Source organism: Roseburia sp. 1XD42-69, assembly GCF_003612565.1.
Taxonomy (GTDB): Bacteria; Bacillota; Clostridia; order Lachnospirales; family Lachnospiraceae; genus Roseburia_B.
Map to the genome: position 1 here is coordinate 1 of NZ_RAZG01000002.1, position 57,671 is coordinate 57,671.

General features: G+C 45.6%; 52 protein-coding genes, 1 tRNA gene and 2 pseudogenes. 47 read left to right on the top strand and 8 right to left on the bottom strand.

What is annotated here, in order from left to right; genetic code table 11:
* The 4 genes from D7Y06_RS01360 to D7Y06_RS25795 all read left to right on the top strand — a co-directional run.
* On the top strand, positions 1-305 hold a 305-nt coding region (locus tag D7Y06_RS01360; RefSeq protein ID WP_147415561.1), incomplete at its 5' end, for an RNA polymerase sigma factor.
* Between the two features lie 587 nt (positions 306-892).
* Entirely contained in the window at positions 893-1,342 is a 450-nt protein-coding gene (locus D7Y06_RS01370; RefSeq protein ID WP_120406048.1) for a type II toxin-antitoxin system PemK/MazF family toxin, read from the top strand.
* Between the two features lie 61 nt (positions 1,343-1,403).
* A complete protein-coding gene (locus tag D7Y06_RS01375) occupies positions 1,404-1,589 on the top strand; it encodes a hypothetical protein (protein ID WP_022741251.1) in 186 nt (61 codons plus the stop codon).
* A gap of 141 nt (positions 1,590-1,730) precedes the next feature.
* Complete coding sequence (locus D7Y06_RS25795) at positions 1,731-3,410, top strand: recombinase family protein (RefSeq protein ID WP_158591187.1); 1,680 nt, start codon at positions 1,731-1,733, stop codon at positions 3,408-3,410.
* Here the strand turns inward: D7Y06_RS25795 and D7Y06_RS28160 are convergent.
* Together D7Y06_RS28160 and D7Y06_RS01390 are read right to left on the bottom strand one after the other, a co-directional pair.
* Positions 3,378-3,509, bottom strand: a pseudogene (locus D7Y06_RS28160) (manganese catalase family protein); the annotation flags it as partial. The gene D7Y06_RS25795 and the pseudogene D7Y06_RS28160 sit on opposite strands and share 33 nt — an antisense overlap.
* A 30-nt stretch (positions 3,510-3,539) precedes the next feature.
* Positions 3,540-4,997, bottom strand: a complete 1,458-nt coding sequence (locus tag D7Y06_RS01390) for a recombinase family protein (RefSeq protein WP_120406050.1) — start codon at positions 4,995-4,997, stop codon at positions 3,540-3,542.
* A gap of 59 nt (positions 4,998-5,056) precedes the next feature.
* Between D7Y06_RS01390 and D7Y06_RS25800 the strand changes: the two genes are divergently transcribed.
* Positions 5,057-5,227, top strand: a complete 171-nt coding sequence (locus tag D7Y06_RS25800; protein WP_158591188.1) for a hypothetical protein — start codon at positions 5,057-5,059, stop codon at positions 5,225-5,227.
* A 245-nt stretch (positions 5,228-5,472) separates the two neighbouring features.
* Positions 5,473-8,025: a hybrid sensor histidine kinase/response regulator gene (locus tag D7Y06_RS01395; protein ID WP_120406051.1), complete on the top strand. Its 2,553-nt coding sequence runs from the start codon at positions 5,473-5,475 to the stop codon at positions 8,023-8,025.
* A gap of 60 nt (positions 8,026-8,085) precedes the next feature.
* Here the strand turns inward: D7Y06_RS01395 and D7Y06_RS28165 are convergent.
* The 3 genes and pseudogenes from D7Y06_RS28165 to D7Y06_RS01410 form a co-directional block, all read right to left on the bottom strand.
* Positions 8,086-8,181, bottom strand: a pseudogene (locus D7Y06_RS28165) (manganese catalase family protein); the annotation flags it as partial.
* Positions 8,181-8,447, bottom strand: coding sequence for a spore coat protein CotJB (locus D7Y06_RS01405; RefSeq protein WP_199714597.1), 267 nt, complete (start codon positions 8,445-8,447; stop codon positions 8,181-8,183). The pseudogene D7Y06_RS28165 and the gene D7Y06_RS01405, both read right to left, overlap by 1 nt.
* Positions 8,441-8,662, bottom strand: a complete 222-nt coding sequence (locus D7Y06_RS01410; protein ID WP_120406053.1) for a spore coat associated protein CotJA — start codon at positions 8,660-8,662, stop codon at positions 8,441-8,443. Before D7Y06_RS01410 ends, D7Y06_RS01405 begins: the two co-directional genes overlap by 7 nt.
* A gap of 186 nt (positions 8,663-8,848) precedes the next feature.
* Here D7Y06_RS01410 and tig point away from each other — a divergent pair, with 186 nt between their 5' ends.
* The 11 genes from tig to D7Y06_RS01465 all read left to right on the top strand — a co-directional run bounded on the left by tig (position 8,849) and on the right by D7Y06_RS01465 (position 22,657).
* Entirely contained in the window at positions 8,849-10,006 is a 1,158-nt protein-coding gene (gene tig / locus D7Y06_RS01415) for a trigger factor (protein ID WP_120406054.1), read from the top strand.
* An 86-nt stretch (positions 10,007-10,092) separates the two neighbouring features.
* Complete coding sequence (locus D7Y06_RS01420) at positions 10,093-11,082, top strand: polysaccharide deacetylase family protein (RefSeq protein ID WP_120406055.1); 990 nt, start codon at positions 10,093-10,095, stop codon at positions 11,080-11,082.
* A gap of 25 nt (positions 11,083-11,107) precedes the next feature.
* Positions 11,108-12,043 (top strand): polymer-forming cytoskeletal protein, encoded by a 936-nt coding sequence (locus tag D7Y06_RS01425; RefSeq protein WP_120406056.1) that lies wholly within the window; start codon positions 11,108-11,110, stop codon positions 12,041-12,043.
* Positions 12,044-12,046: 3 nt separating this feature from the next.
* On the top strand, positions 12,047-12,742 hold the full coding sequence (gene pyrH, locus D7Y06_RS01430) for a UMP kinase (RefSeq protein ID WP_120406057.1): 696 nt from the start codon (positions 12,047-12,049) through the stop codon (positions 12,740-12,742).
* Positions 12,743-12,771: 29 nt separating this feature from the next.
* Complete coding sequence (gene frr, locus D7Y06_RS01435) at positions 12,772-13,323, top strand: ribosome recycling factor (protein ID WP_120406058.1); 552 nt, start codon at positions 12,772-12,774, stop codon at positions 13,321-13,323.
* A 68-nt stretch (positions 13,324-13,391) separates the two neighbouring features.
* Positions 13,392-14,114 (top strand): isoprenyl transferase, encoded by a 723-nt coding sequence (locus tag D7Y06_RS01440; RefSeq protein WP_199714599.1) that lies wholly within the window; start codon positions 13,392-13,394, stop codon positions 14,112-14,114.
* Entirely contained in the window at positions 14,107-14,907 is an 801-nt protein-coding gene (locus D7Y06_RS01445) for a phosphatidate cytidylyltransferase (protein WP_120406060.1), read from the top strand. The genes D7Y06_RS01440 and D7Y06_RS01445 overlap by 8 nt, the downstream gene beginning before the upstream one ends.
* A 43-nt stretch (positions 14,908-14,950) precedes the next feature.
* Positions 14,951-16,093: a 1-deoxy-D-xylulose-5-phosphate reductoisomerase gene (locus tag D7Y06_RS01450; RefSeq protein ID WP_120406061.1), complete on the top strand. Its 1,143-nt coding sequence runs from the start codon at positions 14,951-14,953 to the stop codon at positions 16,091-16,093.
* Between the two features lies 1 nt (position 16,094).
* A complete protein-coding gene (rseP, locus tag D7Y06_RS01455; RefSeq protein ID WP_120406062.1) occupies positions 16,095-17,129 on the top strand; it encodes an RIP metalloprotease RseP in 1,035 nt (344 codons plus the stop codon).
* A 12-nt stretch (positions 17,130-17,141) separates the two neighbouring features.
* Entirely contained in the window at positions 17,142-18,197 is a 1,056-nt protein-coding gene (ispG, locus tag D7Y06_RS01460) for a flavodoxin-dependent (E)-4-hydroxy-3-methylbut-2-enyl-diphosphate synthase (protein WP_120406063.1), read from the top strand.
* A 2-nt stretch (positions 18,198-18,199) separates the two neighbouring features.
* Positions 18,200-22,657: a PolC-type DNA polymerase III gene (locus D7Y06_RS01465; RefSeq protein WP_120406064.1), complete on the top strand. Its 4,458-nt coding sequence runs from the start codon at positions 18,200-18,202 to the stop codon at positions 22,655-22,657.
* A gap of 80 nt (positions 22,658-22,737) precedes the next feature.
* Here the strand turns inward: D7Y06_RS01465 and D7Y06_RS01470 are convergent, their stop codons facing one another.
* Positions 22,738-23,754, bottom strand: a complete 1,017-nt coding sequence (locus tag D7Y06_RS01470) for a DUF5050 domain-containing protein (protein WP_120406065.1) — start codon at positions 23,752-23,754, stop codon at positions 22,738-22,740.
* A 145-nt stretch (positions 23,755-23,899) separates the two neighbouring features.
* On the opposite strand from D7Y06_RS01470, the gene D7Y06_RS01475 reads away from it, so the two are divergent.
* The 6 genes from D7Y06_RS01475 to D7Y06_RS01500 are packed head-to-tail and all read left to right on the top strand — an operon-like array spanning position 23,900 to position 32,549.
* Positions 23,900-24,862 (top strand): bifunctional chorismate mutase/prephenate dehydratase, encoded by a 963-nt coding sequence (locus D7Y06_RS01475; RefSeq protein ID WP_120406066.1) that lies wholly within the window; start codon positions 23,900-23,902, stop codon positions 24,860-24,862.
* Positions 24,863-24,878: 16 nt separating this feature from the next.
* Positions 24,879-26,174 (top strand): ATP-binding protein, encoded by a 1,296-nt coding sequence (locus D7Y06_RS01480; RefSeq protein ID WP_120406191.1) that lies wholly within the window; start codon positions 24,879-24,881, stop codon positions 26,172-26,174.
* Positions 26,096-27,724 (top strand): Ppx/GppA phosphatase family protein, encoded by a 1,629-nt coding sequence (locus tag D7Y06_RS01485; protein ID WP_243119033.1) that lies wholly within the window; start codon positions 26,096-26,098, stop codon positions 27,722-27,724. Before D7Y06_RS01480 ends, D7Y06_RS01485 begins: the two co-directional genes overlap by 79 nt.
* An 11-nt stretch (positions 27,725-27,735) precedes the next feature.
* Positions 27,736-29,880, top strand: coding sequence for an RNA degradosome polyphosphate kinase (locus tag D7Y06_RS01490; RefSeq protein WP_120406068.1), 2,145 nt, complete (start codon positions 27,736-27,738; stop codon positions 29,878-29,880).
* Between the two features lie 24 nt (positions 29,881-29,904).
* Positions 29,905-30,750, top strand: a complete 846-nt coding sequence (locus D7Y06_RS01495; protein WP_120406069.1) for a Cof-type HAD-IIB family hydrolase — start codon at positions 29,905-29,907, stop codon at positions 30,748-30,750.
* 29 nt (positions 30,751-30,779) lie between these two features.
* A complete protein-coding gene (locus tag D7Y06_RS01500) occupies positions 30,780-32,549 on the top strand; it encodes a C-GCAxxG-C-C family (seleno)protein (protein WP_120406070.1) in 1,770 nt (589 codons plus the stop codon).
* Between the two features lie 71 nt (positions 32,550-32,620).
* On the opposite strand, the gene D7Y06_RS01505 is transcribed toward D7Y06_RS01500, so the two are convergent.
* The gene (locus tag D7Y06_RS01505; protein ID WP_120406071.1) at positions 32,621-33,484 is read right to left on the bottom strand and encodes a PHP domain-containing protein; all 864 of its coding nucleotides are present in this window, start codon (positions 33,482-33,484) and stop codon (positions 32,621-32,623) included.
* Between the two features lie 354 nt (positions 33,485-33,838).
* Between D7Y06_RS01505 and infC the strand changes: the two genes are divergently transcribed.
* The 5 genes from infC to D7Y06_RS01530 all read left to right on the top strand — a co-directional run bounded on the left by infC (position 33,839) and on the right by D7Y06_RS01530 (position 38,100).
* On the top strand, positions 33,839-34,333 hold the full coding sequence (gene infC / locus D7Y06_RS01510) for a translation initiation factor IF-3 (protein WP_120406072.1): 495 nt from the start codon (positions 33,839-33,841) through the stop codon (positions 34,331-34,333).
* Between the two features lie 24 nt (positions 34,334-34,357).
* Positions 34,358-34,555, top strand: coding sequence for a 50S ribosomal protein L35 (rpmI, locus tag D7Y06_RS01515; protein WP_120406073.1), 198 nt, complete (start codon positions 34,358-34,360; stop codon positions 34,553-34,555).
* Between the two features lie 36 nt (positions 34,556-34,591).
* Positions 34,592-34,948: a 50S ribosomal protein L20 gene (gene rplT, locus D7Y06_RS01520; RefSeq protein WP_120406074.1), complete on the top strand. Its 357-nt coding sequence runs from the start codon at positions 34,592-34,594 to the stop codon at positions 34,946-34,948.
* 72 nt (positions 34,949-35,020) lie between these two features.
* Complete coding sequence (locus D7Y06_RS01525) at positions 35,021-36,709, top strand: methyl-accepting chemotaxis protein (RefSeq protein WP_120406075.1); 1,689 nt, start codon at positions 35,021-35,023, stop codon at positions 36,707-36,709.
* A 32-nt stretch (positions 36,710-36,741) separates the two neighbouring features.
* Positions 36,742-38,100: an MATE family efflux transporter gene (locus tag D7Y06_RS01530; protein WP_120406076.1), complete on the top strand. Its 1,359-nt coding sequence runs from the start codon at positions 36,742-36,744 to the stop codon at positions 38,098-38,100.
* Here D7Y06_RS01530 and D7Y06_RS01535 read toward each other — a convergent pair.
* Positions 38,039-38,938, bottom strand: a complete 900-nt coding sequence (locus D7Y06_RS01535) for an AraC family transcriptional regulator (protein ID WP_120406077.1) — start codon at positions 38,936-38,938, stop codon at positions 38,039-38,041. The two genes, D7Y06_RS01530 and D7Y06_RS01535, sit on opposite strands and share 62 nt — an antisense overlap.
* Positions 38,939-39,149: 211 nt before the next feature.
* On the opposite strand from D7Y06_RS01535, the gene galE reads away from it, so the two are divergent.
* The 19 genes from galE to D7Y06_RS01630 all read left to right on the top strand — a co-directional run bounded on the left by galE (position 39,150) and on the right by D7Y06_RS01630 (position 57,624).
* A complete protein-coding gene (gene galE, locus D7Y06_RS01540) occupies positions 39,150-40,166 on the top strand; it encodes a UDP-glucose 4-epimerase GalE (protein ID WP_120406078.1) in 1,017 nt (338 codons plus the stop codon).
* A gap of 167 nt (positions 40,167-40,333) precedes the next feature.
* Positions 40,334-40,405: transfer RNA gene (locus tag D7Y06_RS01545), tRNA-Glu, on the top strand.
* Between the two features lie 219 nt (positions 40,406-40,624).
* Entirely contained in the window at positions 40,625-41,086 is a 462-nt protein-coding gene (gene rimP / locus D7Y06_RS01550; protein ID WP_243119034.1) for a ribosome maturation factor RimP, read from the top strand.
* 63 nt (positions 41,087-41,149) lie between these two features.
* Positions 41,150-42,448: a transcription termination factor NusA gene (gene nusA, locus D7Y06_RS01555; RefSeq protein ID WP_120406079.1), complete on the top strand. Its 1,299-nt coding sequence runs from the start codon at positions 41,150-41,152 to the stop codon at positions 42,446-42,448.
* Positions 42,438-42,716 carry an RNase P modulator RnpM gene (rnpM, locus tag D7Y06_RS01560; protein WP_120406080.1) on the top strand — a complete coding sequence of 93 codons (279 nt, stop codon included), beginning with the start codon at positions 42,438-42,440 and terminating at the stop codon, positions 42,714-42,716. The genes nusA and rnpM overlap by 11 nt, the downstream gene beginning before the upstream one ends.
* Positions 42,703-43,020 carry a L7Ae/L30e/S12e/Gadd45 family ribosomal protein gene (locus D7Y06_RS01565; protein ID WP_120406193.1) on the top strand — a complete coding sequence of 106 codons (318 nt, stop codon included), beginning with the start codon at positions 42,703-42,705 and terminating at the stop codon, positions 43,018-43,020. The genes rnpM and D7Y06_RS01565 overlap by 14 nt, the downstream gene beginning before the upstream one ends.
* 15 nt (positions 43,021-43,035) lie before the next feature.
* A complete protein-coding gene (locus D7Y06_RS28490) occupies positions 43,036-43,173 on the top strand; it encodes a translation initiation factor IF-2 N-terminal domain-containing protein (protein WP_120406081.1) in 138 nt (45 codons plus the stop codon).
* Complete coding sequence (gene infB / locus D7Y06_RS01575; RefSeq protein WP_442970353.1) at positions 43,161-45,896, top strand: translation initiation factor IF-2; 2,736 nt, start codon at positions 43,161-43,163, stop codon at positions 45,894-45,896. The genes D7Y06_RS28490 and infB overlap by 13 nt, the downstream gene beginning before the upstream one ends.
* Positions 45,897-45,948: 52 nt before the next feature.
* Positions 45,949-46,341: a 30S ribosome-binding factor RbfA gene (gene rbfA, locus D7Y06_RS01580; protein WP_120406082.1), complete on the top strand. Its 393-nt coding sequence runs from the start codon at positions 45,949-45,951 to the stop codon at positions 46,339-46,341.
* Entirely contained in the window at positions 46,338-47,288 is a 951-nt protein-coding gene (locus tag D7Y06_RS01585) for a DHH family phosphoesterase (protein ID WP_120406083.1), read from the top strand. Before rbfA ends, D7Y06_RS01585 begins: the two co-directional genes overlap by 4 nt.
* 11 nt (positions 47,289-47,299) lie before the next feature.
* Positions 47,300-48,214, top strand: coding sequence for a tRNA pseudouridine(55) synthase TruB (truB, locus tag D7Y06_RS01590; protein ID WP_120406084.1), 915 nt, complete (start codon positions 47,300-47,302; stop codon positions 48,212-48,214).
* Positions 48,215-48,255: 41 nt separating this feature from the next.
* On the top strand, positions 48,256-49,188 hold the full coding sequence (locus D7Y06_RS01595; RefSeq protein ID WP_120406195.1) for a bifunctional riboflavin kinase/FAD synthetase: 933 nt from the start codon (positions 48,256-48,258) through the stop codon (positions 49,186-49,188).
* 134 nt (positions 49,189-49,322) lie between these two features.
* Entirely contained in the window at positions 49,323-50,363 is a 1,041-nt protein-coding gene (locus tag D7Y06_RS01600) for a C40 family peptidase (protein WP_243119035.1), read from the top strand.
* A gap of 163 nt (positions 50,364-50,526) precedes the next feature.
* Entirely contained in the window at positions 50,527-50,793 is a 267-nt protein-coding gene (gene rpsO / locus D7Y06_RS01605; protein ID WP_120406086.1) for a 30S ribosomal protein S15, read from the top strand.
* Between the two features lie 211 nt (positions 50,794-51,004).
* Positions 51,005-53,104, top strand: coding sequence for a polyribonucleotide nucleotidyltransferase (locus tag D7Y06_RS01610; protein ID WP_120406087.1), 2,100 nt, complete (start codon positions 51,005-51,007; stop codon positions 53,102-53,104).
* Positions 53,105-53,164: 60 nt separating this feature from the next.
* Positions 53,165-55,411, top strand: a complete 2,247-nt coding sequence (locus D7Y06_RS01615; protein ID WP_147415562.1) for a CotH kinase family protein — start codon at positions 53,165-53,167, stop codon at positions 55,409-55,411.
* Positions 55,408-56,262, top strand: a complete 855-nt coding sequence (locus D7Y06_RS01620; protein WP_158591189.1) for a carbohydrate-binding domain-containing protein — start codon at positions 55,408-55,410, stop codon at positions 56,260-56,262. The genes D7Y06_RS01615 and D7Y06_RS01620 overlap by 4 nt, the downstream gene beginning before the upstream one ends.
* Positions 56,255-56,953, top strand: coding sequence for a polyphosphate polymerase domain-containing protein (locus tag D7Y06_RS01625; RefSeq protein ID WP_120406090.1), 699 nt, complete (start codon positions 56,255-56,257; stop codon positions 56,951-56,953). Before D7Y06_RS01620 ends, D7Y06_RS01625 begins: the two co-directional genes overlap by 8 nt.
* Positions 56,950-57,624 carry a DUF4956 domain-containing protein gene (locus D7Y06_RS01630; RefSeq protein WP_120406091.1) on the top strand — a complete coding sequence of 225 codons (675 nt, stop codon included), beginning with the start codon at positions 56,950-56,952 and terminating at the stop codon, positions 57,622-57,624. The genes D7Y06_RS01625 and D7Y06_RS01630 overlap by 4 nt, the downstream gene beginning before the upstream one ends.
* Positions 57,625-57,671 lie beyond the last annotated feature (47 nt).

Below are 57,671 nucleotides of genomic sequence, written 5' to 3' on the forward strand. Positions count from 1 at the left end.
ACATATCCCATCTGAACAGGGTGAGCAGGCACATTGAACACTCCGAGCTGACCGATGAAACGCTGAATGACCGAGCTTTTTATAAGGCAGAACGGATTGAGGATATTGTTTCGGAGAGTATCGAATATGAGCAGCTACATAGGGCGGTTTCCGAACTTCCCGAAGTACAGCGACGCAGGCTGAAGCTGTACTTTTTCGGGGAGCTGACCTATGAGCAGATTGCGAAGTTGGAGGGCTGCAAATATCAAGCTGTCCAGTGTTCCATAAAAGCGGCATTAAAGGCGATAAAAAAATTTATGAAATAATTGCCTTGTGTTGTGGCAGTTGAGTGAGCAAACAGGTGAAGGGGCTTAAAAGCTCTTTCACCTGTTTTCCTTTATGGCAAAAACGGGACGGCTCTTTGACAACCGAATACCCATTCACCAAATACATTCTCTTTGTGGCTGTAATAAGCATAAGCGTGTGCAGCGGTACGCCATGACCTGCCGAAAAGCAGTGAGCGGATAAATTACCGACTCAAAATATCGGGCAGCTCCCGATTTCGCCAAGACACACAAAGAGGACAATGATACTCCCGTCCAGCCACAGTCCGAGCGGTAACCAGTCCGCCGCAGGCAATGGGGGCGGCTCTGTCAGACCGACAGTTGGGGTGCAATTCCCGTGGCGTCAGTTCGCTGCTGACCGTTTGGTGACTTCCCTTGCGTTATCACGCATCAGCATTTTCGGGGTGTCGGGGACAAATAGAAAATGCTTTCTATCATAAAGCCAGATACAAGGTGGTCAATGGAAACAGAGTTTGTTTTATACTCTCCCGACCTTAAATACTTCCGTGTGTCTGGCTGTTACATAGGCAGGGTTTCCTGCCTAAATACTGATGGAGGTTATAAAGAATATGGAAAGAACAATCAGGCGTGGCGACATCTACTACGCAGAGCTTAATCCCGTTGTCGGTTCGGAGCAGGGCGGCACACGACCCGTACTTATCATTTCCAATAATATGGGCAACAGGCATAGCCCGACGGTCATTATTGCCGCTATCACGGGCAAGGCGCAGACAAAGGCAAAATTGCCGACACATACCGAAGTAAAGGATGTTGAGGGGCTTGACAGGGACTCTATCATCCTGCTTGAACAGATACGGACGATTGATAAGCGACGTTTGCGGGAGTATATGGGAACTCTTGACAAGCGTTTTCTTCCTGCAATGGACAAAGCATTGGCAATCAGTATTGGATTAAACGGATATTCGCATTGCCCGATGAAGCAGGGCAGGCTCTCGGCTTCTTTACCTGCTCATGAATGTTGTCCGCTGCATGATGACAGCGTTCAAAAAAAGGATTAGCTCCCTCGTTATATGGTACAATCATTCGCTCATACATTGAGAATGAGGGAGGTGTTGCCTGTTGGAGCATAGAGAATTTAGGTATGTTGGCGAGCCTGTTCCAGAATTAAATGAGCAGGAACACGCAGCATTTCTTATGAATTTTCAAAGGTCAATCCTTTTATCATTAGAAAAACGGAATCTGTTGACCGCATCACAGCGGGAACGCTGTTTGCTTGAGCTTGAAAAACAATATCGTCTAAATTAGAAAAAAGCAACGTCAGGCATAACCGCTTGACGTTTTTACATAGTCAAGTGTGAGAATTACAAATTTGCACATTCGACATACCATTTTCAATTAACTATACTGAAAATACGGCAAGGGATTGTCGGGAAAGGAGATATTCTTATGTCAATAGATAAATACGAAACCCTAAATCAAGAAAGGAAGATACAGCACACAAAGAGAAAGGTTGCCGCATACTGCCGTGTGTCTACGGACAACGAAGACCAGGCAAATTCATTTGAAAGCCAGCAGCGTTATTTCAGACAATATATAGAACGTAATCCCGATTGGGAGCTTTATGAAGTGTTCGCAGATGAAGGCATCTCTGGTACGAATACAAAAAAACGGAAAGAATTTAACCGCATGATTGCGTGTGCAAAGAACGGTGATTTTGATTTGATTGTAACAAAAGAAATCTCCCGTTTTGCGAGGAATACCCTTGATAGTATATTCTATACCCGTGACCTCAAAAAGCACGGCGTGGGTGTTATCTTTATGAATGATAACATCAACACTTTAGACGGCGATGCCGAGCTTCGCCTTGCCATTATGTCCTCGATTGCACAGGAGGAAAGCCGTAAGACTTCCGAGCGTGTGAAATGGGGGCAGAAACGCCAGATGGAGCAGGGAGTTGTGTTTGGGCGGAGTATGCTTGGCTACGATGTGAAAGATGGCAAAATGTATATTAACGAGGATGGGGCAAAAGTTGTCCGTCTTATCTTCCATAAGTTTGTAAATGAGGGGAAAGGAACTCATGTGATTGCCCGTGAGCTTCGGGAGGAGGGCATTAAGCCCATGCGGGTAAAGGAATGGCAGAATACAGTTATTCTCCGTGTTATCCGCAATGAAAAATACTGCGGTGATTTGGTGCAGAAGAAAACCTATACGCCAGACTTTTTATCCCATGAAAAGAAGTATAACCGAGGGCAAGAGGAATTTGTAATTATCAAAGACCATCATGAGCCGATTATCTCCCGTGAGCTTTTCGATAAGGCAAACCGCATTTTGGATGAAAAGTCGCTTTCACAGGAGGGCAAAGCGAAACACAGCAACCGTTATCCATTTTCTGGGAAAATCAAATGCGGATGCTGCGGTTCAAGTTATGTGGCGAGATATAAAACCCGAAAAAATGGGAGCCGCTATAAGGCGTGGCGGTGTCTTGAAGCTGCAAGACATGGAAGCCCTCATGTGGACAAAGCAGGGAATCAAGTTGGATGCAGTGGACTTAGTATACGCAACGAAGATGCAATCCACATCATGTACCTTGTCACGAGCAGCTTAAAGTATAATAAGGAGAAAATCACTAACAATTTGCTTGCTATTATCAAGTCTATTATCGCAATGGATACCGCAGGTACAGATAGTGAGAAACTAAAATCACAGATAAAAGCCATTGAACAAAAACGCACAAATCTCATTGACCTTTATACATCTGGCGATATTACCAGAGATGAATTTTCAGCAGCAAGGGCAAAATGTGAGAATGAGATTGCTGAACTGCAATCCGTGATAGACAGCATAGACAAACAGAGGGAGATGATTGAAAAACAGCAAGAGCTTGTCGCTGAAATTACAGAAGCGATGAATGAGCTTATAAACGGTGTGGAATATGAAGATGATTTTTACAAAGAAATTTTAGATAAAATGGTTGTGAATGATAAAGACCATATTGACGTGTATTTGAACCTGCTCCCCCTCAAATGGAGCTACACGGTTGCAAAAAGCGTGAACTGTCCGCAGGGTAGACCGCTAAAAAAAGCGCAAGCCCCTGAGATGGAACATTTCAGGGGCTTCTCTACCTAAATCTGTAAGCAGACCTGCAACTTCCCGGTAAGGCATGGAATATCTCTGGGAGAGATAGCGCATGGAGGCAGCGATTTCTCCATCCGGCCCTCCCGATTGCAGAAACGTATTGTATTCCGGTTATTTCTTTTAATCCAGAAAAAAGAAAAAATCCAGGTGCTCCCGTTTTTTGTCATAGACAATCTTTTTCACCACACTGCGGAGAACAGAGCCTTTTTTTTCATAGTCGATATCTGGGCGGGAGAGTAGTTCTGCGGCGGAGTGCAAATTATAAATTTTTTCCAGTTGATAATCACAGGGGTTCTGACAAAAAGTGAGAGTGCGGATGTTTTTTTCCAAAGCTTGTTTTTCCTCTGCTATTCTGGCTTTCTTTTCAGCGTATTCATCTAAAGTGTCAATGCCTTTTTCATAGGCTTTCTGAATCCTCTGTTCTTTTGTGGAAAGTTTCTGATATTGTTGCCGGAGCAGTAAAAGGTCATCCTGTTGAAAATCCAGTCTGGTTTTTGTATCTATTTTGTATTTTAAATCAGGGGAAAATACAGATGCCTTTAAGCCTGCAATTACATTTGATTCTATAATATTTACACTGACAGAATGGGAAATGCTGCACATGGCTTTCCCATATTTCCAGCACTGAAAATATCCCCCCTTTGAATTATATCCCAGAGAGGCGCCGCAGGAAGAGCATTTTAGAATACCAGAGAGCCAGTGCCTGCAGGAAGTGATATCCCTTGGCCCGCCGGGAATATTCTTTTTCTGTAACAGTGACTGGGCTTTTGCCCAGTCCGATTCTGAAATAAGGGGTTTATGTCTTCCCTCTGAGATAATCCATTCTTGGGGATTTTTGCGTTCTCCCCCATGCTTTGTATAATTCCAACGTATTTTTCCGCAGTAGAAAGGGTTTTCCAGAATATATTTTATGGTTCTGGGCTGGAAAGGATTTCCCTTTGCAGTGCAAAGTCCCAGGGCGTTACATTTCCGGGCAATGTCTGTGCAGGTTTTCCCCGATAAATAGTCTCTGTAAATGCATTGGACAACGGCAGCCTGGGCAGGGTTTATCTCCGGGGGGAAACTTCCTGTAAAAGTGTAGCCGTAGGGGGGGACAGACTGGTAGCCGCCCCGCAGGGCTTTTTCCGACATGCCCCGCAGGACTTCCCCGGAGAGGCGGATGGAGTAGTATTCGTCCATCCACTCGATGATTCGCTCAATCAGGGAGCCAAAAGGCCCTTCTATGACAGGTTCCGAGATGCTTACCACTTCCACATGGTCTTTTTGGAGCATGGATTTGTAGACGATGGATTCCTCCTGGTTTCTGGCAAAACGGCTGAATTTCCATACCAGGATAACATCAAAGGGGTGGTCTTTTGATTTTGCCCGGGCGATCATGGTCTGGAAGGCAGGACGTTTTGATACGGACCTGCCGGATATGCCCTTTTCAAAATAGATATTTTCCGGGGGAATCAGAATATGGTTTTTTTCTGCATATTCCAGGATGAGGCGTTTCTGGGCGTCCGGGGAAAGCTCTTCCTGTCTGTCTGTGGATACCCGGATATAGGCGGCGCCGGTTTTTACTGTTTTATTTGTCATGTTATCAACTCCCTGTAATATATATGAAGAGATTGAGGAAAACATACGCGGAGGCCTTTGTGGAGAGGAAGAAGGAAAAAAAAATGACTTTTAGCTATTTTGTGTCTGTGTCCGGCGGGGAGCCAGAAAATATGGAGGGGCAGAAGGATATGGAGAGCCAGGAAATTTGGGGCAGGCTGGGGAGGCAGTTAATAGAAAAAGGAGTGGGGGGAACCATCATAGATTTCTGAAGTTTCGGCAGCGTGTCTTTCCCGTAGCTTTTGACAAAAAAAATATATTTTTTACAAGAATTTCCAAATAAAAGCTATCTTAAATATTGATTTATTTGGAGTTTCATGTATAATTTATAATTATTGGAAATTTCCGTGCACTCTGCACGATACTATACATAAAGGAGATGGCATATGAGAGTTTGCATGTTTAAGCCTGTACATTTGGGGCTGTCAGATTTTACCGGAAAGCGGGGTGAGGGGGAATGAAGAGTAAGATAAACCGTTTTTTAACGGTAAGTCTGATTTTGGTGGTTATTCTCTGTATCTCAATTTTTGCTTTTCTGGCCAATTATATGAATAAGCTTAGTTCCAACACCATAGATGAGGTGGGAAAGACCTATATGGCGGGAATGAACGAGAGAATTGCAAAGCACTTTGAGACAACCATTGACCTGCGCCTTTCCCAGATATCAGCCCTGGAGATGAGTATCCCTTCAGGATATTTGGAGGATGAGGACCTGCGCCAGGATTTGGCATACGGGGCTAAGGTGAGAGACTTTGATTCTCTGGCTTTCTACTTTGATGACGGTACCTTTGATATGATTTACGGGGGGGGAGTGGAACCAATCAATCCCGATACTTTTCTGGATTCCATGAAGAAAGGGGAAAACAGGGTTTCTGTGGGAACGGATGAGAATGGAAACCGGGTGGTGCTTTTGGGAGTGCCGGGGAAGTTTCAATTAGCAGGAGGCAAGCGCTGCATCGCCCTTTTGGCAGAAATTTCCGTAGATTATATTTTGGATACCCTTTCGCTTGACGAGGAGGACAGTTTAATCAGTTCTTTTTTAATCCGCAAGGATGGAAGCTTTGTTATCCGGCAGTTTGATGAGTACCATGACAATTATTTTGAGCAGATGGAGTCTGTTTTTAAAACTGCGGACGGAAAGAATGCCCAGGATTACACGGAAGAATTTAAGAATGCTATTGCAAAACGGGAAAATTATTCTGCGGAATTTGAAGTAAATGGTGAGAGAACCCAGTTGTTTTGCAGCAGCCTTCCAAGATGCGAGTGGTATCTTATCACAGTGATGCCCTATGGAATGTTAAATGAGGCGGTGGACAATTTAAGCCGTCAGTGGAGTTATATGGCACTGGGAAGCTGCGGGATTATCCTGCTGGCCCTCCTGCTTATCTTTTTCCGGTATTTCCAGATGAGTAAGGAACAGATGGAGGCGCTTGAGGAGTCTAAAAGGCTTGCGGAACATGCCAGCAGATCAAAGAGTGAATTCCTTTCCAATATGAGCCATGATATCCGAACGCCTATGAACGCCATTGTGGGTATGACGGCTATCGCCGTTGCAAATATAGACAATCCCCAGCAGGTACATAATTGTCTGAAAAAAATCACGCTGTCCAGCAGACATCTTTTGGGTTTGATTAACGATGTTTTGGATATGTCTAAAATCGAGAGCGGCAAGATGACCCTGAATGTGGAACTGGTATCCCTGCGGGAAGTTATGGACAGTATTGTGAGCATTGTGCAGCCCCAGATAAAGTCAAAAAAACAGCATTTTAACGTGTTTATACATGATATCTCTGCTGAGGACGTCTGCTGTGACGGTGTGCGCTTAAACCAGGTTATTTTAAATTTGATTTCCAATGCGGTGAAATTTACGCCGGAAGAGGGATTTATCCATGTGGCCATGTATGAGGAGCCGTCTCCCAAGGGAAGCGACTATATCCGTATCAATCTCCAGGTTAAGGATAACGGAATCGGCATGTCGGAGGAGTTTCAGGCAGAGATATTTGAATCCTTTACCCGGGAGGACAGGAAACGCGTCCACAAAACAGAGGGGACAGGGCTTGGAATGGCCATTACCAAATATATTGTGGATGCCATGGGCGGCTCCATAGAGGTAAAGAGCAAACAGGGTGAGGGGACCGAATTTAATATTACCCTGGATTTTGAAATAGCAAAAGAAAAGGAAAAGGATATGCTTCTCCCCAACTGCGATATGCTGGTGGTGGATGACAACAGACAGTTATGTGAGAGCGTGATACAGTCCCTGGAGTCCATCGGCATATCTGCGGAGTGGACTATGGACGGGGAAAGCGCAGTGAGAATGGTTCATGAGCGTCATCAAAAAAATGAGGATTACCAGTTTATTCTTTTGGACTGGAAACTTCCGGGAATGGACGGAATCGATACGGCAAAAGAACTCCGCAAGCAGCTGGGGGATAATGTTCCCATTTTGTTGATTTCCGCCTATGACTGGAGTGAAATCGAGCATGATGCCAGAAGTGCAGGAATTACAGGATTTATATCCAAACCGCTGTTTAAGTCAACGCTGTACTACGGGCTGAAACCTTATACAGAACATTTCGAGACGGAGACAGAAGAGGAGGAGGACATCATGAGCCTCCATCTTCAGGGGAAAAAGATTCTGCTGGCGGAGGATAATGAGCTGAACTGGGAAGTTGCCTCTGAGCTTTTGCAGGAGCTGGGACTTGAACTGGAATGGGCGGAAAATGGTAAAATCTGCGTGGATAAGTTTAGAGAATCCCCCTTGGGATTTTATGACGGAATCCTTATGGATATCCGAATGCCAGTGATGAATGGGTATGAGGCTACCACAGAGATTCGTTCCATGGAGCGGGAAGATTCCAATCTCCCCATTATTGCCATGACGGCAGACGCTTTCTCCGAGGATGTGAAGCGCTGTCTGGACTGCGGCATGGATGCCCATGTGGCAAAACCTATCGATGTAAAAGAAATTGCAAGACTTTTAGAAAAACATTTTACAGGCCAGATATAAGGAATAAACCCTGGATTTTTTCCGGGGTTTATTTTTTTCAAAAAATAGGCTGGTGCAATACGGCCCCCCATACTGGCTCATAATAAATTTGGCAATTTTCGGATTTGTCTCTTTTATGTTAATGGGATATTCCAATCTTTTTTCGTAATTCCACATTATTTGCACCCTCCTTCCCAAGGCCATGGGTCAGTAACCCAATTCCAATGGTTACAGGCTTCCGTGTTGCTTAAAACAAGGGGAGTGTACTGGGAGGCATAAAGATTAAGGGCTTTTTCCCGCTCCATATTATAGTGGTTAAAATAATTCATGGCGTCCACATCATCGGGATGGGTATCCAGATAAAGTAAGACATCTGTCACGGCAAAGCTGACTTCGTTAATCCACTGGAGCATCTTTTCCTGGTTCATATTCTGATTTAACATCTGCATCCCCCTTTCCATCCTAAGAAGGGTTTGTTTAACTCGGAAAATATTGTTCCGTTTTTCAAAGCTTCGCAGGGTTCATAGAGCGCCTGGAAACTCTGCATGGGCACATATGCCATTGCCAAAACTTGACCGGGGCAATTCTGCGGCTGCATATACGGCATAGGGCCGGGACATGGCATGGCGCCATTCCTTGGCTGCATACAACGATTCATTTTTCGTCTCCTTTTTTTATTATAGTAATAAAATATGCATATTTTTGTGCAGGGTGACTAATGAAAAATGTAAATAAGCTATTGATTTTCAATTTGCATATGTGTTATTATCCATGGTGGAGTGTTTTTGACAAAATCTGCAATGTGTGAAAAAATGGAAAATAATCAAAAATAGTGAGGAATTATATGAAAAAATGTTATTTAAACCTGGCGGCATTTGTGTGCTGTGCTTCTCTGTTGACAGGCTGCGGAAAAGACAGCAGTGCCACGGAGGAGGCAATAAGCAGTACGGAGGCTGATTTTAGCGAGGCGCTAAATTATGACCCGGCGGACTATGTAAAGCTCGGGGACTATAAGAAGCTTAAGGTACAGTATCCCCTTCCCTATGTCTCCGATGAAGATATGCAGATGTATATTTATGATTTGATGGATGAAGCCACAGAGTACCGTGAAACGGAGGATGCGGCAAAAAGCGGTGACTATGTAAAAATTGATTTTACGGGAACGATAGATGGAAAAGAGTTTGAAGGGGGAAGCGCTTCCGGTTACGAATTTATTCTGGGCCAGGGAGAGTTTTTTGATGATTTTGAAAAAAATGTCATAGGCTTAAAAAAAGGGGAAGACGTATCTTTCCAAATGACCTTTCCGGAGGATTATTTTGATGAACTGAAAGGGAAAACGGCGGATTTTAAAGTTACATTACAATCTGTCAGCCAGGTGATACAGCCGGAGTACACAGATGAATTTGTGGCAAAAAACACGGAGTACAGCAGTATTGAGGAATACGAGGAGGCAATCAGGGAAGAATTGATTGTGGAGGCCCAGCAGGCTTCTGAGGATGAGGCGGGAAGCAGCGCTTTGGCCCAGGCAGTGGAAAATGCAAAGATAGAAGGATATCCCCAGGCGCTTTACGATTATACTTATCAGGATACCAGAGAAATTTGTGAGGGCACCGCCCAGATGTTCGGCCTGGAAATCGATGAAGTGATACAGGATTATTACGGGGCGGAGAACCTGGAGGAGGCAGTTTTAGATGCAGTGAATGAGACCATGGTGATTCAGGCTATTGCGAAAAAGGAAAAACTGGAGATTTCAGAGAAAGATTTTGAAAAGGAGGCTGAAAATCTTAGCGCAGAGTATGGTTATGAAACTTTGGAAGAATTTGAAGAGGATTACAGCAGGACAGAATTAGAGCTGATTTTGGTCAGGGAGAAAGTGTTGGATTTCCTCTATGAATCCTCGGAGTTAGAGGAGGTTTCCCAGGAAGAGTACTATGGAAGCGATGAGTTTTTCATAGAGGGAACGGAAAGCACGGAATGGATTTTGGAAGAAGATGAAGAATAATTCTTTTAAAATTGCAAAAAGTATGCTATAATGGGTTAGCTTAATTTTGCATTAAGCGAGAATCAGTCAGGCCGGGGAGGTCGTTTATGGAAGATAATTCTACAAAGGGGCTGAAGCGAGATCGTAAGAGACGTCAGAGAATCAGCAGGATTAGGAATGGCATAATAGGGATATTTGGTATTTGGCTGGTAGCTTCGGCATATTTGTGCATAACGCTGACACTTCGGGTAAATTCACTGGAGGAAAAATTAGATTATCTTTTAGATAATTTTACCGTCAGCGGGCAGTTAGAGGAGGAGTCCAAGAAAAATCCAAGCAATGTGGATGAGAGCGCTTATTTTGATTTGGAAAACAGTACGGAGAGCCAGATGTGGGAGGAGACCTATGCAATTCCTCCGGCCGTGAATCAGCAGGAAAACCTGGCAAAGGAGGGGGATACCCATAAGGTGTATCTTACTTTTGATGACGGGCCCAGCAGCAACACGGAACAGATTTTGGATATTTTAAAACAGTACAATTTGAAGGCCACATTTTTTGTTATCGGGAAAGAGGATGAAAAGTCAAGGGCTTTATATAAGAGAATTGTGGAGGAAGGGCATACTTTAGGCATGCACTCCTACTCCCATAAATACAGTGTTTTGTATGAGACGGAGGACACTTTTGAGAGTGATTTTTCCCGTATACAGAATTATCTTTTTGAGGTTACGGGACAGGAATGTCTTTTTTACAGATTCCCGGGAGGAAGCAGCAACCATGTGAGCAATACGGAGATGACAAAATTTATCCGTTATTTAAACAGCCAGGGAATTACATATTTTGACTGGAATGTTTCCAGTGGAGATGCTACATCACAGGCTTATACGCCTAAAGAATTGGTTTCTAATGTAATGGATGATGTGGTAAAATATAAAACATCCGTCGTTCTTATGCATGATGCGGAGACAAAGCACACTACCGTAGAAGCACTGGCACCGATGATAGAGTCGCTGCAGGGCATGGGAGCTGAGATTTTACCTATAGATGAGAATACAACTGTTGTCCAGCACATTGCGGCATCCAGTGTGGGAGAGCAGTAAACTATGAAAAAATGGAGGAATGGAAATGGGCTTTTTTAAGGAATTTAAAGATGATTTTTCCCAGGCGGTGAATGAACTGATGCCGGGAGAAGATAATGAGCCAAAAGAAGATGGCCTGGAAGGGGACGATATGGTTGTCAATACTTTAGACGACGAGATGGATACTGAGTCTGAACTTTCCAAATTAAACGGCCTGCTGGAGCACGTGGCGGATAAGCCGGTGTCCCAGGCCGTGGTGAAACAGCAGCAAGTGGCTGAGCTTGAGAAAGAGTTTATGAAAAAAGAAGTAAGCCAGCCGGAACCGGCGCCAAAGGCAGAGCCTGTCCCGGAACCAAAGCCGGAGGTGAAAAAGGCTGTTACTGAGGCACCAAAAGCGGAAGTTAAAGAGGAGAAAATTGTGGAAGAAACCAAAGTAATGGAGGAGAAAAAACCAATGAACGAAGAGACAATGACATTAGCAACTGAGGAACAGCAGGTACCAGGGGTAGACCCCAATGCAATTTCAGATGAAACAACAGTAATTACAGAGGGAACCAATATCAGAGGTGATATCAATGCAAACGGTTCTGTGGACGTAAGAGGAAGAATCGGCGGAAATGTAACATGTAACGGAAAGCTCACCATTACAGGTGTTTTGGAAGGAAACAGCAATTCCTCCGAATTTTTTGCGGATGCGGCAAAAGTGGAAGGTGAAGTAAACAGCACAGGAACTGTAAAAATCGGTATTGGCTCTGTTGTTATCGGAAATATCACGGCGGCTTCCGCAGTGATTGCAGGTGCCATTAAAGGGGATATTGACGTACAGGGACCAGTTGTGGTTGACACTTCTGCAGTTGTTATGGGAAATATTAAATCCCGTTCCGTCCAGATTAACAACGGTGCAGTAATAGAAGGTTTCTGTTCTCAGTGCTATGCAGATATTGATGTGCAGGGGCTTTTTGACGACAAGAAAGGCGCTTAATTTATGAAGAGGGTTTTATTAAAGCTAAGCGGAGAGGCGTTAGCAGGGGAGAAGAAAATGGGGTTCGACGAACCCACTGTGGTTAAGGTTGCAAATCAGGTAAAACAGATTGTGGACCAGGGCGTGCAGGTGGGCATTGTAATCGGCGGAGGCAATTTCTGGAGAGGACGTACCAGTGAGACTATTGACCGCACCAAGGCGGACCAGATTGGAATGCTGGCAACTGTAATGAATAGTATCTATGTGTCTGAAATTTTCCGCTCTGTGGGAATGAAGACACAGATACTGTCGCCTTTTACCTGCGGAACTATGACAAAGCCTTTTTCCAAAGATCGGGCAAATAAGTATTTTCACCACAATATGGTGGTATTCTTTGCCGGAGGAACCGGCCATCCATATTTTTCTACGGATACGGCTGCTGTGCTTCGGGCTGTTGAAATTGAAGCGGACGCCCTTCTTTTGGCAAAAGCCATTGACGGGGTATATGACAGCGACCCCAAGATAAATCCTGCTGCAGTGCGCTATGACAGCTTAACGATTCAGGAAGTGATTGATAAAAAGCTGGCAGTGGTGGATATGACAGCGTCGATTCTTTGCATGGAGAATAAACTGCCCATGTATGTATTTGCGCTGAATGAAGAAAACAGTGTGGTAAAAGCGATTTCCGGTAAATTTAACGGAACCGTGGTTACGGTTTAGGAAGCGCTACATTATTAGGAGGGGAAATTATGGACGCAAGATTAGAGCCATTCGATACGAAAATGCAGAAATCCTTTCGGAATATGGAGGAGGAATTTGCAAGCATCCGTGCAGGGAGGGCAAACCCCCATGTTTTAGACAAGATTAAGGTGGATTATTACGGCACGCCTACGCCGATTCAGTCCGTAGCCAACGTAAATGTGCCGGAACCCAGAATGATACAGATTCAGCCCTGGGAGGCATCTATGGTTAAAGAAATCGAGAGGGCAATCCTCACATCAGACCTGGGCATCAATCCCACCAATGACGGAAAAGTTATCCGCCTTGCATTTCCGGAACTCACAGAGGAGCGAAGGAAGGAACTTGCCAAGGATATCAAGAAAAAGGGTGAGAATGCAAAAGTTGCTATCCGAAATATCCGCCGGGATGCCAATGACTCTTTTAAGAAGCTGGCCAAAGGGGATATTTCCGAGGATGAGATTAAGGAGTTAGAAGAGAAAGCGCAGAAGATGACAGATAAGTATATTGCGCAGGTGGATAAAGCAGTAGAGGCGAAATCAAAAGAAATTCTCACTGTATAAGAATCCGGCTAGAAGGGGTACACTTCATATGTGTGTCCCTTTTTCTGCACAACTAAAGGAGTATGGCAATGTTAAAAATACCAAATCATGTAGCAATTATACTGGACGGCAACGGCCGCTGGGCAAAGAGCAAGGGGATGCCCAGAAATTACGGCCATACCATGGGGGCAAAAAACGTGGAAGGGGTATGCCGGGCAGCTTATGACTTAGGCATCCGCTACCTTACTTTTTACGCCTTTTCCACGGAAAACTGGAGTCGTCCTGACAGTGAGGTGGAAGCCATTATGAACCTTTTGAAATCCTACTTAAATAACTGTCAGAAAATTGCAAAGAAGAACAATATGCGGGTGCGGGTGATTGGGGATTTGTCCCGTTTGGATGAGAAGTTCCGAAACAATATTAAGGCCCTGGAGGAAAATTCCAGGGAATATGACGGTTTATGTCTTACTATTGCCATTAATTATGGGAGCAGGGACGAGATGGTCCGGGGTATGAAAAAGATGACGGAGGATGTCATTGCGGGAAAATTTGGAGTGGAGGATATCAGCGAGGAAAAATTTGCCTCCTATCTGGATACCGCAGACATTCCCGACCCGGATTTGCTTATCCGCACCAGCGGGGAGATGCGGCTGTCAAATTATCTTTTATGGCAGCTTGCTTACAGCGAATTTTATTTTACCGATACGCCCTGGCCAGATTTCCACGAAAAGGAATTAAGGCAGGCTGTGGAGGCATATAGTTCCAGAGACAGGAGATATGGCGGATTGAAAGAAGAGGGAAGCAATGTTTAAGACAAGATTACTAAGCGGAATTGTGTTAATTGCCCTGGCGCTGTTTTTCCTTATTGCAGGAGGAAATTTTTTATGGGCTGTTACAGTGGCGATATCACTGATTGGGCTGTTTGAACTTTACCGGATTTTTCATATGGAAAAAAGTATGGCGGGAGCAGTGGGATATGGAATGGCCCTGGTGTTTTATGGGAATCTTCTGTTTCATTTTTCAGGGGATGCCATGGTTTTTGCTATGGGATTTTTAATTCTTCTCATGTTCTGCTATGTATTTACTTACCCCAAATATAAAACGGAGCAGGTCTTGGCTGTATTTTTCGGCGTATTTTACGTGGCGGTGATGCTTTCCTATGTGTATCAGATTCGTATGCTGGAGCGGGGAGCCTACATTGTATGGCTTGTATTCCTGTGCTCCTGGGGATGTGATACCTGCGCCTACTGTGTGGGAGTACTATTTGGAAAACATAAGATGTCGCCTAAATTAAGCCCCAAAAAGTCTGTGGAGGGAGCTGTTGGAGGAGTCGTTGGAAGCGTTCTTCTGACTTTTCTCTATGTGTGGATTTTCCGCAGTGCCATGGATGTAACTTTAAATGAGGCGGTAATTTTGTCTGCTATTTCCGGTGTGGGAGCTTTGATTTCCATGGTGGGGGATTTGACGGCCTCCGCCATAAAGCGGAATTATGAGATAAAGGATTACGGCAATTTGATTCCGGGGCACGGAGGAATATTAGACCGCTTTGACAGTGTGATATTTACTGCGCCTATCATTTACTATCTGGCAGTTTATTTTGTGTAACCATAATGTTCATTCCGGGCACACCGGTGTAAGAGAGGATAACATGAAGAAAATAGCGATATTAGGCTCCACAGGCTCCATAGGCACCCAGACCTTGGAGATTGTAAGGGAACAGGGGGATATTCAGGTGACGGCCCTTGCGGCAGGGGGGAATATTTCCCTTTTGGAAAAGCAAATCCGGGAATTTCGTCCTGGGCTGGTAAGTGTCTGGGAAGAAAAAAAGGCCAAGGATTTAAGAGAAAATATCAGAGATTTGGATATAAAGGTACTTTGGGGCATGGATGGGCTGATTGCAGTGGCCACAGAGAAAAATGCTGAAATTTTAGTCACTGCCATTGTGGGCATGGTGGGTATAAGGCCCGCCATAGAGGCCATAAAGGCCAAAAAAGCCATCGCCCTGGCAAACAAAGAGACTTTGGTTACGGCGGGACATGTGATTATGCCCCTGGCAAAAGAGTACCGGGTGCCCATACTTCCGGTGGACAGTGAGCACAGCGCTATTTTTCAGTGCCTGCAGGGGCAGAAGGGCAATCCCATTAAAAAAATACTGCTGACGGCTTCCGGCGGCCCCTTCCGGGGAAAAAAGAGAAAAGATTTACAAAACATACAGGTGGAGGATGCCTTAAAGCACCCCAACTGGGAGATGGGGAAAAAGATAACCATCGATTCCTCCACTCTGGTGAATAAGGGCCTTGAGGTGATGGAGGCAAAGTGGCTTTTCGGGGTGGCGCTTGACCAGATACAGGTGGTAGTGCATCCCCAGAGCGTGATTCATTCCGCAGTGGAATATGAGGACGGAAGCGTTATCGCCCAGCTTGGTACAAGGGATATGCGCCTGCCCATCCAGTATGCCCTGTATTATCCCTTAAGGCGGCCCTTAAGCGGGGAAAAATTAGACCTTTTTGCCCTGGGAAGCCTCACCTTTGAGGCGCCGGATATGGAAACTTTCTCCGGCCTGTCCTTAGCTTATGATGCCATGAGGCGGGGAGGCAATATCCCCACGGTGTTTAACGCGGCAAATGAGCGGGCGGTTGCCATGTTTTTGGATCGAAAGATTTCCTATCCTGCCATTACGGAGATTATCGGAGAGTCCATGGAGAGCATTGGGTTTGTGAAAGAGCCAGATGTGGAACAGATTCTTGAGACGGAATCTGCCACGTATGAATTTATAGAGAGCAGGTGGTAATTTGAAATTTGTAATTGCAATTATATTGTTCAGTATTATTATTTTGTTTCATGAGCTGGGACATTTCCTGTTTGCCAAGAGGGCTGGAATCCGTGTCAATGAGTTCTGCCTTGGCATGGGGCCCACGCTGGTGGGAATTACAAAAGGGGAGACGAAATATTCCATCAAACTGCTGCCCTTTGGGGGAGCATGTATGATGGAGGGGGAGGATTCCGACAGCCAGGATGTCAGGTCCTTTGGGGCAAAATCTGTTTGGGCCAGAATCAGCGTGGTTGCGGCAGGGCCTGTGTTCAATTTTATTATGGCCTTTGTGTTTGCAGTGATCTTATTGGCCTTTGCAGGATATGACAGGCCGGAAGTTCTTGATGTGATGGAAGGGTATCCCGCCCAGGAAGCAGGGCTTAAGGCAGGGGATATGATTACAAAAATCAATCACACCTCCATCCATTTTTACCGGGAGGTAAGCATGTACACCATGTTCCATGAGGGGGAAGCGCTGGATGTCACCTATGAGCGGGACGGGGAAAAATTTAAGACGGTGATTACACCTAAATTTGACGAAGAGTCCGGCAGATATTTAATGGGTTTAACCGGGACTTACGCCAGGGAAAAAGGCAGCCTGGGACAGACGGTGCTCCATGGCGTGTACGAAATGAAATACTGGATTTGGACTACCCTGCAAAGCCTTAAAATGTTAGTGACAGGCCAGGTGGGAGTAAACCAGATGTCAGGGCCTGTGGGAATTGTAAAAACCATTGGGGACACCTATGATGAAAGTCTTACGGACGGGTATTTCTATGTCTTTTTAAATATGTTAAACTTTGCCATACTCTTAAGCGCAAACTTAGGGGTGATGAATCTTCTGCCCCTTCCTGCCTTAGACGGCGGACGCCTGGTATTTCTCATCATTGAAGCTGTCCGGGGAAAAAAGGTGGACCCGGAAAAAGAGGGCATGGTTCATTTTGTGGGAATTGTGCTTTTGATGGGCCTGATGGTATTTGTAATGTTTAACGATATCCGAAACCTGATTCGGTAAAAGGGGGAAATTATGGCCAGAGAAGCTACAAAGGAAATAAAAATCGGAAATAAAGTGATTGGCGGGGGAAACCCGGTTTTAATCCAGTCTATGACCAATACGAAAACAGAAGACGTATCTGCCACTGTGGAACAGATTCAAAAACTTGAAGGGGCAGGCTGCGATATTATCCGCTGTGCAGTGCCTGATATGGAGGCGGCGAAGGCTCTTACGGAGATAAAGAAGCACATAAAGATTCCCCTGGTAGCAGATATCCATTTTGATTACCGCCTTGCCATCGCAGCTATGGAGCACGGGGCAGATAAAATCCGCATCAATCCCGGAAATATCGGGGCAAAAGAGCGTCTTTTGGCGGTGGTAAAAGAGGCGAAAGACAGAAATATCCCTATCAGGGTTGGGGTAAACAGCGGCTCATTGGAAAAAGATCTGGTGGAAAAATATCACGGCGTTACCCCGGAAGGCCTGGTGGAGTCCGCCCTTGGCAAAGTGAAAATGATTGAGGATATGGGATATGACAATCTGGTGATAAGCATCAAATCCTCAGATGTGATGATGTGTGTCCGGGCCCATGAAATGATAGCGGAGAAAACCACATATCCCCTCCATGTGGGCATTACGGAGGCGGGCACCATTATCAGCGGAAACATTAAATCCGCTGTGGGCCTTTCCCTTATTTTAAATCAGGGTATCGGGGACACCATCCGGGTATCCCTTACGGGGGATCCCTTGGAAGAAATCAAGTCCGCCAAGCTGATACTGCACACCTTAGGGCTTCGCAAAGGGGGCATAGAAGTAGTATCCTGCCCCACCTGCGGCAGAACGAAAATCAATCTCATTGCACTTGCCAACGCCGTGGAAAATATGGTGGCAGACATTCCCTTAGACCTTAAGGTGGCAGTGATGGGATGTGTGGTAAACGGTCCCGGGGAGGCAAAGGAAGCAGATATCGGCATTGCCGGAGGCATTGGGGAAGGGCTTTTGATAAAACACGGGGAAATTTACAAAAAACTGCCGGAGGAGGAGCTTTTGCCCGCCCTTCGGGAAGAATTACTGCATTGGGGTGAATAGAAATGGCAAAATTCTTTTTTGATGTGTTCCCAACTCTTACTGTAAATGAGGAAATGAAAAATTTACTGTCGGAGATGGAGATTACCAAGGTAAGTGCGAATCCTTCTAAAACATGGATTCGCATTTATCTTTCCGGCCCGCGGCTGATACATAAAAGCAATATTTTTGCACTGGAAAAACAGATAAAGAAACAGTTGTTTCCCAGCCAGCATATGGAAATTAAAATTATAGAAAAATTCCGTCTTTCGGAGCAGTACACCGCCAGAAAGCTTATGGATATTTATAAGGGAAGCATAGAGGAAGAGATAAAGGAGTACAGCCTTCTGCTTTACAATGTGTATCACAGCGCAAAGTCCGAATTTCCGGAGGAAAACCGCATGGAGCTTACCCTGGAGGACACCATTATCGCCAGGGAGAAATCTGAGGAACTGATACGGATTCTGGAAAAAATTGTGTGCGAGCGCTGCGGCCTGGATTTTAAAATCGACTTGGATTTTGCTGAGGCGAAAAAGAGCAATCGTATCAAAAATGCGGATTTTGTGATTCACCAGGAAGTGAAACATGTTTTGGAGCGGGCCATGGAACACAAAAAGGCCCAGGACTTAGCCGGGGAAGAGCCGAAAGATTTGGGAGAGAATCAAAAAAAGGCCCCAAGAGAAAAACAGCCGGAAAACCAAAAGGATTCAGGGAAGAGTTTCGGGAAGAAAGAGTTTAAGGGAAAGGGTCATTCTTACCAGATGAAAAAATCGGATAACCCGGACGTGGTTTACGGCAGGGATTTTGAGGATGAGGTCATCCCCATTGAAAATATTATGGGGGAGATGGGGGAGGTAACTATCCGGGGCCAGGTGATTGAGCTGGATAAGAGGGAGATACGGAATGATAAAACCATTGTGATTCTCTCCGTCACAGATTTTACCGATACCATTGTCCTAAAGATTTTTACAGCAAACGACAGGCTTCCTGAACTTTTGGATGGGGTAAAAAAGGGGGCTTTCCTAAAAATCAAAGGAGTTACCACCATTGACAAATTTGACGGGGAGCTGACCCTTGGCTCCATTTTCGGCATAAAAAAAATCGGGGATTTTAGAAGCGGGCGGAGGGATTTAAGCCCTGTAAAGCGGGTGGAACTCCACTGCCATACAAAAATGAGCGACATGGACGGGGTTTCTGATGTGAAGGATATTATTAAATGCGCCAAATCCTGGGGGCATAAAGCCCTGGCTATTACGGATCACGGGGATGTACAGGCATTTCCCGATGCCTTCCACGCAGTTTCCCCGGAGGAAGATTTTAAGATAATTTACGGGGTGGAAGCTTATCTTGTGGACGATTTAAAATCCATGGTGGAAAACGAAAAGGGACAGGGTCTTGCTGACACCTATGTGGTCTTTGACTTGGAGACTACAGGATTTAGCCCCAATGTAAATAAAATCATTGAAATTGGGGCGGTAAAAGTGGAGAAAGGCCTTTTGACGGAACGTTTTTCCGCCTTTGTAAATCCCGGCGTGCCTATTCCTTTTGAAATTGAAAATCTCACAGGAATTAACGACGATATGGTAATCCATGAGGAGCCTGTGGAAGTTGTGCTTCCACGGTTTATGGAATTTTGCGGGGACGCTGTGATGGTGGCCCACAATGCGGATTTTGACATGAGTTTTATCAAGCATAACTGCAGGGAGCTTGGGATTCAAAAAGATTTTACCATACTGGATACGGTGGCTCTTGCCAGGATGCTCTTACCGGGGTTAAACAGATTTAAGCTGGATACGGTGGCAAAGGCCCTTGGGGTTTCCCTTGAAAACCACCACAGGGCGGTGGACGATGCCGGATGTACCGCTGAAATATTTGTTAAGTTTATAAAGATGTTAAAGGAGAGGGGGATTGAGGATTTAAATGCGCTTCAGGGAAAGGGAAATGCGGATGCAAAAGCCATTGGGAAAATGCCCACAAACCATGCCATTATCCTTGCCACAAACGATGTGGGTAGAATTAACCTCTACCGTCTGATTTCCCTGTCCCATTTGACATACTATAACAAACGTCCCAGAATCCCAAAGAGTGAGTTTGTAAAACACCGGGAAGGACTTGTAATCGGCAGCGCCTGTGAGGCGGGAGAGCTGTATCGGGCGGTGGTAAACGGCAGGCCCAGGGAGGAAATTGCCAGGCTTGTGGAGTTTTACGATTATCTGGAAATCCAGCCCTTGGGGAACAACCAGTTTATGATTGAAAGTGAAAAAGAGCCGGCGGAGAGCATAGAAGATATTAAGGAATTTAACCGGAAAATCGTAGAGCTGGGGGAGCAGTTTCATAAGCTTGTGGTGGGAACCTGCGACGTGCACTTTTTAAATCCGGAGGATGAGGTGTACCGCCGGATTATTATGGCGGGGAAAGGCTTTAAAGATGCGGACAACCAGGCACCTTTATATTTCCGCACCACGGAGGAGATGCTAAAGGAATTTGAATATCTGGGAAGTGAGAAAGCGGAGGAGATTGTAATTACAAATCCCAATAAAATTGCGGATATGTGTGAAAAAATCGCCCCGGTGCGGCCGGATAAGTGTCCTCCCGTCATTGAAAATTCCGACCAGACCTTAAGGGATATCTGCCACAGGAAGGCCCATGAGATGTACGGGGAAGTTTTGCCCCCGATTGTGAAGGAGCGGCTGGAGAGGGAGTTAAATTCCATTATCGGAAACGGCTATGCGGTGATGTATATCATTGCCCAGAAACTGGTGTGGAAGTCCAATGAGGACGGGTATCTGGTGGGTTCCCGCGGTTCCGTGGGTTCCTCCCTTGCCGCCACCATGTCGGGAATTACAGAGGTCAATCCCCTTCCCGCCCACTATCTCTGCAAAAACTGCCACTACAGCGATTTTGACTCTGAGGAAGTGAAAGTATTCAGCGGCAGAAGCGGCTGCGATATGCCGGATAAGTTTTGTCCCAAATGCGGGAAATCCTTAAGCAAGGAGGGGTTTGACATTCCTTTTGAGACTTTTTTGGGATTCAAAGGGAACAAGGAGCCGGATATTGACCTTAATTTTTCCGGGGAATACCAGAGCAAGGCCCACGCCTACACAGAGGTGATTTTCGGCTACGGACAGACTTTCCGGGCAGGGACTATCGGTACTTTGGCGGATAAAACGGCTTTCGGCTACATAAAAAAATATTATGAGGAGCGGGGCATCCACAAGAGAAACTGTGAGGTGAACCGCATTGTCCAGGGATGCGTGGGGGTGCGGCGCACTACAGGGCAGCACCCCGGGGGGATTGTGGTTCTCCCGGTGGGGGAGGAGATTGATTCTTTTACCCCGGTGCAGCACCCGGCAAACGATATGGCAAGCACCACAGTTACCACCCATTTTGATTACCACTCCATTGACCATAACCTGTTAAAACTGGACATACTGGGACACGACGATCCCACCATGATTCGTATGCTCCAGGACTTAACAGGGATTGACCCGGTGGAAATTCCCCTGGACGACCCTTCGGTGATGTCTCTGTTTAAAAATACGGAGGCTTTGGGAGTGACGCCGGAGGAGATTAACGGGTGTAAGCTGGGATGCCTTGGGATTCCGGAATTTGGGACGGATTTTGCTATGCAGATGGTTATCGATGCCAAGCCCCAGGAGTTTTCGGACTTAATTCGTATTTCCGGGCTGTCCCACGGAACGGATGTGTGGCTGGGAAATGCCCAGACCTTAATTGAGGAGGGAAAGGCCACCATTTCCACCGCCATCTGTACCCGTGACGATATTATGATTTATCTCATACAGATGGGCCTTGACAGCGAATTGTCCTTTACCATTATGGAATCTGTGCGGAAAGGGAAGGGCTTAAAAGAGGAGTGGGTAAAAGAGATGGAAGCCCACGGGGTGCCGGACTGGTATATCTGGTCCTGCAGGAAAATCAAGTATATGTTCCCCAAGGCCCATGCCGCGGCATATGTTATGATGGCCTGGCGCATTGCCTACTGCAAGGTGTTTTATCCCCTGGCCTACTATGCCGCCTATTTCAGTATCCGTGCCACCGGCTTTAATTACGAGCTTATGTGCCAGGGCCAGGAGCGGCTTTTATATTTCATGAAAGATTACGAGAAGCGGAAGGATACCTTGAGCAAAAAAGAGCAGGATACCTACCGGGATATGCGCATTGCCCAGGAAATGTACGCCAGGGGCTTTGAGTTCTGGCCCATGGATATCTACCGGGCAAAAGCCTCCCAATTCCAGATTATAGACGGGAAATTAATGCCGGCCCTATCCTCCATAGAAGGGCTGGGGGAGAAGGCTGCGGAGGCGGTGGAAGAGGCCTGCAAGGGGGGAAAATTCCTGTCAAAAGATGATTTCCGCCAGCGGACTAAGGTGAGCAAAACCGTCATTGACCTTATGAGCGATTTAGGGATACTGGCGGATCTGCCGGAATCCAACCAGCTCTCCCTTTTTGATTTCGCAGGATAAAAAAATCCCCTGTCTCTTTGGAGGCAGGGAGTTTTTTATGTGAACACGGACACATAAGGAAATTTGCTGCTGAATATTTATCAGTGGGGGTTAAAAATGGAAATGGTTCCGCTGCCGTCGGCAGGCATCCGGTAGATGGTTTCGTCATCGTCAAAATCACGGAAATAAACAGTATTTGAGGTGATATGGATATTTCTGTGGTTTCCGTTACGAAGCATCATTAAACCGCTTCCGTTAATATTCACCCGGCACAGGGCGGCATTGCCGTTTAAATCGTTTGTCTGTATGTAGATATAATTTCCGTATACGTTAAAGGTTTCAATCCGCTGGTCCACCAGGACAAAAGGCTCCGTGTCCCCGATTTCCAGAGAACAGAGACGGTAATCATTTTCACAGTCCAAAAAATAAATGGTATTGTTATACATAACAGGATTCCAGCAGTTTCCCTGATAAACCATCTGGCTGTTGCCGTTTGCAGTGTCTAACTGGTAGATGTTGTGGTCTTTTTCCTGTCCGTTATAATAGAGATACTGTCCGTTGCCGGAGCAGGGGTAATAAGGATTTTTATTTAAAATTTCTTTCTCTGTCCCGTCAATTTTTACCCGGTTAAAGGTGGAGGCGTTGTCCTCGTCGTAATGGATGTAGTATACGTAATTTCCGATAAGGGAGGCGTAGATGCTGGGGTCAGAGTCTAACACAAGGATTTTCTTGTTTTTTTTGTTGAGCCGGCACAGGCTGTTTGTGTTAAAACGCAGGAAGGAGAAATTTCCTTCCCCGTCTCCCCCAAGGTTGTTTCTCACATAATATACATAATGTTCGTCTGCATTTATGTATGAGGCAATATCATCGGAAAGTTTTTTTACTTCCGTCTCGTTTTTATTCATGGAGTAAAGTTTGTAACCATCATTGGGGTTGCTGAAATATATGGTGTCTCCGTATTCGCAGAACAGCCCGTCGTTGTACAAATTCCCGCCTATGTTTCCGTTCACATAGGAATCGTTGAAAATGGTCTGTTTGGATTTGTACTGATAGAAAAAGTATCCTGCCACACCAAGTACCAGGACGATGGGAATAATAAATGTTAGTGCTTTTTTCATATGCAATACCTCTCTTTGTTCGTTAAAATCGAAATATTTATATCTAATTATAACTTTCCCGAAAGGAAGTTGCAAGGGAATCTTGCTATCTAAAGTTAATTGTTATATGATAGGTGTAAGAAAATATCTCAGGGAGAGAAACTTTATGAAAGAGTATGAAAAAATCCGTCGGGAGATTGAGGAGATTGACAGAAAAATTTCAGATTTGTATCAGGAAAGGGTTGGGCTTACGGAAAAGCTTACAGAATACTGCCCCAAAAGCGGGGGGGATGTGTTTGGGTTTCATGCCGTAGATCAGCTTTCCTTTGAGGGGGCCTGTGTGGTGTTCCAGGGGGTGGAGGGAGCCTACAGCCAGCAGGCGCTTTTGGAATATTTTGGAAGGGGCATAAAAAGTTATCATGTGGATACCTGGCGGGATGCCATGGAGGCTATTGCGGGGGGAGAAGCGGATTACGCCGTGCTTCCCATAGAAAATTCTTCCGCCGGGGGAGTCATTGAAAATTTTGATCTTCTGGCAGAGTATGACAACTGTATTGTGGGGGAGCAGATTATAAAAATTGACCACTGCCTTTTAGGGCTTTTCGGGGCGGAAGTTTCAGATGTCACAGATGTGTATTCCCATCCCCAGGCACTGATGCAGTGCTCCAAGTATTTAAAAGACCAGGGCTGGGAAAAGCATGATATGAAAAATACTGCGGTTGCGGCAAAAGCCGTCATGGAGGAGGGGAACATAAAAAAGGCCGCCATTGCCAGCCGCATCACTGCGGATATTTACGGCCTTAAGGTGCTGGATACCGGGATTTCCGACAATACCTCCAATTCCACCAGGTTTATCATTGTGACGGGGAAAAAGATTTTTCAGAAGAAGGCTGGAAAAATCAGCATTTGTTTTGAGATTCCCCACAAAAGCGGTTCGTTATACCGTACATTATCTTACCTTATCCATCACAATCTCACGAAGATAGAGTCAAGGCCTATCCAGGGAAAAACCTGGGAATACCATTTTTTTATTGATATTGAGGGGAGCCTTTTGGATGCCTCTGTGGTAGATGCCCTGGAAAAAGTAAGGGCGGAGACAGAAGGGTTAAAAATTCTTGGAAATTATTAGAAAGGACATTACAAAAATGAGAAGCACAAAAGAACTGATTCTATATAAAGATTTTGAGAAGGGAAAACTTTTCTATAATTTTACCTGGCTTATGGAAAATTTTTTGAATGAGTATTATAATAAAGATGATATGGCGGCCCTTTATTATGAGTGTTACCACGATTTAATGGAACTTTCCGTGAGCCATGGTTTTGAGGGAAACCTGTGGCACAATTTCCTTACATTTCTGTTGGTGAACAATGAGAATGCCTACAGCATGGCCTGTGAAATCAGAGGGAAGGTGGAGGGATCCATAAATGATATCGCCCTTCATGATTTTGCGGTGATGAAAGAATTTTTTGATTTTGACCTGCATAAATTAGAGGAGGCATTTTCCGTTACCGGGGCGGATGTGCTTATGCATTATGAGGGCGTGGACAAGGGCAGCAAAGTGTTTAATAAACGCATCCGAGACAGAATTTGTGAACTTAGCGTCTCCCTTGGGAAATCGGAAACTATAGAGGAATTTAAAGAGAATGCCACCCAGTTTTATAAGGAGTTTGGGGTAGGAAAACTGGGGCTTCACAAGGCATTCCGCATTGAGAATGAACTCCGGGGGGCAAAGATTATTCCCATCACAAATATTGCCCATGTGCACCTTGACGACATTGTGGGATATGATATTGCCAAGGAGAAATTGACTGAGAATACCAGGGCCTTTGTGGAGGGGAGAAAAGCCAATAACTGTCTTTTATTCGGGGATGCGGGAACGGGAAAATCTTCAAGCATCAAAGCCATTGTGAACCAGTATTACGGACAGGGGCTTCGGATGATTGAGATTTACAAGCACCAGTTCCAGGGGCTTAACAATGTGATTGCCCAGATTAAAAACCGGAATTACAAATTTATTATCTATATGGACGATCTCTCTTTTGAGGAGTTTGAGATTGAATATAAGTACTTAAAGGCCGTGATTGAGGGAGGGCTGGAGAAAAAGCCGGAAAATGTCTTGATTTATGCCACCTCAAACCGCAGGCACCTTGTGCGGGAAAATTTTTCCGACAAGGCTCAGCTTGAGGATGACCTTCACAACAATGACACGGTGCAGGAAAAATTGTCCCTGGTGGCCAGGTTCGGGGTTCAGATTTATTTTGGCTCACCGGACAAGAAAGAGTTCCAGAAAATTGTCTTGGAGCTTGCAAGGCGAAATGGGATTAAAATGGAAGAAGATGCCCTGCTTTTGGAGGCAAATAAGTGGGAACTCAGCCACGGGGGTCGCTCCGGCAGGACAGCCCAGCAGTTTGTGGATTATCTTTTGGGGAAAAGCTGTTAGGCGGAAAAGGGGGGTATATGAAGATAACGACATTTGCAGCAATTTATATCGGTTCTTACGAAGTGAGTTTAAAAATTTTTGAACTTTCTCCCAGAAAACCCCTGCGGGTCATTGACCATGTGCGGGCAAGGGTGGAACTGGGAAGAGACGCCTATCAGAAGGATATGATTGGCTATGAGCTTATGGATGAGCTGGGGAAGGTGCTGGGGGAATACCAGAAAATTATGCGGGAGTATAAGGTGGATGATTACGTGGCCTACGCAGGTGGAGTGTTCCGGGACATTAAAAACCAGCAGTTTGTGTTAGACCAGCTGAAGATACGCACCGGAATCGAAATCTTGGTTTTGGGAAACTCGGAGCACCGCTTTATCAGCTATAAATCTGTGGCTTTCCGAAAGGAGTTTGACGAGATGACCAGGCAGGGGGCTGCCGTGGTGGACCTTGGCGGGGAGAGCCTGCAGGTAACTTTATTTGTGGAGGGAAAAGTGGTGACCACCCAGCACCTGGTGCTTGGAACCATGCGGTTAAACGAAATGTTTTCCACCTTCAGCGGCTATCTGTCCCACTATGAGGATCAGATTGAGGAGCTTGTCAACAAGGACCTGGAAGTATTTAAATCCCTGTATATGAAAAATGTGAAGATTAAGTACGTGATTATCATGGGGGACTATGTGACAGAGCTGATGAAAAAGACGGAAAAGAAGTCGGATTACATAGTGAGCAGTGAAAAATTTGTAAAGTCAATGCGGAAGTTTTACAAGAAGAACCTGGACCAGATTGCCATGGAACTGAATTTGTCCAATGACAAGGATCCCCTTCTTATCCCCTATATCGTACTCTACACCAGAATTGTGGAGGAACTGAATGCGGAGGAAATCTGGATTCCAGGAGCCAATATCAGCGAGGGAATCGCCTATGACTATGCGGAGAAAAATCATATTATAAAACCGGAGCACAGCTTTGAGGAGGATATTTTATCGGCAGCAAAAAGCCTTTCCAGGCGTTATCAGAGTTATTCCCCTCATATTGACGCCTTAACCCAGATGGTGACGCTGGTCTTTGACGCCTTAAAAAAAGTACACGGACTTTCCGGAAGGGAGCGCCTGCTTTTGCAGGTGGCGGCCATTCTCCACGACTGCGGGAAATATGTGAGCATGGCCAGGGGGCCGGAATGTGCCTACAATATTATTATGGAGTCGGAGATTATAGGGTTAAGCCACTTAGAGCGGGAGATTGTGGCCTCCACGGTTTTATACAATACCTATCCCTTAGATGATTACGAGGCGGTGGCAGACAGGCTGGATCAGGTTAGCTATGTAATAGTTGCAAAGCTTGCGGCGATTCTCAGGGTGAGCAATGCCATGGACAGAAGCCACAAGCAGAAATTTAAAAATGTGAAGGCTGTGGTAAAGGAAAAAGAGCTTGTGATTACCATTGATTCTGTGGACGATATTATTTTGGAGCGGGGATTGTTTTATGTAAAGGCAGGATTTTTTGAGAGCGTGTTTGGAATCCGGCCGGTAATCCGGGAAAAACGGGTATATAAATAGGAGTGTGGAATATGGAAAAAGAAAAGAATTATACAAATCCGGAATATTATGAGAACCGGGAATTAAGCTGGATTAAGTTTAACAACAGAGTGTTAAACGAGGCCAGGGACAAGTCAATTCCCTTGTTGGAGCGGTGCAAATTTGTGAGCATCACATCCTCAAACCTGGATGAGTTTTTTATGGTGCGGGTGGCGTCCTTAAAGGATGTGGTACATGCGGGTTACAAGAAAAGGGATATTGCCGGTATGACGGCGGGAGAGCAGTTGGAGGCAATTAACGCCGCCACAAGGGAGCTTGTGGAAATGCAGTACAATACTTACAACCGTTCCCTGCTGCCCCTGTTAAAGGAACAGGATATTGAGATTATCCATGCCCATGAAGATTTAAACCAAAAACAGGCGGAATTTGTGGACAAATATTTTATGGACAATGTGTATCCCGTCTTGACCCCTATGGCGGTGGATGCCTCCAGGCCATTTCCGTTAATCCGCAACAAGACGTTAAATATTGCAGCCCTTATCCGCAGGAAACAGGAGGATCTGCCGGACCACGGCAGGAAGGAAATTGAATTTTCCACGGTGCAGGTGCCTTCCGTGCTTCCAAGGTTTGTGGAGATTCCATCAAAGAAAGAGGATGGCAGGACTTTTATTCTTTTGGAGCAGATGATAGAGCGGAATATCTCCAAACTCTTTTTAAATTGTAAGGTGGTGTGCGCTTACCCTTACCGGATTATGCGGAATGCGGACTTACCCATTGACGAGGACGAGGCGGAGGATTTGTTAAAAGAAATCCAAAAACAGCTTAAGATGCGGCAGTGGGGAGAAGTTATCCGCCTGGAAATTGAGGACAAGATGGATGAAAAACTTCTGTCAATTTTAAAGCGGGAATTAAATATCTCTGAGGAGGATGTGTATAAAATAAACGGTCCCATTGATTTGACCTTTTTAATGAAACTCTACGGCCTGGAGGGCTGCGACTCTTTGCGGTATGAAAAGCATGTGCCCCAGAGAGTGAAGGAGATTGAGCCGGGGGAGGACATTTTTTCTGCCATACGGAACGGAGATATTTTAATGCATCATCCCTACCAGAGTTTTGACCCGGTGGTGGAATTTATCAGGCAGGCGGCTAAGGACCCGGATGTGCTGGCCATCAAGCAGACCCTTTACCGTGTCAGCGGAAATTCCCCCATTATCGCATCCCTTGCCCAGGCGGCGGAAAACGGCAAACAGGTCTCCGTTTTGGTGGAGTTAAAGGCCAGGTTTGACGAGGAGCATAACATTGTGTGGGCAAAAAAATTAGAGCAGGCAGGGTGCCATGTTATCTATGGCCTTGTGGGGTTAAAAACCCACAGCAAAATTGCCCTGGTGGTGCGCAGGGAGGACGATGGAATCCGCAGGTATGTCCATCTGGGTACAGGAAATTACAACGATTCCACGGCAAAGCTGTACACGGACTGCGGTATCTTTACCTGCTCCGAGGCTATCGGGGAAGACGCAACGGCAGTGTTTAATATGCTCTCCGGCTACTCGGAGCCCTTATCCTGGAACCGTCTTGTGGTAGCCCCGATCTGGCTTCGGAAAAAGTTCTTAAAACTGATTGAGCGGGAGACAAAAAATGCCAGGGAGGGAAAAGAGGCAAAAATTATTGCAAAGATGAATTCTCTCTGCGATAAAGAAATTATTGCCGCTCTCTATGAGGCAAGCGCTGCAGGGGTACAGATTGATTTGATTGTCCGGGGAATCTGCTGCCTTAGGGTGGGCATACCGAAAGTCAGTGAAAATATCCGCATCCGCTCCATTGTGGGAAATTTTTTGGAACACAGCAGGATTTTTTACTTTTTCAACGATGGGATACCGGAGATTTACATGGGAAGTGCGGATTGGATGCCCAGGAATTTAGACCGCCGTGTAGAGATTATATTCCCTGTGGAAAACGAGGAGATAAAGAAAAAGGTGTTCCATATTCTGGAAGTGGAACTGATGGACAATACAAAGGCCCATGTGTTAAACAGCCAGGGGCAGTATGAGAAGATAGACAAGCGGGGGAAAACGCTTGTGAATTCCCAGGAGCAGTTTGTGAAAGAGGCAAAAGTTAAAAAGAAGAAAGAGTATAACATTTATCAGGACAGGGTATTTATCCCGGCGGAGCCGGACTAGAGAAAAAAATTGGGAGGAAAGAGCATGAATTACAGCAGGATACTTTTTGTGGACCTGGATTACACACTGCTAAATGATGATAAGACGGTTTCACAAAAAAACAGGGAAGCGATTCAGAGAGCGCTTGCCGCGGGAAACTATGTGGTGGTTGCCACGGGGCGCCCTGTGGAGACAGGGAGAATGGTGGTAAAAGATTTGGGCCTTACAATTCCGGGATGTTATATGATTGCCTTTAACGGGGCCGTTTTGTATGACTGTTCCGCAGATAGGATACTCTATGAGAAAACCATACCGGTGCAGTATGTATATCAGCTCTTTGACAAGGCCCACCGGGCAGGGCTTTATATCCAGACTTACAATAAGACGGATATCCTTACGGAAAAGCATACCAAGGAGCTGGACTATTATACCAGGCACAATAAAATGACCTATAAGCTGCAGCCGGACGTGGCAATGGCTCTGGAATCGGAACCTTATAAGGTTTTGATTATAAACTTAAACAGCAGAAAGATTTTAGAGGATTTCCAGGCAAATAACGCAGGCTGGACGGAGGGGAAAATGAGCACCTTTTTCTCCTGCAACCAATATCTGGAATACTGTCCTTTAGGGGTGAGCAAAGGGGCATCTATTGAATATCTGTGCAGCTTTTTAAATATCCCTTTGGAGCATACCATCGCCGTGGGGGATGAGAAAAATGACGTGTCCATGATAAGGGCTGCAAATATTGGAATTGCCGTGAAAAACGCAGTACAGGAAGCTAAGGATGCCGCAGACTACATAACAGAAAATGACAATAACCACGATGCCATTGCAGAGGTTATCAGCAGGTTTATCTTTAATGAAGAACGTGAAAGCGGCAGGGGAGAATAAGCATTTTCCTTGCAGCAAAGGAGGAGCACATGACACATTTGGAAAGGGCAGAACAGCTTTTGCACCAGCAATACCATTGTTCCCAGGCCCTCTTTGGAGCTTTTGCAGATGATCTTTCCCTGGATATAAAGACAGCCTTTAAAATCAGCACATGTTTTGGGGCCGGTATGCGCCAGGGGGGAGTCTGCGGCTGCATCACCGCATCCCTTCTGGTTCTTGGGATGGCTCTGGGATTTTATGACTCCCAGGATAGGGAGCTGGAAGTCTATGGGAATCAGAAAACGGATGAATTCATCAAGCGTTTTACAGAGGCCATGGACGGAAAGACAAATTGCCGGGATATTCTGGGAAAGGATATCTCCGTACCTGGGGATATGGCAGTGATTCGGAAAGAAGGGCTGATTTTAAAGGAATGTCCCAGGGCGCTTAGCGCCAGCATTGAGATTTTGGAGGATATGCTGCCTAAGCTTTCAAAGGATAAAAGCCAGGAGGGCATAAATCTGGACATGGTTTTGGAAAGTTCGGAATTTCAAAGTGCCATGAAACGGATCAGCAAACTCCACCGTTTCCGCAGAAATGTGAATAAGCTTTTGTTTTCCTCTGAAAAGAAGATAGGGTTTATCCAGTTTGATATCCGGAAATTTAAGATAGTCAATGACTTATATGGGGAGAGGTTCGGGGATGAGATCCTTGATTTTATTCTCCACAAACTGGGAGAAAACTGCCATAAAGAACAGTACTTTGTGAATTTGAGAAGTGATGTGTTTATGATGGTGACAGAGTATGAAAAAGAGGAGGAACTGGTGGAGTTTATCGGGAAGCTTGACAGTGAGATAAGCAGTTTTAAGAATGTGGGGCTTCAAATGTCCTACGGCGTGTATACCGTGGAGGATAAAAATGTGGAACTGCGCCAGATGGAAGACCGGGCGGCAATGGCCAGGAAAGCCGCAAAAGAAAATGTGTTGTCCAATATCCTTTTTTACAAAGAACAGTTTAAAGATAATCTTTACAACAGGAAATTTATAGAGGAAAACATGGAGACGGCCATTGCCGGGGAACAGGTTATGATGTACCTTCAGCCGAAATACAGCATTTCCAAAAATGAGATTATTGGGGCGGAGGCTTTGGTGCGTTGGCGCCACCCGGAGCGGGGGATGATTTTTCCAAACCAGTTTATCCCCATTATTGAGGAGAACGGTTATATCAAAAAAGTGGACTATTATATATGGGAAAGGGCCTGCCGTTTTATCAAGAGATGCATGGATGCAGGGATAACCTGCCCAATTTCCGTAAATGTTTCAAGGGTTCATTTAAGGGATGACGAGTGCATCCAGGTTCTCTCGGATTTGATTTCCCACAGCGGCATAAAAAAGGAGCTGCTGGAGCTGGAGATTACGGAGACGGCGGATAACCAGCAGGTGAGTATGAAAGCGCTGCAGTTAAAAGACGAGGGATATACCCTTTTGATGGATGATTTTGGAAGCGGGTATTCCTCCTTAAATATTCTTTTGGAAACGCCTTTTGACGTAATTAAGCTGGACAAGAAGTTTATGGAAAATATGGTGATTTCTACCAAAGGAAGGCTGATTTTGGAACAGATGGTGCGAATGGCGGAGAAACTTAACCTGGGAATTTTGGCGGAAGGCGTGGAGACAAAGGAACAGGTGGAACTTCTTCAAAGTATTGGATGCGACCAGGTTCAGGGGTATTACTATGCCAAGCCTATGCCGGAGGAGGAAGTGTTTGAGCTCTTAAAGGGGCGGACAAGTGCCTTGAAAAAGCCGGGGAACCTGGTTTAAAAGGAGTATCAAATAGAGTGAAAGAATAGGGGAAAGGCTTTTCCCCTACTCGATTGTAATATAACAATTGTTTATTGAAAAGCAGATACAGTCTCTGGGTTTCTTAATTTGTCCAAAATTTCATAGGGCACATAAAGGTGGCCAAGACCCACACCCATTTTTATCATGGGTTTATTTGTGCCGTGAAAATCAGAGCCGCCGGATAAGAGCAGGCCGTATTCTTTGGCCAGGGCTTTGATGTACCGTTCATCTCCTGGCTGGTAGGTGGAATAGACAGCCTCAATGCCGTCCACACATTCTTTCTTGCAGTCTAAAATCAGATTCCGCAGTGTGGCGTCGCTCATATGATATAAAATGGGGTGGGCGATAATGGCTTTTCCCCCGGCAACGTGAATCAGGCGGATACCCTCCATGGGGGTGACTTTTGCCCTGGGGACGTAACAGCGGCATCCCTCTCCGATATATTTTTCAAATACCGTGGGAATGTCCTTTACATACCCTTTATCTATGAGAAAACGGGCAATATGGGCCCTTGTCAATACTGCATCGGGAAAACACTCCCGTAAGGCTTTTTCCGTAATGTCAAACCCTTCCTGCTGAAGAAGACGGTACATTTTTTCGTTTCGGTTGTCCCGGTTGTCCCGGAATTCTGCCAGATGGCTTAAAAGGGCAGGGTTGTCTTCATCTAAAAATAGCCCTACGATATGGACTTCTTTTTTCTTATATTCGGTGGAGAGTTCCACACCGGGAATCAGTTCAATACCCAGTTTTTCTGCGGCTTTTCTCGCCTGCTTGACACCGTCCACCGTGTCGTGGTCGGTTAGGGCGAAGGCGGATAAGCCCTGGTTTTTTGCCTCCACAGCTAATTCTTCCGGGGTAAAAGTGCCGTCGGATTCTGTGGAGTGGACGTGCAAATCTATTTTTCTGGTATCCATAATGATGTCTCCTTTTTATTTCCTGTCAGGTTTAGTATAACGTATCTATGGATTTTCCTCAAGAAATTTTTCTGGTTATAACTTATAATTATACAAATTTTCCTCAAAAACTCCTTGACGAATCCCTTCTCATGTGGTAAGGTATTCATGTTGTGAAAAGCAAGTAGAGTATCCACTCTCACCGAAGCGCAATTGGGCGGCTTACGGTTCATACTTCACATGGCGGATTCGTTGTGGGATAATTTTGATTGTGGATAGTCTTTCTATCCGCTTTTTTTATGCACAGGAGCGCAGGAAAGCCTGCATGAGTGTAAAGTATTTTAATTTTGGAGGTGTAAGACCATTAGCGAATTAATGATTAACGAACAGATCAGAGACAAAGAAATTCGTCTGATCGGAGAAAACGGAGAACAGCTTGGCATTATGTCAGCCAGGGAAGCTATGAAGTTAGCGGAGGAAGCGGAACTGGACCTGGTAAAAATCGCGCCGACTGCCAAACCACCTGTATGTAAGATTATCGATTACGGTAAATACAGATACGAGTTAGCCAGGAAAGAAAAGGAAGCTAAGAAAAAGCAGAAGGTTGTGGAAGTCAAGGAAATTCGTATGTCGCCAAATATCGAATCAAATGATTTGAATACCAAAATGAATGCTGCCAAAAAGTTTCTTGAAAAGGGAAATAAAGTCAAAGTCACCCTTCGTTTCCGGGGGCGGGAAATGGCTCACATGCAGAGCAGCAGGCATATCTTAGATGATTTTGCCCAGAGCCTTTCTGATGCGGCAGTGATAGAAAAAGCGCCAAAGGTAGAAGGACGGAGCATCAGTATGGTGCTTACAGAAAAGAAATAACAACTTTAAGGAGGAAAATATATTATGCCAAAAATGAAAACCAGCAGAGCAGCTGCAAAGCGTTTTAAAGTGACAGGAACAGGAAAATTAAAAAGAAACAAAGCCTATAAGAGACATATCTTAACCAAGAAGACAACTAAGAATAAGAGAAATCTCAGAAAAGCAGCTATGACAGATGCAGCAAACGTAAAGACAATGAAAAAGATTTTACCATATCTGTAAGAATTATTTGAGAAACAGTAAAAGGAGGATTTAAAAATGGCAAGAGTAAAAGGCGGTTTAGGTGCCAAAAAAAGACATAAAAGAGTATTAAAGCTGGCAAAGGGATACAGAGGAGCGCGTTCCAAACAGTACCGTGTTGCAAAACAGTCTGTAATGCGGGCCCTTGCAAGTTCCTATGCAGGCAGAAAAGAGAAAAAGAGACAGTTCCGTCAGCTTTGGATTGCCCGTATCAATGCAGCGGCAAGAATGAATGGGATTTCCTACAGCCAGTTTATGCATGGCCTGAAACTGGCAGGAGTGGATATGAACCGTAAAATGTTAGCGGAGATGGCTGTCAATGACGCAGAGGGCTTTACAGCCTTAGCTGAAATTGCGAAAAAATCTGTAGCGTAGCGGGAAACAGGACTATTACATCAGCCTTTGGCGGGAGTAATAGTCCTTTGTGGTATCAACGGGAGGATAAAAATGGAAAATAAAAAAGTAAAATTTGTACATTCAATTCCTGCAAAGATTTTGCTGCTTGTTTTTACAGTTGTAATGCTTGCCATTATTATCTGTGTTGCCTGTGCGGAAAAAAACTCCAAGGATATTTTAGAGAGGGTTTATAAAAATTATATGTTGAGTATCAGCCGTATTGGGGCAAATGCCATAGATGAGGTGATAGAGGAAGACGACGGCCCGGAGCAATATAAAGAAATATTGGACGGGATAGAAGTGGGGGATATTAAGTCCGCCTACGCATATCTTTTGGATTCCCAGGGAACCGTATTATACCATCCCAATCAGGAAAAAATCGGACAGCCAGTGGAAAATCAGGAGATTGCCCAAATTGTGGGATCCCTGCAGTCTGGAACCGTTCCAAAGGAAGATACCATTGTATCCGGCAGGGGGGGAGCCAGCCAGTATGAGGGATATGCCTTCACCCGGGACAACAAGATTGTGGTGGTGGCGGCAGATGAGAAAGAACTGATGCAGCCTGTTTTAAATATGCTTTATGTCATGGCAGGGATTGGATTTGCTGGGTTGTGCGTGTGTATGGTAGTGGGGTATTTTGTCAGCCGTTTTATCTGTGTGCCCATTACATATTTGGTGGAGATTATACAGAATACCGCCAGCATGAATTTTAAGCACCATCCTAAGAGCAATGCGCTTTGCGCCAGAAAAGATGAAATCGGCCAGATGGCAAGCGCTGTGCGGGGAATGCGGAAAAATTTGCGAACCATGGTACATAGTATTGATAATGCCAGCGATTTTATTAACGGAAATGTAAACGGGCTACATGAGATTACAGAGACTGTGGACCATATGTGTGCCAGCAATTCAGCCACCAGTGAGGAATTGGCGGCAGGAATGGAGGAGACAGCCGCAACCACAGCCCATATCAATGAGAATGTAAATACCATGCGCCTGGAGGCAAATTCCATACGGAGCCTTGCCTCGGAGGGGGCGGAATCCTCTGTGGAAATTATGGAGAGGGCAGAAAAACTCCGGGAGAAAACCGTTCTTTCCAGCCAGCGCACCGTGGATATGTATGAAAGCGTAAAAGCAAGGGCAGATGCTGCCATTGAGGGATCCAAGGCAGTGGATAAGATCAATGTGCTGTCTAATACCATTATGGAAATTTCTTCCCAGACCAGCCTTTTGGCGCTGAATGCCAGCATTGAAGCGGCCCGGGCAGGGGAGGCAGGAAAAGGATTTGCAGTGGTAGCTGCGGAAATCGGAAGCCTTTCCGACCAGACTTCCAAGGCTATTACAGATATCAGCGATATTGTGCGGGAGGTAAACGGGGCGGTGGCAAATATGGCTGACTGTCTGGAGGAGACAAATGTGTTTTTGGAGTCTTCTGTGTTAAGCGACTACAAAGAGTTTGAGGAAGTGGGAAATCAGTACCGGGAAGACGCAGAATCCTTTAAGGGCAGTATGGTCCGGGTCAATGAGGGGATTGTGCACCTGGCGGATGTGATTGAGGAGATATCCGGGGCTTTGGACGGCATCAACAACACCATAGGGGAATCTGCCATCAGTGTTTCTACGATAGCGGAAAAAACTTTAGATATGGTGGAAAAGACTGGGACTACCCAGAGTATGGTGGATGCATGCTATGACAGCATCGGCAATCTGCAGAAGATTGTTGACACTTTCCACTTAGAATAAACCATAGGAAAAACTTAGAATAGAAAGAAAATATGGAAAATAAAACGAAGAAAAAAATTCACACCTTGGATTTGACTGTGGGAAACATACCAAAGGGCATGGTTAGATTTGCCCTTCCGGTATTTTTTGGAACCTTGTTCCAGTTGTTTTACTCTCTGGCTGACACCAGAATCGTAGGAAGTTTTTTGGGAGAAGGCGCCCTGGCTTCTGTGGGGGCAGTTTCTGTTCTGGCAAATTTAATGATTGGATTTATGAATGGAATGGCCCTGGGATTTGCTATCCCGGTGGCCAGATATTTTGGTTCCGGGAACAGGCAGGGAATCAAAAAAAATGTGGGGAATATTATTACCCTTGGAGCGGGAATGACCCTGGCTTTCACCTTCTTTTCCCTTATTTTTATGGATTCCCTCATGGAGTGGATGAATGTGGTGCCAAGGCTTTACAAAGATGCAAAAATCTATATCTCCATTTTAATCTGCGGGATGGCGGCAACTTTTGCCTATAATGCAGGGGCAGGTATTCTCCGTGCGGTGGGAGACACCCTGGCGCCGCTTTTGTTTCTTGTGTGTTCCAGCGTGTTAAACATTGTAATGGATTTGTGCTTTATCAGAGTATTTCATATGGGGGTGGAGGGGGCGGCTTACGCCACTGTCATAGCCCAGGTTGTCTCCGCCGGCCTATGCTGGGTTTATATGATGCAAAAATATGAGATGTTTCACATTTACCCGGGCGACCTTCTGCCGGAAAGGGAATATATGGGGGAACTGGCCTCCGCCGGCTTTTCCATGGCCTGTATGAATTCTCTGGTGCAATTTGGGACAGTCTCTCTTCAGACTTCCATTAACACCTTGGGACAGGACATCATTGTGGCCCACACTGCGGCCAGGAAGGTCACAGAGATTTTTATGATTCTTTTCAGTGTCATCGGTTCCACTATGGCAACATTTGCAGGACAGAACTATGGCGCAGGCACCTATGACAGAATAAAAAAGGGACTGGTTTTTGCCATAAAGGTGAATCTGGTGTGGTGTGCCCTGGTCTTTGTCTTTTCCCATCTGTGTTCCCCGTGGCTGATTTCCTTAATCACAGGGACAAAAGGGGCAAAAATTTTACAGACAGGGGCGTTGTATTTAAAGGTGGACACCTGTTTTTATCTTATCCCCGCCTTTATCACAATGCTTCGGAATATGCTCCAGGGCATCGGGGATCACATTACGCCGGTGGTATCCAGTACCTTAGAGCTTTTGGGAAAAGTGGTTTTTGCCAAGTTGCTCACCCCTTTGTTTGGATATTGGGGCATCATCTGGGCAGAGCCTGCAGTGTGGGCCGTTATGGTGATTCCTTTGGCGGTGCAGACACTGCGTCTTCCCCTGTTTCAAAAACCGAGTTAGCTTCCTGTTTTTCCAGGAAATTTTTCCGGTATTCCCTGGGGGATACCTGTTTTATCTGATGAAATACTTTGGAGAAATACAGGCTGTTGTCAAATCCCACGGAGTTGGCGATGGCGGTGACAGAGAGCCTGGAGTGTTCTAGGAGATAACCGGCCTGTTTCATGCGGAAGGCTGTGAGGTACTCTTTTGGTGATATGCGCAGAACGTTTTGGAAGGAGCGGAACAGATGGCTTCTGCTGATTCCTACATAGTCTGCCATATCATCCACGGTGATATTGTAGGAGTAATTTGCCGTGATAAATTCAATACTTTTTTGTACATAACTGCTGGCGGTGTCAGCGTTTTTTTTTCGGGAAGAATTTTGCATAAACAGGGAGAGCATGGTGTAGAGCCTTCCTGTCATTTCCACAGCGTGCTCTAAGCCGTTTCCCCTGGCGTCATAAATGTGAAGGATTTGCCGGCGGATGGATTCTCCCGGAATGTTTTCCTGGATGACCGGGGAGTCCTGGGAAAAGTCCGTGGCCCTTAGAATCATGGAGGCATCGCTTCCCGTAAAACCTACCCAGGCGTATTCCCAGGGATTTTTCATATCCGCCGCATAGGAAACTTCCGTATTGGGATATACTAAAAAGGAATCCCCGGCCTTTAAATTATAAGATTTTCCCCCGGCCTTATAGATGCCCTGGCCGGAGATAATATAGTGAATCAAATAATGGTCCCGGATGCCGGGCCCCCAGCGGTAGCCGGGGATGCATTTTTGAAAGCCCACATTGTAAACAGACAGGGATACGAGTTCTTTTTCCTCCACTTTATAGGAGTTTTTGTAATTATTTTCCATAGCTGTAAATCCTTTGAGGGTAAAAGATACTGGTTTTATGATGCTGAAAAACATAAGGTAAATATATTATATAGAAAGCTGCATTACTGTGCAACAAAATTACATGTTTTTTATACATTTCTGTATGGAAGAAATTTCTTTCTTGGGCTAGACTAAATGAAAGAAAAGAACTAGAATAGTATTTAGTGATAGGAAAACAGGAGGACGAAATATGGCAATTTTAGTGACAGGAGGCGCCGGCTATATCGGCAGCCATACATGTGTGGAACTGTTAAACGCAGGATACGAGGTGGTTGTTTTAGACAACCTGTGCAATTCCAGTGAGAAATCTCTGGAGAGGGTAAAAAAGATTACCGGCAAAGATGTAACATTTTATAAAGGTGATATTTTAGACCGTGATATTTTAAAGAAAGTTTTTGAAAAAGAAAAAATTGAGGGCTGCATCCATTTTGCAGGGTTAAAGGCAGTGGGAGAGTCCGTGGCAAAACCCTGGGAATATTACAACAACAATATCACAGGAACCCTGACCCTTGTGGATGAAATGCGCAAAGCCGGGTGTAAAAACATTATTTTTTCTTCCTCTGCGACGGTTTACGGGGATCCGGCCCAGATTCCCATTACGGAGGAATGTCCGAAAGGAACCTGCACCAATCCCTATGGCTGGTCTAAGTCTATGCTGGAGCAGATTTTAAGCGATATGCAGAAAGCTGACCCGGAGTGGAATGTGATTTTACTGCGCTACTTTAATCCTATCGGCGCCCACAAAAGCGGCTTAATCGGGGAAAATCCCAACGGAATCCCCAACAACCTTATGCCCTACATTACCCAAGTGGCAGTGGGCAAGTTAAAAGAGTTAGGGGTATTTGGCAACGACTATGACACGCCGGACGGCACCGGGGTAAGGGATTATATCCATGTGGTGGACCTTGCAGTGGGCCATGTAAAGGCGTTAAATAAGATAAAAGAAAATGTGGGCCTTGGCATCTACAACCTTGGCACAGGAACCGGCTACAGCGTCCTTGATATTGTAAAGAACTTTGAGGAGGCCACAGGGGTGAAGATTCCCTATGCCATAAAGGACAGAAGGCCTGGGGATATCGCCACATGCTATTCCGATGCGGCTAAGGCGAAGAAAGAGCTGGGCTGGGAGGCGCAGTACGGCATAAAAGAAATGTGCGCGGATTCCTGGAACTGGCAGAAAAATAATCCCAAGGGATACGAAGAATAATTGCAAAAACTTTGGACAGGGGATAAAACCGGGCTTTTTTTGGGCGGAGATATCCCCTGAAACCCTTTATTTTAGGGGAAAAGAAGAAATTTGCAAAAAAAACACAAAAAATTTTAAAAAAAGACTTGCAAAATCTGAATATCCATGCTATAGTAATTAAGGTTCTTGGTTCGTTGGTCAAGCGGTTAAGACGCCGCCCTCTCACGGCGGAAACAGGGGTTCGATTCCCCTACGAACTGTTGACTGTTAAATAACAGCCCAACCCCGAAGATGCTGTAAGCCTTCCTAAGGTTTATGGCATTTTTTGTTTGTAAAGGTAGGAGATAGCGCAAAAAAGTCCTTGCAATAACTGGAAAATAGTGCTATAATTTACTTATTGTAATAGTAATGATTGTATTGAGAGTGGGCGTTGTCCACTCTCAAATTACGTTTAAGTGTGTAAAAGGAAGGAGAAATTTTTGGGAAAAAAGTTATACGAGGAAAAAACAGAAGAGCTTGTACAGCCGATTCTAAACCGTATGAATTTTGAATTGGTGGATGTGGAATATGTAAAGGAGGGGAGTACCTGGTATCTTCGGGTATATATTGATAAAGACGGGGGCATTACAGTAGACGACTGCGAGGCGGTGGCAAGGGAGATGAATGAGATTTTGGACAGGGAAGACTTTGTGGAGGATTCCTATGTCTTTGAAGTGAGTTCTCCGGGACTTGGCAGGCCCTTAAAAAAAGAGAAGGATTATATTCGCAATAAAATGAAAAATGTGGAAATCCACACTTACCGTCCCATCAGCCATGAAAAAAACTTTTCCGGGGTTTTAAAGGATTTTGACGAAAAGACGGTTACCATTGAAAATGACACAGGGGAAATTGTATTTGAAAAAAAAGATATTGCATTGATTCGTCAGGCATTGGATTTTTAGGGAAGCGCTGATTAAAGTGATTCCCTAGAATAATAAACACAACATATTTAGGAGGATAAAAAAATGAGTAGTAATAATGAGTTGTTGGAGGCCCTTACAATTCTTGAGCAGGAAAAAAATATTCCCAAAGAGACACTGCTGGACGCCATTGAAAACTCACTGATAACTGCATGTAAAAACCATTTTGGAAAATCGGATAATATAAAAGTTACAATCGACCCTGAAACCTGTGAATACCACGTATACCAGGAAAAAACCGTGGTGGAGCAGGTTGTGGATTCCATTTTGGAAATCAGCCTTGCAAATGCCAGAATGATTGATTCCAAATACGAGCCTGGGGATATTGTAAATATAGAAGTAAAATCCAAAGAGTTCGGACGGATTGCCACCCAGAATGCAAAAAATGTAATACTGCAGAAAATCCGGGAGGAAGAGAGAAAAGTACTGTATGATGAGTATTACAGTAAAGAGAAGGATGTGGTGACAGGGATTGTCCAGCGCTATGTGGGCAAAAATGTGAGCATCAACCTGGGAAAAGTAGATGCAATCCTGGCGGAAAACGAGCAGGTGAGGAAGGAAGTATTCCAGCCCACGGAACGAATTAAACTGTATGTGCTGGAGGTGAAATCCACCAACAAGGGGCCAAAGATTTTAGTGTCAAGGACACACCCGGAACTGGTGAAACGTCTCTTTGAGTCAGAGGTGACAGAGGTGAAAGAAGGGATTGTGGAAATTAAAAGCATTGCCAGGGAAGCCGGGAGCAGGACGAAAATTGCAGTGTGGTCCAATGACCCGGATGTGGACCCGGTGGGAGCCTGTGTAGGTATGAACGGAGCCAGGGTAAATGCCATTGTGGGAGAGCTTAGAGGGGAGAAAATCGACATTATCAACTGGAATGAAAACCCGGCAATGTTGATTGAAAATGCCTTAAGTCCGGCGAAAGTGATTTCCGTTATTGCAGATGCGGAGGAAAAAACCGCAAAAGTGGTAGTTCCGGATTACCAGCTGTCCCTGGCCATTGGAAAGGAAGGCCAAAATGCCAGGCTTGCCGCCCGTTTAACCGGTTTTAAAATCGACATAAAGAGCGAAACCCAGGCCAGGGAAGACGGAGACTTTATGGACTATGAAAACGATTATGAGGATGAGGATTACGAGGACTACGAAGAGGGAGACTATGAGGAGGATGGCTATCAGGAAGAATCGTATGAAGAGGGCCGGTACCAGGAGGGAGACTACGAAGAAGGCCAGTACCAGGAGGCCGGCAGCGGGGAGATCACTTCCGGTGAATCCATAAAAGAGGAGTATGAGGAATCCTCAGATGATGTTTCAGAGGTAGAAGGCGAAGAGCATTATGACGAATAAGAAAGTTCCCATGCGCCAGTGTGTGGGGTGCAGGGAAATGAAAGCAAAAAGGGAATTAATCCGGGTAATAAAAACTTCCGACAACCAGGTCTTAGTGGATGCCACGGGGAAGAAAAACGGCAGAGGAGCCTATCTGTGCCCCCGCAGGGAGTGCCTGGAGAAAGCAGTGAAAAACAAAGGATTGGAGCGTTCCTTAAAAACTGCTGTTCCAAAGGAAATCTACCAGGATTTTGAGAAGGAGATGGAACAACTTGGTGAGAGCAGATAAGGTCTTATCTTTATTGGGAATTGCAGCCAGGGCTAAGCGTATCGCAAGCGGAGAATTTCAGACAGAACATGCGGTGAAAAGCGGAGAGGCTTATCTTGTGATGGTGGCAAATGATGCGTCAGAAAATACAAAAAAACGTGTCCGCAGTATGTGCGAATATTATCAGGTTCCCATGGCGGTTTACGCCACAAGAGAAGAGTTAGGGCACTGTATCGGGAAAGAATTCCGGGCATCTCTGGCAGTTACGGATAAAGGGCTTGCCGAATCTGTGGAAAAGAAGCTTGCGGATAAAACAACTGAATAATGGAGGAGTAAGTAGATGGCAAAAGTCAGAGTACATGAACTTGCAAAAGAATTGAATATCCAGTCAAAAGACATCATAAGTTTTTTAACTGAGAACAATATAGAAAAAAGGTGCCGGCCAGCGGAATGGAGGATTCCGAGGTGGAAATGGTGAAAAATAAATTTATGAAAAAGGAGAGCAAAGCTATCGTTAATTCAGAGCCAGAACAAAAGGCAAAAGAGGAAGGTGCCGCAAAAGAGCATCCGGATAGGCCAAAAAAGAAATCAAGTATCACAGCTGTCTTTAATCCCCAGAACAGCCAGCAGGGGGCAAGGCGGCCAAAACCCCACAGACGTCCCCAGCCGGATAAAGCAGGGATGAAACAGGGGGGAAACGGGCCCAGGCAGGAAAATCCCGGAAGACACGGGGAAAGCGGGGCAAGACACCTGGAAACAGGGGTGAAACATTCGGAAAATCCCGCAAAATTGCAGGAAAACCCTGTCAAACAGCAGGATAATATTCCAAAGCCCGCAGATAATGCAGTAAAAGCCCAGGAGGCAGCGGCAAAACCAGCGGAGCAGGCAAATGCAAAACCGGCGGAAAAGCCGGAGGAGAAGCCGGCAGAAAAAATCAAGAAGCCGGAGACTGTGGGAGTTAAGATTTTAGGCCGGGTGGATCTTACGCCGCCTCCCAAAAAATCCCAGCAGGACAACAACGGAGGCCGGGGAGACCGGCAGAAGCGTCAGGGAGAGAGATCAGGCCAGGAGCGGGGAAATGGCCGCTTTGGAGACAGAGGAGGCAGGAACTTTGATAAAAACAATCAGAAAAATTATCAGAATAACCGCGGCGGTTCCAATAATTCTCAAGGTGATAGAGGTAACCGTGGATTCGGTTCAAATCGCTCGAAGGAATTTAAAGGCAGATTAGACCAGGAAATCAATAAATTTAATAAAGAATCCGTCTCTCCCGCAGAGGAGCTCAGGGGAAAAGAGACAAGGGAAAGAGGAGAAAACCGGAATAAGAATAATAACCGGAAACAGGAGCATGATAAGTTAGGGAAGAAGCAGGAGCGCTTTATCAACTTAGAAAAGCACGGCGGCAAAAAGAAACCCCAGCCAAAGCCCCAGGAGAAAGAGGAAGAGACAATTAAGAGCATTACCCTTCCGGAGCACCTCACAATTAAAGAGCTTGCGGATAAAATGAAAATCCAGGCATCCGTAATTGTGAAAAAGCTGTTTTTAAAGGGAACCATGGTGACGGTAAACCAGGATGTGGATTACGATACCGCAGAGGAGATTGCCCTGGAGTTTAACTGCATTGCAGAGCCGGAAGAAAAGGTGGATGTGATTGCAGAACTCTTAAAAGAGGAAGAAGAGGATGAGAGCACCTTAAAATTCCGCCCTCCGGTAGTCTGCGTTATGGGCCATGTAGACCACGGAAAAACCTCCCTTTTGGATGCCATTCGCTCCACAAGGGTGACAGACAGGGAGGCAGGGGGAATTACCCAGCACATCGGCGCTTCCGTAGTGTCCATTAACAACCAGAAAATCACATTCCTTGACACACCGGGACACGAGGCATTTACCGCCATGCGTATGCGGGGGGCCAATGCCACGGATATTGCAATTCTTGTGGTTGCAGCAGACGACGGCGTTATGCCCCAGACCGTGGAGGCAATCAACCATGCCAAGGCGGCAGGGATTGAAATTATTGTGGCGGTAAACAAAATCGACAAGCCCAACGCCAATATTGAAAGGGTAAAACAGGAGTTGTCCGAGTATGAGCTGATTCCCGAAGACTGGGGGGGCAGCACCATCTTCTGCCCGGTATCCGCCCACACAAAGGAAGGTATCGATAACCTTCTGGAAATGATTCTTTTAACGGCGGAAGTGTGTGAGTTAAAGGCAAACCCCAACAGAAACGCTAGGGGACTTGTGATAGAGGCCCAGCTTGACAAAGGCCGGGGTGCCGTGGCTACGATTTTAGTGCAGAAAGGTACTTTAAAAGTAGGGGAACCCATAGCCTGCGGAAGCTGTTACGGAAAAGTCCGTGCCATGATGGATGACGCCGGAAGGCGGGTAAAAGAGGCAGGGCCATCCACTCCTGTGGAAATCTTAGGATTAAGCGGTGTGCCAAAGGCCGGGGAAGTCTTTGTATCCACAGATACGGAAAAAGAGGCCAGAAGCTTTGCGGAGACCTTTATCTCTGAGGGCAAAGAGCGTCTCTTAGAGGAGACGAAGGCCAAAATGTCCTTAGACGATCTGTTCAGCCAGATTCAGTCAGGAAATGTAAAAGAGCTTGATATTATTGTAAAAGCGGATGTACAGGGCTCTGTGGAGGCAGTGAAACAGAGCTTAGAGAAACTTTCCAACGAGGAAGTGGTGGTGAAAACCATCCACGGCGGGGTAGGGGCCATCAATGAGTCTGACGTTATCTTAGCCTCCGCCTCCAACGCCATCATCATTGGGTTTAATGTGCGCCCGGATGCCACAGCCAAGGCTACGGCAGAGCGAGAAGGGGTAGACGTAAGGCTATATAAGGTTATCTACAATGCCATTGAAGATGTGGAGGCAGCTATGAAGGGCATGTTAGACCCCATCTTTGAGGAGAAAGTCATCGGCCATGCGGAAGTACGCCAGATATTTAAGGCATCCGGCGTGGGAAATATTGCAGGCTCCTATGTTTTAGACGGCATCTTTGAGAGAGGCTGCAAAGTCCGTGTGACAAGAGAGGGCGAGCAGATTTTCGAAGGGGATTTGGCATCCTTAAAACGGTTCAAAGACGATGTGAAAGAAGTGCGGTCTGGCTATGAGTGCGGTCTTGTCATAGACGGATTTAACGATATTGCAGAGTTTGACCAGATTGAAGCCTACAAGATGGTAGAAGTTCCCAGATAGGGATTTTGGGATATGAAATTTTGAAAAGGATTTCAGGATAGGAAGTAAAAATATGAGAAAAAACAGCATTAAAAATACTAGGGTCAATGGGGAGGTCCTTCGGGAACTTTCCAGTATTATCCGGGGGGAAATCAAAGACCCCAGGATTCATCCCATGACAAGCGTTGTCACTGTGGAAGTGGCGCCGGACCTTAAAACATGCAAGGCGTATATCAGTGTTTTGGGGGATGAAAATGCCCAGTTAAACACCATGAAGGGGTTAAAAAGCGCGGAAGGGTATATCCGCATGAAGCTGGCAAAAAACCTGAACTTGAGAAATACCCCGGAAATCCGCTTTGTCTTAGACCAGTCCATTGAGTACGGCGTGGCCATGTCAAAAAAGATTGACGAGGTAAACCGCAGGGACGAGGAGAGCCATGGGGAAATTGCAGAGGAAATGGTATGACAAACCTGGACGAAATTCTTGCAGGAGTGAAATCTGCGGCAGTGGCCGGACATTTAAGACCCGACGGCGACTGTGCAGGCTCCACCCTGGCAGTATACAATTATATTAAAACCTACTACCCCCACATTGAGGTGAACCTTTACTTAGAGCCCATTCCCAATAAATTTCTTTTTTTGGAAAAGGCAGGGGAAATTATCCACCACTGCGGCAAAGATAAGGTGTATGACTTATTTATGGCTTTGGACTGCGGGGATGAGGGACGTCTGGGGGATGCGGTAAAATATTTCCGCACCGCGAAAAAGACAGTCTGTATCGACCATCATGTGAGCAATGAGAGCTTTGCCCAGGAAAACTATATTTTCCCGGAAGCCAGCTCCACCTCGGAGCTGATTTATGGGCTTTTGCCCAAAGAGCGCATTACAAAGGAAATTGCAGAGTGCATTTACCTTGGCATGGTACACGACACGGGAGTATTCCAGTATTCCTGTACCTCTGCAAAAACCATGGAAATTGCAGGGGCGCTTATGGAGACGGGCATTGATTTTACCAAAATTGTGGACGAGACATTCTATACAAAGACATTTGTGCAAAACAAAATCTTGGGGAAAGCGCTTTTGGAGGCAAAGCTTTACCGGGAGGGAAAAATCATTGCCAGTGTCATTACTGCGGAGGATATGAAAAATTTTCAGGTTCTGCCCAAGCACTTAGACGGGATTGTAAACCAGCTTCGCATCACAAAAGGCGTGGAAGTGGCTTTGTTTTTATATGAAAACGATGACGGGACATTTAAGGCCAGCACCAGGTGCAACGGGGATGTGGATCTGGCGAAAATCGCTGTGGCATTCGGGGGCGGCGGCCACAAAAAAGCGGCGGGATTTTCCATAAAAAAGGATGAGCCGGAAAAAATGATTGAAAAAATTGTCACAGAGATAGAAAAACAGTTATAGGCAGGTATTTTGTGGACGGAATTATCAATATTTATAAAGAGCCGGGCTTTACCTCCTTTGATGTGGTGGCAAAGCTTCGGGGAATTTTAAAACAGAAAAAAATTGGACATACCGGCACCCTGGACCCACAGGCCGTGGGGGTGCTTCCAGTGTGTATAGGGAAGGCCACGAAAGTGTGCGAATACCTTACGGACCATGACAAAGAGTATGAAGCTCTTTTGCATCTGGGGCTTGAAACTGACACCCAGGATATCTGGGGAAACGTGTTGAGAGAGCAGGCTTTATCTTTAGAGGAAGAGAAGGTAAGGGAAACCATTCTTAGCTTTGTGGGGAATCTCAGTCAGATTCCTCCCATGTATTCCGCCATAAAGGTAAATGGCCAGAGGTTATATGAGCTGGCAAGAAAAGGGATGGAAGTGGAGAGAAAACCTAGAAAAATCACCATTTTTTCCATTGATATCCTGGAAATGAAGCTTCCACTGGTAAAGATTTTAGTACATTGCTCCAAGGGCACTTATATCCGCACCCTGTGTCATGACATCGGGAAGGCAGCAGGCTGCGGGGGATGTATGGAGCAGCTTACAAGGACAAGGACAGGGGGTTTTTCTTTAGACACCGCTCTTACTTTAGGGGAGGTTGAGGCAGTCTTAAAGGGGGAAGATGAAAATGGAAGGAATTTGGAAGATATTCTGATTCCTTTGGAGAAAGTGTTCCCTGAATACAGAAAAGTCTGTGGAAAAAAGGAGGCGGAGCCTTTGCTGCTCAACGGAAACCCCATTCCCTTACATTTGCTCTCCCAGGGGAAAACAGAGGAATTTCTGCCGGAGGAATGTGTGAAAATGTACAGTGAGGCAGGCACATTTATCGGGCTTTTTACATATGATATGACAAAGAAGAGATTTTGCCCCAGAAAAATGTTTATATAGGACAGACAATACAGAATTTATTGCAGAAATTGGAAAAGATTATGAAATACATGAAAAAAAGTACAGATTTTTATATAGAAGATCCCACAGTGGTGTCCCTGGGAAAATTTGACGGAATCCACAGGGGTCATGAGCTTTTAATGGAATGTGTAAAACAGCAGAAGAAGCAGGGTTTAAAAACCGTGGTGTTCACCTTTGACATTCCCCCAAAAAAGCAAGTGTCTGGGGAGGAGGGCCTTGTTCTCACCACCAATGGGGAAAAAGTGCAGCTTTTTGAAAAACTGGGAATCGATTATCTCATTGAGTGTCCCTTCACTCCAGAGATTAGGCGTATGGAGCCGGAGGATTTTATTGAAATGCTGGTAAAGAAGCTTCATATGAAGTGTCTTGTGGCGGGAAAAGATTTCCGTTTTGGCCACAATAGAAGAGGGGACTACAAATTTCTTTTAGAAAAAGGGGAAATTTACGGATACGAGCCCAGGATTGTGGAAAAAATGCAGGATAAGGGAAGGGATATCAGCAGCACCTATATCCGGGAGGAATTGTCCCGGGGGAATATAGAAAAAGCAAACGAACTCCTGGGATACCACTATTTTATCCAAGGGGAAGTGGTTCACGGAAGAAAGCTGGGCAGCACTTCTTTGTACCCAACCATAAACCAGGTACCCCAGCCGGAAAAGATTCTGCCGCCTTTCGGGGTATATGTGACCAGGGTAATCCTGTGGGATAAGAGTTTCGGGGGAATTACCAATCTGGGCATCAAGCCCACCCTTGGGGGAGAAAACCCGGTGGGAGTGGAGACGCATCTCTTTGATTTTCAGGGAGATATTTACGGAAGAACAGTGAAAGTGGAATTTTTAAAGCCCCTGCGCAGGGAAATGAAGTTTCACTCTATCGAAGAATTAAAAATACAGATACAAAAAGACATAGAATTGGCAAAAAGTTATTACGAGAATATTACAAATTTATGTTGACATTGTAACGATACATTGATATACTCTAAACGAACAAAACAATAAGAAAACACGGACTGCAAACAGAATCATAGGAGGAATCAATGAGATCCAGATATTTAAGGTTAGTCAGCTTGTTTACAGCAGGCGTTATAATGACAGCATCACCCGCAGAGGTTTTGGCAGATACAGGAGTAACCGCAGGCATTTCAGATGCGATTACCACAAATTTAGAGGAAGAAAACAAGGTCAATGCAGGCATTTCATCTGAAATTGCGGAGTGCATTGACGTCTCCAATGCAATGGCAGAGGTTTCCAAGGGGGAGGACGCCACCACTATGCTGGCAAATATTCCCCAGATGTGTGGATATACCAATCTGGGAATTGCAAAAGTGGAGGGAAATTTAAATGTGCGCCAGGGCCCCAGCGAGGATTCCGAGCTGGCAGGAAAGATGCCGGGAAATGCGGGGTGCGAGATTTTAGGCGTGGAAGGAGACTGGACAGAGATTAAATCAGGGGAAGTCTCCGGGTATGTAAAAAGCGAGTTTCTTTTAAACGGCATGGCTGCCAGGGATTATGCCCCGGAAGTAATGTCCACCATTGCCACCTGTAATACGGAGACTTTGCGTGTCAGGGAAGAGCCTAATACGGAATGCGAGATTATGGCCTTAATGGCAGTAGGGGAAGAAGTGGAAGTACTTGAGGATCAGGGAGACTGGCTGAAAGTCAGCGTAGACAGTGAAGTGGGATACGTGAGTTCAGACTATGTGGAAGTCTCCAACGAGCTGACAAAAGCCATGACCATGACAGAGGTGAAATACGGCCAGGGCGTATCGGACGTAAGGGTTGACCTTGTCTCCTATGCATGTCAGTTTGTGGGAAATCCCTATGTTTGGGGAGGCACCAGCTTAACCAACGGCGCAGACTGTTCCGGATTTACCTTATCTATTTTTGCAAAATACGGGATCTACCTGCCCCATTCCTCCGCAGCCCAGGCAGGGTGCGGCAGAAGAATCAATGCCAGCGAGGCGCAGCCGGGAGATTTGTTCTTCTACGGCAGCGGCAGCAGAATCAGCCATGTGGCAATTTACATTGGCAACGGACAGATTGTCCATGCAAGTTCCAGAAGAACAGGCATTAAGATTTCCAATGCGTATTACCGTTCCCCTATCTGTGTGGTGCGTGTATTAGATTAGTATTCTCTGGCATTTGCCAGTGTTACAAAATAAATGGTTTACAACAGAAGGATTCTGTGCTAAACTAAACAAGTGTGAAATTAGCCCATATTCGGTGGATGGACACTCCGACCTTCCGCTGAGTATCTCTTATCAGGGCGATTAAGAATTAGGAGGATTTATCATGATAGCAAAAGACAAGAAACAGGCAATCATTGCAGAGTATGGCAGAACACCGGGGGACACAGGTTCACCGGAGGTACAGATTGCGATTCTTACCGCAAGGATTCAGGAACTGACAGAGCATTTAAAAGCAAATCCCAAGGATCATCACTCCAGAAGAGGACTGCTTAAAATGGTAGGTCAGAGACGTGGACTGCTGGCATACTTAAAGAAATGCGATATTGAGAGATATCGTTCTCTCATTGAGCGCTTAGGTATCAGAAAGTAATGAGTGTTTCCAAAATAGGGCGGAGTTTCCTTCCGCTCTATCTTTTTGTGAGTTTAAAAAGTCATGACATTTGCAGCAGTTCTGTTTTGGAACGGCTGCTGTAACAGGCAAAAGAAAAGCCCGAGACCACTGATATGGGTATCCCTTGGGTATCTGTATCAGTAGTTTCGGAGGCTTTTGCCATAATAAGCAAAAAAAGGAGATAAAAATTATGTACAAAAGTTTTTCAATGGAGCTTGCCGGGAGAACCCTAACGGTGGATGTGGACCGTGTGGGCAAACAGGCAAATGGATGTGCGTTTATGCACTATGGCGAGACAACGGTGTTGTCCACGGCAACGGCGTCGGACAAGCCCAGGGAAGGGATTGATTTCTTCCCATTAAGCGTGGAGTTTGAGGAAAAATTATATTCCGTAGGGAAAATTCCCGGAGGATTTAACAAGAGGGAGGGAAAGGCATCCGAGAATTCCATTTTGACTGCCAGGGTGATTGACCGCCCCATGCGCCCTCTGTTTCCAAAGGATTACCGCAATGACGTGACATTAAATAATATGGTAATGAGCGTGGACCCGGAGTGCCGCCCGGAGTTGGTGGCAATGCTTGGCGCTGCGATTTCCACCTGTATTTCCGACATCCCCTTTGACGGCCCCTGCGCCATGACCCAGGTGGGAATGGAAAACGGGGAGTTTATTATAAATCCCTCCCAGACAAAGTGGGATACCGGGGATTTAAAACTTACCGTAGCCTCCACTTCCCAGAAAGTGATTATGATTGAGGCAGGCGCAAATGAGATTCCGGAAGATAAAATGCTCGAGGCAATCTATATGGCCCACGATATCAACCAGACGATTATTGAATTTATCAATAAAATCGTGGCCGAGGTAGGAAAAGAAAAGCATACTTATGAAAGCTGTGCCATTCCCCCGGAAATGTTTGAAGAGATGAAAAAAATCGTAACTCCGGCGGATATGGAGGAGGCTGTTTTCACCGACGTAAAACAGGTGCGTGAAGAGAATATTAGAGAGATTACGGAAAAATTGTCAGAGGCATTTGCAGAAAACGAAGAGTGGCTTTCTGTTTTAGACGAAGCTGTTTACCAGTACCAGAAAAAGACTGTGCGGAAAATGATTTTAAAAGACCAGAAGCGTCCCGACGGCCGTGCCATTCACGAAATCCGTCCCTTAGCCGCAGAGGTGGACTTAATTCCGAGAGTCCACGGCTCCGCTATGTTTACCAGGGGACAGACACAGATTTGCGATGTGGTTACCTTAGCACCCTTATCAGAAATCCAGAGGGTGGATGGGTTAGACGAAAATATTACAAACAAGCGCTATATGCACCACTACAATTTTCCCTCTTACTCCGTGGGAGAGACAAAACCTTCCAGAGGGCCGGGACGCCGGGAAATCGGCCATGGTGCCTTGGCGGAGCGGGCGCTTATACCTGTGCTTCCCACTGTGGAAGAGTTTCCCTATGCCATCCGGGCGGTATCGGAGACATTTGAATCAAACGGATCCACATCCATGGCATCCACCTGTGCATCCTGTATGGCTCTTATGGCGGCAGGGGTGCCCATTAAGAAAATGGTGGCGGGAATTTCCTGCGGCCTTGTGACAGGGGATACGGACGATGACTACCTGGTGCTTACGGATATCCAGGGGTTAGAGGATTTCTTTGGGGACATGGACTTTAAAGTTACCGGTACGAAAGACGGTATCACCGCAATCCAGATGGATATTAAAATCCACGGGCTTACCAGGCCCATAGTGGAGGAAGCTATCAGAAGGACGAGGGAGGCCCGGTTCTTTATTATGGACGAGTGTATGTCAAAAGCCATTACAGAGCCCAGAAAAGAAGTAAACCAGTATGCGCCGAAGATTGTACAGATTCAGATTGACCCCATGAAAATCGGGGACGTGGTGGGCCAGAGAGGCAAGAACATCAATGAGATTATTGAGCGCACCGGGGTAAAAATCGATATTACCGACGACGGGGCAGTTTCTGTGTGCGGTACAGATGCAAAAGCTATGGATTTGGCGGTGGATATGATAAAGACCATCACCACGGATTTTGAGGCAGGACAGCTTTTCACGGGAAAAGTCATAAGCATTAAAGAGTTTGGGGCTTTTGTGGAATTTGCACCGGGAAAAGAGGGAATGGTACACATTTCCAAAATCTCCAAAGAGCGGATTAACCGGGTGGAAGATGTATTAACCCTGGGTGATAAAGTGACAGTTGTGTGTCTGGGCAAAGACAAGATGGGAAGAATGAGCTTCTCCATGAAAGACGTAAAGGATACACAGAAAAATTAAAAATCATGCATGGTATAGGCCCTCATAAACAGCGTTTATGGGGGCTTTGTGGTGAAAAATATGAAAAAAGTGTTATTTTATGGCTCACTGGCATTGTTCCTTGGGATAATCGGGTATTTTTTTGCGGCCTCCTGGGGGAAAAACAGCCTGGTGATAAACGAAATCAGCGGAAGCCCGGTGAGAGTCGGTGAAGATAATGAGGAGATGGACTGTGATTATGTGGAACTTTACAATCCCGCTGGTTTTTCCCTGTCCCTTCAGGACATGTACCTCTCCGACGACAAAAAAAATCTGCAAAAAATGGACCTGGGGGAATATACCATTCCCGGAAAGGGATACCTGCTCATTGAGTTGAGGGACGGGGAGTCGCCTTTTTGCATCAAAGCCTCTGGGGAACATATTTATCTCTCCTGCGGCCGCAGGGTGGTGGATGATGTGGACTGCGGGGAGACGGATATGGAAAAAGTGTACGCCAGGGCAGGAGACGGGGCAGAGGAGTGGGAGTATCAGCGCCCTACCACGGGAAAGAGCAATGCCGGGGCATTTCTCTCGGCAAGTGTGCCTTCCCCAGAATTTTCTGCGCCAAACGGGTTTTATGAAGAGCCGTTCCTGCTGGAAATCTCTGGAAAAGAGGGAGATAAAATTTATTATACCACAGACGGAAGCAGTCCCGACGAAAGTTCGGCACTTTACACAGGGCCTGTGAAAGTGGAGAACGTGTCCTACCGGGAAAACAGATGGAGCCAGGTGCAGAATGTGGTGGAGGACTGGAAAGAATATGAGCCGGATTTGACCCCGGTGGATAAAATCTTTGTGGTGCGGGCCCTTGCAGTGGATGGTTCAGGAAATAAGAGCAAAGAATCCGTGGGGACTTTTCTGGTGGATATGGAGGAATACCAGGGGAAAAAAGTGGTGTCCCTTGTGGCGGATGAGGAGGATCTCTTTGGGGAAGAGGGCATCTATGTCACAGGGAAAGACTATGACAAGTGGTATGCTTCCGGGCAGAAGGGGGATAAGCCTCCCACAAATTTCGGAAAACACGGAAGGGACTATGAGATTCCTGCATCTTTTTCCTTTTTGGAAAAAGGGGAGGTCTCTACCCAGAACGTGGGGATACGCATTCAGGGGGCATCGGCAAGAAAAGTACCCAAAAAGCGCTTTTCCGTGTATGCAAGAAAAGAGTACAGCGGGAGCAGCTATTTTGAAAAGGAGCTCTTTCCTGGGAAAGAGACCCACTCCATTGTCCTTAGAAATGGTTTTGCAGATGCCCTCGTGTCAAAATTAATCACCAGAAAAAGTGTGGCGGTGAAAGACGCAGAGCCTGTGGCTGTTTTTTTAAACGGAGAATTCTGGTACGATACCTTTATGCAGGAAAAATACTCAGATTCCTTTTTAAACCAGGTCTATGGGGTAAAAAAGGACGATGTCATAATTGCCCATGACGGTGAAATTGAAGAGGGGGTTGAGGAGGACGGAAAATTTTATGGGGATATTTACGCCTACTACAGCACCCATGACTTTACAGAGCGGCAGGGATATGAGGGGTTTAACCAGGTACTTAATATACAAAGTTATATCGAATACCTCTGCGCCAACATTTATCTGTGCAATATGGATGTCAGCGAGAGAAAAAATTTTATGATGTGGCGTGTGCGCACTCCGGGCAGGGGGAATTACAGCGACGGGGCATGGCGTATGATGCTCTACGATATGGATGCCCTGGAGTGGAAAGATACGCTTTGTGAGGCATATCAGGTGGATACCATGGCAGAAATCAATTCCTTCCGGGAAAAAATGCCCACAGTGGGAGATACTTCCTACAACAGCCAGGGAATTTATATAACTTTAAAACAGAATCCCCAGTACAGAAGAGATTTTGTCACAACCTTTATGGATTTGGTGAACACGGATTTTAAGCCGGAGAGGGTGGAAGAGCTTTTAAATAACTGGGGGGAGGACATTACCTGGAACGATTCCTTTTTTGCCAGACGAAAGGACTATATCTGTCCCTTTCTTGCGGAAGAATTTGAATTAAAGGGCACGCTGGAAAATGTTACGTTGGAGTGTGAACATCCGGAGGGAGGAACGGTAAGGCTAAATACCTTTGAACCACAACTAAAAGGGGGAAGTTTTACCGGGGAGTATTACACAGATTATCCCGTCACAGTAACTGCAAAGGCAAAAAAAGGCTACCGCTTTGAGGGATGGAGCGGCGCCGTATCGAGCAAAGAATCCTCTATCGAAGTTTTGCCCCAAAAAGGTGGGATTTCATTAAAAGCCACATTTGCCAGGGAGGAAGAAAATTGAAAAGAAAAATGAAAATAATTTTAACTTATATCCTTCTATCTGTAATATTCTGCTCTTCCTGTGGAGATAAAAGCAGGTCTGTCGCTGTGAATACTTCCTATGAGCCGCCGGAAGAGAGTTTTTGTGAGATAACGGCCCTGGATCTGGACACAGGGGAGGAGGGGGCCAAGGAGGTGGCTTTTTCTGAGGAAGACGGTGTCTGTGATATCACGGAGGGAGGAACCTATGTGTTAAAGGGGGATTATGAGGGACAAGTCCGCATCGATGCCAAGGAATATCCCGTGCATCTGATTTTAGAAAATGCAAGGGTCAAATCTTACCATGGGCCTGCCCTGCATATCCTTTCCGCAAGCAAAGTGGTATTGACGGCAAAAGAGGGAACGGAAAATGAATTTCAGGATTCTCCGGATTACGGCCAGGCAGGGGATGCCAACGGCTGCATATACTCCGAGACAGATGTGAGCATAAACGGAACAGGCTCCCTGTTAATTTATGGGAACAAAAAATCCGCTTTAAGCACTAAAGGCTGCGTTAAGGTTTTGGAGGGAAAAATTGGGGTGCAGTCTAAAAAAGACGGGATCCGGGCCAATGACGGCATCTTTCTGTCCCCAGAAGAACTGGAGGTGAAAAGTGAGGGAAACGGCATTGTCACAAGAAAGTCAGGAAAAGACGGAAAAGGTTTTTTAGAAGCCTGCGGGGGAAAGATTTCTGTGGTGGCGGGGAAAAATGCAGTCTTATCTGCCGGAGACTTGTTCATCCGGGACTGCAGCCTTACCTTAAAAGGGATTCTCTCCGATTATTCCTGTGAGGGGGAGTTAAAGATTCAAAAAGGATGTATTGCCAATGAATAAATACAGACATGAATATAAATATCTCATAGACAGCAAGGAGATGGCTGTCCTAAACATAAAAGCCGCAGGAATTTTGCAGAGGGACTCCCATGCAGGCAGGGAGGGAAGCTATTTTATACAAAGTCTTTACTTTGACGATATGAAAAACAGCTGTTACAGGGAGAATGAGGCGGGGACGGACCCCAGGTCTAAATTTAGAATCCGCTATTACAACAGGAATACTGAGAGCCTTAAACTGGAGAAGAAAAGCAAGATAAGAGGGATGACAAGAAAAGAATCCTGCTCCATTACCAGAGAAGAGTGTGAACTTTTCATGGGCGGAGGGGTGCCGGAAATCTCGCCGGAATTTCCCCGGGAAAAGCAGATGCTCTTTGGGGAGATGAAGGTGAGGGGGCTTATGCCAAAAGTAATTGTGGCCTATGATAGGATTCCTTTTGTGGCCCCGGCGGGCAATGTGAGGGTTACCTTGGATTCTAACCTGGTTTCTTCCGGGGAGGTAGAAAATTTTCTTTTGGAAAAAAGGATGCAAAGGCCGGTGCTTCCCGGGGGAAACAGCGTTTTAGAGGTGAAATTTGACGAGTTTCTTCCCTCATATATAAAAGAAGTCCTTGCCCTGGATTCTCTTGCCTGGACAAGTTTTTCCAAATATTACCTGTGCAGAAAATACAATACGAATGGAGGAGTGTTATGAGTTTTCAAGATGTGTTCCGCAAATCCTTTTTAGAGGGATATGCTTCTTTGGATATTCAAATCGGAGAGATTCTTCTGTGTATGGTTTGTACCCTTTTACTTTCCATATACATTTTTCATGTGTATAAAATGTTAAATAAAAATTCATTTTATAATAAAAATTTTAATTTGTCGCTTATTGCCCTGGCATTGATTACCGCCGCCGTGATTCTTACGATACAGTCTAATATTGTGGTATCCCTGGGTATGGTAGGCGCGCTGTCCATTGTGCGGTTCCGCACGGCGGTTAAGGAGCCTTTGGACTTGGTTTTTCTTTTCTGGTCTATCAGCGTGGGGATTATCTGCGGGGCAGGCTTTGCCATGATAGCCCTGATTTGTTCCGTGCTTCTCACATTGACGGTGTTTCTTTTTTCCAGATATTCCGGGGGGAAGACCTCTCTGATGCTGGTGGTAAATGCAAAAGATTACCGCAGCGAGGAAGGGATTATGGAGATAGTGGAAAAAAACTGCCAGTACTATAAGACAAAGGCCAGAAATATGACAAAAGACCATTTGGATATGGTGATTGAAGTCAGGGTGAAGGAGGAAAAAGTACTGATTCAGGAACTTATGGCTTTGGATTCCCTGGTATCTTTTTCCCTGGTGGCCCATGACGGGGACGTGACCTTGTAAAAAGTACATTAAATTTTACAAACAATTAGGGAAAAACTGCATACACT

Excerpts from the sequence above, each read along its gene's own strand:
- D7Y06_RS01370 (WP_120406048.1), top strand. The coding sequence starts at position 893 with ATGGAAAGAACAATCAGGCGTGGCGACATCTACTACGCAGAGCTTAAT.
- D7Y06_RS25795 (WP_158591187.1), top strand. The coding sequence starts at position 1,731 with ATGTCAATAGATAAATACGAAACCCTAAATCAAGAAAGGAAGATACAG.
- D7Y06_RS01390 (WP_120406050.1), bottom strand. The coding sequence starts at position 4,997 with ATGACAAATAAAACAGTAAAAACCGGCGCCGCCTATATCCGGGTATCC.
- D7Y06_RS01395 (WP_120406051.1), top strand. The coding sequence starts at position 5,473 with ATGAAGAGTAAGATAAACCGTTTTTTAACGGTAAGTCTGATTTTGGTG.
- D7Y06_RS01405 (WP_199714597.1), bottom strand. The coding sequence starts at position 8,447 with ATGTTAAATCAGAATATGAACCAGGAAAAGATGCTCCAGTGGATTAAC.
- D7Y06_RS01410 (WP_120406053.1), bottom strand. The coding sequence starts at position 8,662 with ATGAATCGTTGTATGCAGCCAAGGAATGGCGCCATGCCATGTCCCGGC.
- tig (WP_120406054.1), top strand. The coding sequence starts at position 8,849 with ATGAAAAAATGTTATTTAAACCTGGCGGCATTTGTGTGCTGTGCTTCT.
- D7Y06_RS01420 (WP_120406055.1), top strand. The coding sequence starts at position 10,093 with ATGGAAGATAATTCTACAAAGGGGCTGAAGCGAGATCGTAAGAGACGT.
- D7Y06_RS01425 (WP_120406056.1), top strand. The coding sequence starts at position 11,108 with ATGGGCTTTTTTAAGGAATTTAAAGATGATTTTTCCCAGGCGGTGAAT.
- pyrH (WP_120406057.1), top strand. The coding sequence starts at position 12,047 with ATGAAGAGGGTTTTATTAAAGCTAAGCGGAGAGGCGTTAGCAGGGGAG.
- frr (WP_120406058.1), top strand. The coding sequence starts at position 12,772 with ATGGACGCAAGATTAGAGCCATTCGATACGAAAATGCAGAAATCCTTT.
- D7Y06_RS01440 (WP_199714599.1), top strand. The coding sequence starts at position 13,392 with ATGTTAAAAATACCAAATCATGTAGCAATTATACTGGACGGCAACGGC.
- D7Y06_RS01445 (WP_120406060.1), top strand. The coding sequence starts at position 14,107 with ATGTTTAAGACAAGATTACTAAGCGGAATTGTGTTAATTGCCCTGGCG.
- D7Y06_RS01450 (WP_120406061.1), top strand. The coding sequence starts at position 14,951 with ATGAAGAAAATAGCGATATTAGGCTCCACAGGCTCCATAGGCACCCAG.
- ispG (WP_120406063.1), top strand. The coding sequence starts at position 17,142 with ATGGCCAGAGAAGCTACAAAGGAAATAAAAATCGGAAATAAAGTGATT.
- D7Y06_RS01465 (WP_120406064.1), top strand. The coding sequence starts at position 18,200 with ATGGCAAAATTCTTTTTTGATGTGTTCCCAACTCTTACTGTAAATGAG.
- D7Y06_RS01470 (WP_120406065.1), bottom strand. The coding sequence starts at position 23,754 with ATGAAAAAAGCACTAACATTTATTATTCCCATCGTCCTGGTACTTGGT.
- D7Y06_RS01475 (WP_120406066.1), top strand. The coding sequence starts at position 23,900 with ATGAAAGAGTATGAAAAAATCCGTCGGGAGATTGAGGAGATTGACAGA.
- D7Y06_RS01480 (WP_120406191.1), top strand. The coding sequence starts at position 24,879 with ATGAGAAGCACAAAAGAACTGATTCTATATAAAGATTTTGAGAAGGGA.
- D7Y06_RS01490 (WP_120406068.1), top strand. The coding sequence starts at position 27,736 with ATGGAAAAAGAAAAGAATTATACAAATCCGGAATATTATGAGAACCGG.
- D7Y06_RS01495 (WP_120406069.1), top strand. The coding sequence starts at position 29,905 with ATGAATTACAGCAGGATACTTTTTGTGGACCTGGATTACACACTGCTA.
- D7Y06_RS01500 (WP_120406070.1), top strand. The coding sequence starts at position 30,780 with ATGACACATTTGGAAAGGGCAGAACAGCTTTTGCACCAGCAATACCAT.
- D7Y06_RS01505 (WP_120406071.1), bottom strand. The coding sequence starts at position 33,484 with ATGGATACCAGAAAAATAGATTTGCACGTCCACTCCACAGAATCCGAC.
- infC (WP_120406072.1), top strand. The coding sequence starts at position 33,839 with ATGATTAACGAACAGATCAGAGACAAAGAAATTCGTCTGATCGGAGAA.
- rpmI (WP_120406073.1), top strand. The coding sequence starts at position 34,358 with ATGCCAAAAATGAAAACCAGCAGAGCAGCTGCAAAGCGTTTTAAAGTG.
- rplT (WP_120406074.1), top strand. The coding sequence starts at position 34,592 with ATGGCAAGAGTAAAAGGCGGTTTAGGTGCCAAAAAAAGACATAAAAGA.
- D7Y06_RS01525 (WP_120406075.1), top strand. The coding sequence starts at position 35,021 with ATGGAAAATAAAAAAGTAAAATTTGTACATTCAATTCCTGCAAAGATT.
- D7Y06_RS01530 (WP_120406076.1), top strand. The coding sequence starts at position 36,742 with ATGGAAAATAAAACGAAGAAAAAAATTCACACCTTGGATTTGACTGTG.
- D7Y06_RS01535 (WP_120406077.1), bottom strand. The coding sequence starts at position 38,938 with ATGGAAAATAATTACAAAAACTCCTATAAAGTGGAGGAAAAAGAACTC.
- galE (WP_120406078.1), top strand. The coding sequence starts at position 39,150 with ATGGCAATTTTAGTGACAGGAGGCGCCGGCTATATCGGCAGCCATACA.
- nusA (WP_120406079.1), top strand. The coding sequence starts at position 41,150 with ATGAGTAGTAATAATGAGTTGTTGGAGGCCCTTACAATTCTTGAGCAG.
- rnpM (WP_120406080.1), top strand. The coding sequence starts at position 42,438 with ATGACGAATAAGAAAGTTCCCATGCGCCAGTGTGTGGGGTGCAGGGAA.
- D7Y06_RS28490 (WP_120406081.1), top strand. The coding sequence starts at position 43,036 with ATGGCAAAAGTCAGAGTACATGAACTTGCAAAAGAATTGAATATCCAG.
- rbfA (WP_120406082.1), top strand. The coding sequence starts at position 45,949 with ATGAGAAAAAACAGCATTAAAAATACTAGGGTCAATGGGGAGGTCCTT.
- D7Y06_RS01585 (WP_120406083.1), top strand. The coding sequence starts at position 46,338 with ATGACAAACCTGGACGAAATTCTTGCAGGAGTGAAATCTGCGGCAGTG.
- D7Y06_RS01595 (WP_120406195.1), top strand. The coding sequence starts at position 48,256 with ATGAAATACATGAAAAAAAGTACAGATTTTTATATAGAAGATCCCACA.
- D7Y06_RS01600 (WP_243119035.1), top strand. The coding sequence starts at position 49,323 with ATGACAGCATCACCCGCAGAGGTTTTGGCAGATACAGGAGTAACCGCA.
- rpsO (WP_120406086.1), top strand. The coding sequence starts at position 50,527 with ATGATAGCAAAAGACAAGAAACAGGCAATCATTGCAGAGTATGGCAGA.
- D7Y06_RS01610 (WP_120406087.1), top strand. The coding sequence starts at position 51,005 with ATGTACAAAAGTTTTTCAATGGAGCTTGCCGGGAGAACCCTAACGGTG.
- D7Y06_RS01615 (WP_147415562.1), top strand. The coding sequence starts at position 53,165 with ATGAAAAAAGTGTTATTTTATGGCTCACTGGCATTGTTCCTTGGGATA.
- D7Y06_RS01625 (WP_120406090.1), top strand. The coding sequence starts at position 56,255 with ATGAATAAATACAGACATGAATATAAATATCTCATAGACAGCAAGGAG.
- D7Y06_RS01630 (WP_120406091.1), top strand. The coding sequence starts at position 56,950 with ATGAGTTTTCAAGATGTGTTCCGCAAATCCTTTTTAGAGGGATATGCT.